Annotated in this window: 53 protein-coding genes and 1 tRNA gene (1 of these 54 running past the window's edge); 38 read left to right on the top strand and 16 right to left on the bottom strand. The window is 73.7% G+C overall.

From position 1 onward, the window contains the following. Both AC5L3Z_RS14500 and AC5L3Z_RS14495 read right to left on the bottom strand, forming a co-directional pair. Nucleotides 1–178 carry the 5' portion of a hypothetical protein gene (locus tag AC5L3Z_RS14500; RefSeq protein WP_494842279.1) on the bottom strand. 176 nt of this gene lie to the left of the window's left edge, so only the first 178 of its 354 coding nucleotides appear in the window; its start codon is at nucleotides 176–178; its stop codon lies off the left edge, out of view. Nucleotides 179–340: 162 nt separating this feature from the next. Further along, nucleotides 341–781: an XRE family transcriptional regulator gene (locus tag AC5L3Z_RS14495; RefSeq protein WP_494842277.1), complete on the bottom strand. Its 441-nt coding sequence runs from the start codon at nucleotides 779–781 to the stop codon at nucleotides 341–343. A gap of 267 nt (nucleotides 782–1,048) precedes the next feature. Here AC5L3Z_RS14495 and AC5L3Z_RS14490 point away from each other — a divergent pair, with 267 nt between their 5' ends. The 7 genes from AC5L3Z_RS14490 (at nucleotide 1,049) to AC5L3Z_RS14460 (ending at nucleotide 6,709) form a co-directional block, all read left to right on the top strand. Next, on the top strand, nucleotides 1,049–1,393 hold the full coding sequence (locus AC5L3Z_RS14490; protein ID WP_494842275.1) for a hypothetical protein: 345 nt from the start codon (nucleotides 1,049–1,051) through the stop codon (nucleotides 1,391–1,393). 31 nt (nucleotides 1,394–1,424) lie between these two features. Next, nucleotides 1,425–1,763: a hypothetical protein gene (locus tag AC5L3Z_RS14485; protein WP_494842273.1), complete on the top strand. Its 339-nt coding sequence runs from the start codon at nucleotides 1,425–1,427 to the stop codon at nucleotides 1,761–1,763. A 352-nt stretch (nucleotides 1,764–2,115) separates the two neighbouring features. After that, nucleotides 2,116–3,525: an RNA 5'-3' helicase PhoH2 gene (gene phoH2, locus AC5L3Z_RS14480; protein ID WP_494842271.1), complete on the top strand. Its 1,410-nt coding sequence runs from the start codon at nucleotides 2,116–2,118 to the stop codon at nucleotides 3,523–3,525. Nucleotides 3,526–3,810: 285 nt separating this feature from the next. Beyond that, entirely contained in the window at nucleotides 3,811–4,512 is a 702-nt protein-coding gene (locus tag AC5L3Z_RS14475) for an aggregation-promoting factor C-terminal-like domain-containing protein (RefSeq protein ID WP_494842270.1), read from the top strand. 114 nt (nucleotides 4,513–4,626) lie between these two features. Further along, nucleotides 4,627–5,280 (top strand): rhomboid family intramembrane serine protease, encoded by a 654-nt coding sequence (locus AC5L3Z_RS14470; protein WP_334523583.1) that lies wholly within the window; start codon nucleotides 4,627–4,629, stop codon nucleotides 5,278–5,280. Between the two features lie 116 nt (nucleotides 5,281–5,396). Then, complete coding sequence (locus tag AC5L3Z_RS14465; protein ID WP_494842268.1) at nucleotides 5,397–6,365, top strand: NAD(P)/FAD-dependent oxidoreductase; 969 nt, start codon at nucleotides 5,397–5,399, stop codon at nucleotides 6,363–6,365. A gap of 188 nt (nucleotides 6,366–6,553) precedes the next feature. After that, complete coding sequence (locus AC5L3Z_RS14460; protein WP_494842267.1) at nucleotides 6,554–6,709, top strand: hypothetical protein; 156 nt, start codon at nucleotides 6,554–6,556, stop codon at nucleotides 6,707–6,709. Here the strand turns inward: AC5L3Z_RS14460 and AC5L3Z_RS14455 are convergent. Then, entirely contained in the window at nucleotides 6,672–7,628 is a 957-nt protein-coding gene (locus AC5L3Z_RS14455) for a DMT family transporter (protein ID WP_494842265.1), read from the bottom strand. The two genes, AC5L3Z_RS14460 and AC5L3Z_RS14455, sit on opposite strands and share 38 nt — an antisense overlap. Beyond that, nucleotides 7,625–8,656, bottom strand: coding sequence for a class II fructose-bisphosphatase (gene glpX / locus AC5L3Z_RS14450; protein ID WP_494842264.1), 1,032 nt, complete (start codon nucleotides 8,654–8,656; stop codon nucleotides 7,625–7,627). Before glpX ends, AC5L3Z_RS14455 begins: the two co-directional genes overlap by 4 nt. A 157-nt stretch (nucleotides 8,657–8,813) precedes the next feature. On the opposite strand from glpX, the gene AC5L3Z_RS14445 reads away from it, so the two are divergent. From AC5L3Z_RS14445 to AC5L3Z_RS14435, 3 genes are all read left to right on the top strand, one after another. Then, entirely contained in the window at nucleotides 8,814–9,632 is an 819-nt protein-coding gene (locus AC5L3Z_RS14445) for a DUF4245 domain-containing protein (RefSeq protein WP_494842263.1), read from the top strand. A 99-nt stretch (nucleotides 9,633–9,731) separates the two neighbouring features. After that, entirely contained in the window at nucleotides 9,732–10,547 is an 816-nt protein-coding gene (locus AC5L3Z_RS14440) for a hypothetical protein (protein ID WP_494842261.1), read from the top strand. 212 nt (nucleotides 10,548–10,759) lie between these two features. After that, nucleotides 10,760–11,599, top strand: a complete 840-nt coding sequence (locus AC5L3Z_RS14435) for a hypothetical protein (RefSeq protein WP_494842259.1) — start codon at nucleotides 10,760–10,762, stop codon at nucleotides 11,597–11,599. Nucleotides 11,600–11,639: 40 nt separating this feature from the next. Here AC5L3Z_RS14435 and AC5L3Z_RS14430 read toward each other — a convergent pair whose 3' ends face one another. After that, nucleotides 11,640–11,852, bottom strand: coding sequence for an exodeoxyribonuclease VII small subunit (locus AC5L3Z_RS14430; RefSeq protein ID WP_334533608.1), 213 nt, complete (start codon nucleotides 11,850–11,852; stop codon nucleotides 11,640–11,642). Between the two features lie 24 nt (nucleotides 11,853–11,876). Next, nucleotides 11,877–13,091 (bottom strand): exodeoxyribonuclease VII large subunit, encoded by a 1,215-nt coding sequence (xseA, locus tag AC5L3Z_RS14425; RefSeq protein ID WP_334533606.1) that lies wholly within the window; start codon nucleotides 13,089–13,091, stop codon nucleotides 11,877–11,879. A 155-nt stretch (nucleotides 13,092–13,246) separates the two neighbouring features. Between xseA and AC5L3Z_RS14420 the strand changes: the two genes are divergently transcribed. Both AC5L3Z_RS14420 and AC5L3Z_RS14415 read left to right on the top strand, forming a co-directional pair. Then, the gene (locus AC5L3Z_RS14420) at nucleotides 13,247–14,233 is read left to right on the top strand and encodes a 4-hydroxy-3-methylbut-2-enyl diphosphate reductase (RefSeq protein WP_494842257.1); all 987 of its coding nucleotides are present in this window, start codon (nucleotides 13,247–13,249) and stop codon (nucleotides 14,231–14,233) included. 38 nt (nucleotides 14,234–14,271) lie between these two features. Further along, the gene (locus AC5L3Z_RS14415; RefSeq protein WP_494842255.1) at nucleotides 14,272–14,703 is read left to right on the top strand and encodes a hypothetical protein; all 432 of its coding nucleotides are present in this window, start codon (nucleotides 14,272–14,274) and stop codon (nucleotides 14,701–14,703) included. Between the two features lie 92 nt (nucleotides 14,704–14,795). Here AC5L3Z_RS14415 and AC5L3Z_RS14410 read toward each other — a convergent pair whose 3' ends face one another. Both AC5L3Z_RS14410 and AC5L3Z_RS14405 read right to left on the bottom strand, forming a co-directional pair. Beyond that, nucleotides 14,796–18,113, bottom strand: coding sequence for a S8 family serine peptidase (locus AC5L3Z_RS14410; protein WP_494842253.1), 3,318 nt, complete (start codon nucleotides 18,111–18,113; stop codon nucleotides 14,796–14,798). Between the two features lie 147 nt (nucleotides 18,114–18,260). Continuing rightward, nucleotides 18,261–19,424: a DNA recombination protein RmuC gene (locus AC5L3Z_RS14405; RefSeq protein ID WP_494842251.1), complete on the bottom strand. Its 1,164-nt coding sequence runs from the start codon at nucleotides 19,422–19,424 to the stop codon at nucleotides 18,261–18,263. Between the two features lie 54 nt (nucleotides 19,425–19,478). Between AC5L3Z_RS14405 and AC5L3Z_RS14400 the strand changes: the two genes are divergently transcribed. Continuing rightward, entirely contained in the window at nucleotides 19,479–20,267 is a 789-nt protein-coding gene (locus AC5L3Z_RS14400; RefSeq protein WP_494842249.1) for a hypothetical protein, read from the top strand. Between the two features lie 101 nt (nucleotides 20,268–20,368). On the opposite strand, the gene ppc is transcribed toward AC5L3Z_RS14400, so the two are convergent. Then, nucleotides 20,369–23,155, bottom strand: a complete 2,787-nt coding sequence (ppc, locus tag AC5L3Z_RS14395) for a phosphoenolpyruvate carboxylase (RefSeq protein ID WP_494842248.1) — start codon at nucleotides 23,153–23,155, stop codon at nucleotides 20,369–20,371. Between the two features lie 168 nt (nucleotides 23,156–23,323). Here ppc and AC5L3Z_RS14390 point away from each other — a divergent pair, with 168 nt between their 5' ends. After that, nucleotides 23,324–24,364, top strand: a complete 1,041-nt coding sequence (locus AC5L3Z_RS14390) for a S66 family peptidase (RefSeq protein WP_494842246.1) — start codon at nucleotides 23,324–23,326, stop codon at nucleotides 24,362–24,364. Here the strand turns inward: AC5L3Z_RS14390 and AC5L3Z_RS14385 are convergent. Together AC5L3Z_RS14385 and AC5L3Z_RS14380 are read right to left on the bottom strand one after the other, a co-directional pair. Then, nucleotides 24,358–24,942 (bottom strand): cyclase family protein, encoded by a 585-nt coding sequence (locus AC5L3Z_RS14385; RefSeq protein WP_494842245.1) that lies wholly within the window; start codon nucleotides 24,940–24,942, stop codon nucleotides 24,358–24,360. The genes AC5L3Z_RS14390 and AC5L3Z_RS14385 overlap by 7 nt on opposite strands. Before the next feature lie 245 nt (nucleotides 24,943–25,187). After that, nucleotides 25,188–26,093, bottom strand: coding sequence for a helix-turn-helix domain-containing protein (locus AC5L3Z_RS14380; protein ID WP_494842244.1), 906 nt, complete (start codon nucleotides 26,091–26,093; stop codon nucleotides 25,188–25,190). 131 nt (nucleotides 26,094–26,224) lie between these two features. Between AC5L3Z_RS14380 and mfd the strand changes: the two genes are divergently transcribed. The 4 genes from mfd to AC5L3Z_RS14360 all read left to right on the top strand — a co-directional run bounded on the left by mfd (nucleotide 26,225) and on the right by AC5L3Z_RS14360 (nucleotide 33,382). After that, nucleotides 26,225–29,860: a transcription-repair coupling factor gene (gene mfd, locus AC5L3Z_RS14375; protein WP_494842243.1), complete on the top strand. Its 3,636-nt coding sequence runs from the start codon at nucleotides 26,225–26,227 to the stop codon at nucleotides 29,858–29,860. A 62-nt stretch (nucleotides 29,861–29,922) separates the two neighbouring features. After that, nucleotides 29,923–30,708, top strand: coding sequence for a SurA N-terminal domain-containing protein (locus AC5L3Z_RS14370; RefSeq protein WP_494842241.1), 786 nt, complete (start codon nucleotides 29,923–29,925; stop codon nucleotides 30,706–30,708). Next, complete coding sequence (locus AC5L3Z_RS14365) at nucleotides 30,705–31,685, top strand: nucleoside triphosphate pyrophosphohydrolase (RefSeq protein WP_494842707.1); 981 nt, start codon at nucleotides 30,705–30,707, stop codon at nucleotides 31,683–31,685. The genes AC5L3Z_RS14370 and AC5L3Z_RS14365 overlap by 4 nt, the downstream gene beginning before the upstream one ends. A gap of 77 nt (nucleotides 31,686–31,762) precedes the next feature. Then, nucleotides 31,763–33,382, top strand: a complete 1,620-nt coding sequence (locus tag AC5L3Z_RS14360; protein ID WP_494842240.1) for a DUF885 domain-containing protein — start codon at nucleotides 31,763–31,765, stop codon at nucleotides 33,380–33,382. Between the two features lie 8 nt (nucleotides 33,383–33,390). Here the strand turns inward: AC5L3Z_RS14360 and nudC are convergent, their stop codons facing one another. Both nudC and AC5L3Z_RS14350 read right to left on the bottom strand, forming a co-directional pair. Next, nucleotides 33,391–34,269: an NAD(+) diphosphatase gene (gene nudC / locus AC5L3Z_RS14355; protein WP_494842239.1), complete on the bottom strand. Its 879-nt coding sequence runs from the start codon at nucleotides 34,267–34,269 to the stop codon at nucleotides 33,391–33,393. After that, nucleotides 34,266–34,958, bottom strand: a complete 693-nt coding sequence (locus tag AC5L3Z_RS14350; protein WP_494842238.1) for a hypothetical protein — start codon at nucleotides 34,956–34,958, stop codon at nucleotides 34,266–34,268. The genes nudC and AC5L3Z_RS14350 overlap by 4 nt, the downstream gene beginning before the upstream one ends. A 245-nt stretch (nucleotides 34,959–35,203) precedes the next feature. Between AC5L3Z_RS14350 and eno the strand changes: the two genes are divergently transcribed. The 16 genes from eno (at nucleotide 35,204) to AC5L3Z_RS14270 (ending at nucleotide 49,190) form a co-directional block, all read left to right on the top strand. Then, entirely contained in the window at nucleotides 35,204–36,487 is a 1,284-nt protein-coding gene (gene eno, locus AC5L3Z_RS14345) for a phosphopyruvate hydratase (protein ID WP_494842237.1), read from the top strand. Nucleotides 36,488–36,517: 30 nt separating this feature from the next. Then, a complete protein-coding gene (locus tag AC5L3Z_RS14340) occupies nucleotides 36,518–37,141 on the top strand; it encodes an FtsB family cell division protein (RefSeq protein ID WP_494842235.1) in 624 nt (207 codons plus the stop codon). A gap of 34 nt (nucleotides 37,142–37,175) precedes the next feature. Beyond that, on the top strand, nucleotides 37,176–37,733 hold the full coding sequence (locus AC5L3Z_RS14335; RefSeq protein ID WP_494842233.1) for a DUF501 domain-containing protein: 558 nt from the start codon (nucleotides 37,176–37,178) through the stop codon (nucleotides 37,731–37,733). Next, on the top strand, nucleotides 37,730–38,248 hold the full coding sequence (locus AC5L3Z_RS14330) for an amino-acid N-acetyltransferase (protein ID WP_494842231.1): 519 nt from the start codon (nucleotides 37,730–37,732) through the stop codon (nucleotides 38,246–38,248). Before AC5L3Z_RS14335 ends, AC5L3Z_RS14330 begins: the two co-directional genes overlap by 4 nt. An 85-nt stretch (nucleotides 38,249–38,333) precedes the next feature. After that, nucleotides 38,334–39,263 (top strand): Ppx/GppA phosphatase family protein, encoded by a 930-nt coding sequence (locus AC5L3Z_RS14325; protein WP_494842705.1) that lies wholly within the window; start codon nucleotides 38,334–38,336, stop codon nucleotides 39,261–39,263. Between the two features lie 198 nt (nucleotides 39,264–39,461). Next, complete coding sequence (locus AC5L3Z_RS14320; RefSeq protein WP_334534062.1) at nucleotides 39,462–39,794, top strand: PadR family transcriptional regulator; 333 nt, start codon at nucleotides 39,462–39,464, stop codon at nucleotides 39,792–39,794. After that, nucleotides 39,791–40,873 (top strand): HAAS signaling domain-containing protein, encoded by a 1,083-nt coding sequence (locus AC5L3Z_RS14315; RefSeq protein WP_494842229.1) that lies wholly within the window; start codon nucleotides 39,791–39,793, stop codon nucleotides 40,871–40,873. Before AC5L3Z_RS14320 ends, AC5L3Z_RS14315 begins: the two co-directional genes overlap by 4 nt. 108 nt (nucleotides 40,874–40,981) lie before the next feature. Then, nucleotides 40,982–41,593 (top strand): LppU/SCO3897 family protein, encoded by a 612-nt coding sequence (locus tag AC5L3Z_RS14310; RefSeq protein WP_494842227.1) that lies wholly within the window; start codon nucleotides 40,982–40,984, stop codon nucleotides 41,591–41,593. 202 nt (nucleotides 41,594–41,795) lie between these two features. Continuing rightward, on the top strand, nucleotides 41,796–42,482 hold the full coding sequence (locus AC5L3Z_RS14305) for a dienelactone hydrolase family protein (RefSeq protein WP_494842225.1): 687 nt from the start codon (nucleotides 41,796–41,798) through the stop codon (nucleotides 42,480–42,482). Between the two features lie 19 nt (nucleotides 42,483–42,501). Then, nucleotides 42,502–43,269 (top strand): uracil-DNA glycosylase, encoded by a 768-nt coding sequence (locus AC5L3Z_RS14300; protein ID WP_494842703.1) that lies wholly within the window; start codon nucleotides 42,502–42,504, stop codon nucleotides 43,267–43,269. Between the two features lie 20 nt (nucleotides 43,270–43,289). Continuing rightward, nucleotides 43,290–44,033, top strand: coding sequence for a DUF4129 domain-containing protein (locus AC5L3Z_RS14295; protein WP_494842701.1), 744 nt, complete (start codon nucleotides 43,290–43,292; stop codon nucleotides 44,031–44,033). A 76-nt stretch (nucleotides 44,034–44,109) separates the two neighbouring features. Next, on the top strand, nucleotides 44,110–44,694 hold the full coding sequence (locus tag AC5L3Z_RS14290; RefSeq protein WP_494842223.1) for a hypothetical protein: 585 nt from the start codon (nucleotides 44,110–44,112) through the stop codon (nucleotides 44,692–44,694). Then, nucleotides 44,694–45,701, top strand: coding sequence for an AAA family ATPase (locus AC5L3Z_RS14285; RefSeq protein ID WP_494842221.1), 1,008 nt, complete (start codon nucleotides 44,694–44,696; stop codon nucleotides 45,699–45,701). The genes AC5L3Z_RS14290 and AC5L3Z_RS14285 overlap by 1 nt, the downstream gene beginning before the upstream one ends. Then, nucleotides 45,698–47,071 (top strand): DUF58 domain-containing protein, encoded by a 1,374-nt coding sequence (locus AC5L3Z_RS14280; RefSeq protein WP_494842699.1) that lies wholly within the window; start codon nucleotides 45,698–45,700, stop codon nucleotides 47,069–47,071. Before AC5L3Z_RS14285 ends, AC5L3Z_RS14280 begins: the two co-directional genes overlap by 4 nt. A gap of 115 nt (nucleotides 47,072–47,186) precedes the next feature. Continuing rightward, nucleotides 47,187–47,759: a hypothetical protein gene (locus AC5L3Z_RS14275; RefSeq protein WP_494842219.1), complete on the top strand. Its 573-nt coding sequence runs from the start codon at nucleotides 47,187–47,189 to the stop codon at nucleotides 47,757–47,759. Between the two features lie 102 nt (nucleotides 47,760–47,861). Continuing rightward, nucleotides 47,862–49,190 (top strand): NAD(P)/FAD-dependent oxidoreductase, encoded by a 1,329-nt coding sequence (locus tag AC5L3Z_RS14270; protein WP_494842217.1) that lies wholly within the window; start codon nucleotides 47,862–47,864, stop codon nucleotides 49,188–49,190. Nucleotides 49,191–49,277: 87 nt separating this feature from the next. Here the strand turns inward: AC5L3Z_RS14270 and AC5L3Z_RS14265 are convergent, their stop codons facing one another. Then, on the bottom strand, nucleotides 49,278–51,113 hold the full coding sequence (locus AC5L3Z_RS14265) for a hypothetical protein (RefSeq protein WP_494842215.1): 1,836 nt from the start codon (nucleotides 51,111–51,113) through the stop codon (nucleotides 49,278–49,280). 102 nt (nucleotides 51,114–51,215) lie between these two features. On the opposite strand from AC5L3Z_RS14265, the gene AC5L3Z_RS14260 reads away from it, so the two are divergent. The 4 genes from AC5L3Z_RS14260 to AC5L3Z_RS14245 all read left to right on the top strand — a co-directional run bounded on the left by AC5L3Z_RS14260 (nucleotide 51,216) and on the right by AC5L3Z_RS14245 (nucleotide 53,476). Then, a tRNA-Leu gene (locus AC5L3Z_RS14260) sits at nucleotides 51,216–51,296 on the top strand. A 109-nt stretch (nucleotides 51,297–51,405) separates the two neighbouring features. Beyond that, on the top strand, nucleotides 51,406–52,227 hold the full coding sequence (locus AC5L3Z_RS14255; RefSeq protein ID WP_494842213.1) for a Bax inhibitor-1/YccA family protein: 822 nt from the start codon (nucleotides 51,406–51,408) through the stop codon (nucleotides 52,225–52,227). Nucleotides 52,228–52,370: 143 nt separating this feature from the next. Beyond that, complete coding sequence (locus tag AC5L3Z_RS14250) at nucleotides 52,371–53,126, top strand: Bax inhibitor-1/YccA family protein (protein ID WP_494842211.1); 756 nt, start codon at nucleotides 52,371–52,373, stop codon at nucleotides 53,124–53,126. A gap of 29 nt (nucleotides 53,127–53,155) precedes the next feature. Continuing rightward, nucleotides 53,156–53,476, top strand: a complete 321-nt coding sequence (locus tag AC5L3Z_RS14245) for a hypothetical protein (RefSeq protein WP_494842209.1) — start codon at nucleotides 53,156–53,158, stop codon at nucleotides 53,474–53,476. Nucleotides 53,477–53,480: 4 nt separating this feature from the next. Here AC5L3Z_RS14245 and AC5L3Z_RS14240 read toward each other — a convergent pair whose 3' ends face one another. Together AC5L3Z_RS14240 and AC5L3Z_RS14235 are read right to left on the bottom strand one after the other, a co-directional pair. Continuing rightward, complete coding sequence (locus AC5L3Z_RS14240) at nucleotides 53,481–54,980, bottom strand: CYTH and CHAD domain-containing protein (protein ID WP_494842207.1); 1,500 nt, start codon at nucleotides 54,978–54,980, stop codon at nucleotides 53,481–53,483. Between the two features lie 40 nt (nucleotides 54,981–55,020). Further along, complete coding sequence (locus tag AC5L3Z_RS14235; protein WP_494842205.1) at nucleotides 55,021–56,283, bottom strand: acetyl-CoA C-acetyltransferase; 1,263 nt, start codon at nucleotides 56,281–56,283, stop codon at nucleotides 55,021–55,023. Between the last annotated feature and the right edge of the window lie 281 nt (nucleotides 56,284–56,564).

Here is a 56,564-nt window from a genome sequence, read left to right as displayed (position 1 = left end):
GGTCGTGCAGTTCCGCGACCACGGCCAGGACGACCGCGGTGCCGGCGGTGGTGAGCGCGAAGAGGTTGACGACCAGGGGAAGCTGCTCGCCCTCAACCGCGCCGATGACCACGTTGGCGGTCACGCACGATGTCACCGACACCGCCGCGATCACTATTGCCCACCATTTCAGGGTCATGGACAGACCCCTCCTTCTGTCCCGCAGGGCTGGGTTCGGCCTTGTCCCGTCCCCCCGCCGACGACGAGCCCAAGCAGTACGAATACGGACGCTAGCGTGCCCGTTCCGGCCCCGGAGCGAAACGATCGGGTCTGACCAGGCGTTCTTTCGCCATCTGAGGAACTACCCGGCCTGATCCTCTCGCTTTCGGTCAGTTGCCGGGAGAGTTGGGCGGTACGCGAGGTAACGGATGGTTTCCCGGATGTGGAACTTCTCCGCGTCCGACACCGCGGGGTCCACCAACCGGCGCAGCAGCGCCTCGACGTCCGGGTCCATCGGCGGGGTGGGCACCGGGTTCCGGGGGGCCGCCGCCCGGTCCCAGCCCAGCGCGGCGAACGCGTGCGCCGGGTTGAGGCCCAGCCCTTCGCAGAACGCCACCACCCGTTCCACCTCCGGGTCGCTGGCCCAGTCGCCGCGGACCCAGCGGTTGATGGTCTGTCGGGAGACGCCGGTGCGGCGGGAGACCTCGGTGCCCGTCCACGCCCGCATCGCGCGGGCGTCGTCGAGGGCCCGGCGGACGAAGGCAGCGAAGGCGATCTTCCGTGCGGGGGCGGTCTCGGTCACCTCGTGACGGTACGGCGTGCGGGCCTTCAGGGGCGCCCCGGGCACACCTGTGTCACGCGAACGGGACGTGCGCGTGGACCCGCCGGTAAACGATCCAAAACCACTGCTGAGGGGTGTCACCTGGGCAGAATAGAAGAACTTAGGTGCGGCGGTAACCGCACGAAAAGCTGATACTGTCACGCTCATGGGACAATCTACGGTGTGTCTCGTGCATGAGACGATCAGTGCTCACATGTGTCACGCCTCCTCCGCCGTGAGGGAGGGGTGGTGACCGAACTCGCGACCCGCGCGCAGGCCTTCGGCCTGATCGCGGAGGGGGTTGCCGCCGGCCTGAGCGCACCCTGGCGCCTGTACCTCGCCCGGGGTTGCCGCTACCTGTCACTGAGCGTCGGGGACCGGGCCGAGTGGGACGCCTGGCGTACCCACCTGGGCTGCCCGGAGCTGAGCGTCCGGGTCTACGACGCCGGCGGCGAGATCCGCCGCTCCTCGGTCGCCGAGGTGGTCCTGGACGCCTGCCGGATCAGCGTCGAGCTGGTCGAGGAGATCGGCACGGACGATCTCGACCGGCTCCTGGTCGTCGATCCCACCGGCGTCGAGCCGGAGGAGCGGTGAGCCGGCCGGGGCGGCGCGTCGGAGCCGCCGGATGAGCCCCTTCCTCGCGGTCTTCCTCGTCCTCCTGCTCGGCGCGACCAGCTACGCGGCGGGCCGGCTGCACGGTCAGCTCAGCTACCGCATCGGCTACCGGTTCGGCTATCGGCAGGGCTACTTCGACGGCGACCGGGGGGCGTGGAACCGGCGCCGTCGGGACGCCCAGGCCGCCATCGCCACGGCGCTGTCCGTGCCGGTGGGCGACGCACCGGTGGTCACCGGGAAGCTCCCCGCTCCGGCGGTGCGGCAGGGCACCACGTACACCGGCTCCTCCCCGGTCCGGCCGGTCGCCACCCGGCACCCCGCCGGGACCCTGGTCCGGCGGCAGGGCTGAGGCCGGCCGGCACCACCACCGACCCGGTGCGCCGTCCGCGGCGGACGCGCACCGCCGGGGCCACGTCAGACCGGTGACGGTGGTCCCACCGGCCGGGATGCGCGCAGGGGGCATGCATCCCGGCCGGTCCGCCGCCTCGCGTTCACGTCCCGGTCGGGGGAGATCCACCCGGACCTCTAGCCGAGGGGGCCCGGCGCCGCTAGCGTCTAGGCATGGCACGGGGTCCACCCGGGCCAGCCGGTCCGCCCGGATCTGCGACCTCGCGCACGGGGTTCCGCATCCGACCCCGTGTCCCCGGGCACCGGAGGAGGCGGAACACGGGTGGCGGGTGCCCATCCGTCGGAGCAGGCCTGTGACCACTCGCCGTACGACCGCCGGTGCCGACCCGACCCCGGCCGCGACTGCCACGACCCGCCGAGCCAGCCGGAGCCGCCGTACGGCCGTCCCGGTGGCGCCAGAGGAGCCCCGACCAGCCGGCCAGGCGTTCGTCCTGGACACCTCGGTGCTCCTCTCCGATCCGGCGGCCTTCCACCGGTTCGCCGAGCACGAGGTGGTCCTGCCCCTCGTGGTCATCTCCGAGCTGGAGGGCAAGCGGCACCACCCGGAGCTGGGCTGGTTCGCCCGACAGTCGCTGCGCATGCTGGACGAGCTGCGGGTGCGGCACGGGCGGCTGGACCACCCGGTGCCCGCCAACGACTCCGGGGGCACGCTGCGGGTGGAGCTCAACCACTCGGACGACGGCGTGCTGCCCCCCGGCTTCCGCAACGAGTCCAACGACGCCCGGATCCTCTCCGTGGCGCTCAACCTCGCCGCCGAGGGGCGGGAGGTGACGCTGGTCAGCAAGGACATGCCACTGCGGGTCAAGGCCGCCTCGGTCGGGCTGCGCGCCGACGAGTACCGGCACGGCCAGGCCAGCGACCCGACCTGGACCGGCATGGCCGAGCTGGAGCTGGGTGAGGAGCAGATCGGCCAGCTGTACGCGGGGGAGACCCTCGACCTGGACGCCGCCGCCGGCCTGCCCTGCCACACCGGCCTGGTGCTGCACTCCACCCGCGGCTCGGCGCTCGCGCGGGTGCTGCCGGACAAGACGGTCCGCCTGGTCCGTGGCGACCGGGAGGCGTTCGGCCTGCACGGCCGCTCGGCCGAGCAGCGGATCGCGCTGGACCTGCTGCTGGACGAGTCGATCGGCATCGTCTCGATGGGTGGACGGGCCGGCACCGGAAAGTCCGCCCTGGCGCTCTGCGCCGGCCTGGAGGCGGTGATGGAGCGCCGCCGGCACAAGAAGGTGATCGTGTTCCGCCCGCTCTACGCCGTCGGCGGCCAGGAGCTGGGTTACCTGCCCGGCTCCGAGTCGGAGAAGATGTCGCCCTGGGCCCAGGCGGTCTTCGACACCCTCGGTGCGGTGGTGCACGAGAACGTGATGGAGGAGGTCACCTCGCGGGGCATCCTGGAGGTCCTCCCGTTGACCCACATCCGGGGCCGCAGCCTGCACGACGCCTTCGTCATCGTGGACGAGGCGCAGTCCCTGGAGCGTGGTGTCCTGCTCACCGTGCTGTCCCGGATCGGTCAGGGGTCGCGGGTGGTGCTCACCCACGACGTGGCCCAGCGGGACAACCTCCGGGTCGGCCGGCACGACGGCGTTACGGCGGTGATCGAGGCGCTGAAGGGGCACCCGCTCTTCGCGCACGTCACGCTGAGTCGCTCGGAGCGGTCCCCGATCGCGGCCATGGTGACGGATCTGTTGGAGGACATCCCCGGTTGACCTCTCCGGGCGCCGGGTACGCCCTTCATCGTCCGCATTCGCTTTGTGGCACAGATCACAAAGTGCTCTGTTGGTTTCCCATCAGCCTCACCGTGCGCGATGGTGTCCAACGAGCGCCCACGCCTCGGCAGGATCGTCGAGCATCGTTCGTCCCACCCCCGGACGGGCCTCGGCGAGGCCGGTGCGGCAGTGTCGACCGGCTGCGGTCGGGGCGCTCGCGGCACGACCGGGCCCGGAGACGGCCGGCCTCGCGCCGCGTCCTTGCCCCCGACGAAGGGACACTTCGTGAGTCGGCTGTGGAGTCGGTTCGGTGCCCGCACGGCCGCTGTCGCACTGCTCTCCGTGGGCGTTGCCGGCGGTTTCTACCTCGGCGAAGACCGGGAAACCCAGCAACAGGGTCTGACCTCGCAGGTCAGCTTCCAGGTCGATCAGGCCGAGTACCAGTACCAGCGCGAGCTCCAGGCCGAGCACCGGCGCTCCTCCGCCCAGCAGCGGAGCGCCGAGTACCAGGCGAAGCTGCGCGCCGCCGAGGCCGCCAAGGAGGCCGCCCAGCGGGCCAAGGCGGCCGAGGCCGCGGCGGCGTCCCGGAAGAAGGCGCGCGAGGCGGCGGAGAAGGAGGAGGCGGCGGAGAAGGAGTCGGAGTCCAAGGCCTTCACCGGGCCGATCCCGGCTTCCTGCAACGAGTTCAGCGGCAACCGTGAGATCGGATGCGCGCTGCTGCTCGACGCCGGCTTCAAGATCGACCAGATGCCGTGCCTGGACAAGCTCTGGAACAAGGAGAGCGGCTGGAACCACCGGGCCAGCAACCCCTCCTCCGGGGCGTACGGCATCCCGCAGGCCCTGCCGGGCAGCAAGATGGCCTCGGTCGCCGACGACTGGCGGACCAACCCGGCGACCCAGATCAAGTGGGGCCTCGGCTACATCGAGGGCCGGTACAACACCCCCTGCGGGGCGTGGGCGCACAGCCAGGACGTCGGCTGGTACTGATCGACTCCAACGACGGCGGGGCGGGTGGGCGACCACCCGCCCCGCCGTCGTCGTACGGCGGACCGGCGCGCGGCCAGGTGGCGGTCGCGGGCGATAGCTGATACCCCTTGCAGGGTGACCCTGCACCCGATGGGCGGCGACCCGACCCGGTTCGGCACCGAGGCGTTCTACGCCTCGCTCGGCCGGGCCTTCGTCGCCATGTGCGCGGTGGTGCCGTTTCTCTTCGTCATCGAGGCGATGGACCAGGGGCTCGACTTCGGCCTCGACGTGGCGGCCGGCATCATCCCGCACCGCATCCAGGGCCTCGACGGGGTCTTCTTCTCACCGTTCCTGCACCACGGCTTCGACCACCTCTACAGCAACAGCATCCCGCTGATCCTGCTCGGCACCTTCGTGCTCGCCGCCGGCACCCGCCGCTTCCTCTGGTCCACCCTGATCATCATCCTGGTCAGCGGGCTGGGCGTCTGGTTCACCGGCGCGTCCAACTCGGTGGTGGTCGGGGCGAGCGGGGTCATCTTCGGCTACCTGGGCATCCTGCTGACCCGGGGCATCGTGGAACGCAGCTGGTGGAACTTCGCGGTGGTGCTGCTGGTCGGGCTGCTCTACGGCTGGCAACTGCTCGGCATCCTCCCGACCGACGAGCGCATCTCCTGGCAGGGGCACCTGTTCGGGCTGCTCGGCGGGGTGGTGGCGGCCATCCTGTTCCGGCGCCGCCGGCCCGAGCCGTACGGGCCGCACCGTCCGGAGTCGACGCTGATCGGGCCCTGAGCCTCGAGACCCGCCGGTGGTCGCAGCACGCGGGACATGCTTGCCCGGGCGGGTCGGCGGGCCTACCGTCGGCACCAGCACGCGTTGATCCGCCAGCGGAAAGCGACGGTACGCCCATGCGCGAGGTCGATGTCGCGGTGATCGGGGCCGGCCCCACGGGCCTCTTCGCCGCGTACTACGCGGGGTTCCGCGGGCTCTCGGTGGCGGTGATCGACGCGCTGCCGGAGCCCGGCGGGCAGATCACCGCGATGTACCCGGAGAAGCTCATCCTGGACGTCGCCGGCTTCCCCGCCGTCAAGGGGCGGGACCTCGTCGCGAACCTGGTCGCCCAGGCCGCGCCCTACCACCCCGAGTACCTGCTCGGCACCCGGGCCGAGAAGCTCTCCGAGCTCGACGGGCGGCCGGTGCTCGGCCTCGCCGGCGGCGAGCAGCTGCACTGCGGGGCGGTGGTGGTGACCGGTGGGCTGGGCAGCTTCACCCCGCGCCCGCTGCCGGTGGCGGAGAGCTTCGTCGGCGGTGGTCTCGTCTACTTCGTACCGGAGCCGGCCGCGCTCGCCGGCCAGGACGTGCTGATCGTCGGCGGGGGCGACTCGGCGTTCGACTGGGCGGCGACCCTGCAACCGCTGGCCCGCTCGGTGACCCTGGTGCACCGCCGGGAGCGGTTCCGGGCGCACGCCGGCACGGTCTCCCGGGTGCTGTCGCTGCCGGTGCGGGTGGTGGTCAACGCCGAGGTGACCCGGCTGCACGGCGACGCGACGGTGAGCGCCGCCGAGATCACGGTACGGGGTGCCGCCCCGGAGACCCTGCCGGTCGACACGGTCATCGCGGCCCTGGGCTTCACCGCCGACCTGGGCCCGCTGGCGGAGTGGGGGCTGCGGCTGGACCGCCGGCACATCCTGGTGGACAGCGCGATGGCGACCAACCTGCCCCGGGTCTTCGCCGCCGGTGACATCACCGAGTACCCGGGCAAGGTGCGGCTAATCGCCACCGGCTTCGGCGAGGCGGCCACCGCCGTCAACAACGCGGCCGTCGCCATCGACCCGACCGCGCACCTCTTCCCCGGACACTCCTCCGACGCCGGCTGAACCGCGTCACCCGGTCATGTCCGGTGCGTAGGCCTGATCGATATCGGCCGCTGCCACCGTGAGGCGATGGCCGGAGCGACCCGGGACGGCGCGCCCGCCGCTCTCGCCCGGGCTGGGCCACCCGACGACGCTGGTCGGGCTGGTCGTGCTGGTGGTCGACGACCATCTGGCTGTCCCGCTCGCCCGACGTGGCGCGGGAGCCGGCCGTGCTGGCGGCGCTCGCCGGTGCGCTGTCCGGCCTGCTGCTGGCCGGGTACGCCGCCCGCCTGCTCCGCCCGACGCCGGCGCGGTTCACCGCGCCGGCCCTCACCGCCTCGCCGCGAGGGCGACCGCCACGAGGGTGAGCGCCGCGCCGGCCAGGGTCGCCGGACCGGGGTGGGACGCCTCGGTCGGCAGGATCAGGTCCAGCAGCACGGCCCCGACGATCTGGCCGGCGATGGTGGCCAGCCCGAGCAGCAGCACCCCGGTGGAGCGGACGACGCCCGCGGCGACCGCGATGAACACGATGCCGATCGGACCGCCCAGGTAGAGCCACGGCTCGCTCGGGAAGCCGCCGGGCGGCCGGCCCCGGACCGCCACCTCCACGGCGAGGATGGCGACCAGCACCACCGTGCCGACGGTGAAGTTGACCAGCGTGGCGGCGAGCGCGTTGCCGGCCGCGGCCCGGACCCGGCCGTTGACCGCCTGCTGCCAGGCGATGCCGACCCCGGCGAGCAGCGGCAGCAGGGCCAGCATCAGGGCTCCCGGGTCCCCGAGCCGGTCGCCGACCGCCAGCAGGACGGCCAGCACCGTGAGCACCGCCCCGGCCAGCCGGGCGCCGGTGACCGGCTGCGGACCGCCCGGGCCCACCCCGGCCCGGTCCACCGCCAGGCTGCTCCCGGACTGCCCGGCGACCACCGCCACGGTGAAGACGGCGACGCCCAGCGTGCCGATGGTGAGCCCCTGGGTGGCGACGAGGAACGCGCCGAACACCCCGCCGAGGCACTGCCAGGGGCGCAGCGAGCCGTCGAGCAGCGCCGCCCGCAGGGCGTGCAGGCCCCGCCGTCCGGCGGGGGTGGCGGGGACCAGCACCAGCAGCACCAGCAGGCCCACCCCGAACGAGACCACCGCCGCGGCGATGCCGTCGGCCAGGCGTACGCCCAGCTCGCCGTTGATCCGGGACTGCACGGCCACGGCGACGCCGCAGGCGGTCGCCAGCCCGACGCCGACGGCTCGCCGGACCGTCGGGACCGTCGGGCGGGCCGCGGTCCCGGTCCCGCTCACTCCTGCTCGGCCAGGGGCCGGCCGTCGAAGTCGATGGCCGAGTAGAGCGCGAGCTTCTCCAGCCGGTGGTACGAGTCGATCACCCGGATGGTGCCGCTCTTGGAGCGCATCACGATCGACTGGGTGTACGCCCCGCCGGCCTTGTAGCGCACGCCGCGCAGCAGGTCACCCGAGGTGACCCCGGTCGCCACGAAGAAGCAGTTGTCGCCGGTGACCAGGTCGTCGGTGGTGAGCACCCGGTCCAGGTCGTGCCCGGCCGCCAGCGCCTTCTCCCGCTCCTCGGCGTCGCGCGGCCAGAGCTTGGCCTGCATCGCCCCGCCCATGCACTTGAGCGCGCAGGCGGAGATGATGCCCTCCGGCGTGCCGCCGATGCCCATCAGCACGTCGACGTCGGACTCGCCGCGGGCCGCGGCGATCGAACCGGCGATGTCGCCGTCGGAGATGAACCGGATCCCCGCCCCGGTCCGCCGGATCTGCTTGACCAGGTCGTCGTGGCGGGAGCGGTCCAGGATGCAGACCGTGACCTCGGAGACGTCGGTGCCCTTGACCTTGGCGATCCGGCGGATGTTCTCGGCCGGGCCGGCGTTGATGTCGATCACGTCGGCGTAGGCCGGGCCGACGGCGAGCTTCTCCATGTAGAAGACGGCGCTCGGGTCGAACATCGCGCCCCGCTCCGAGACGGCGAGCACCGCGAGGGCGTTCGGCATGCCCTTGCTCATCAGCGTGGTCCCGTCGACCGGGTCCACCGCCACGTCCACCTCGGGACCGGTGCCGTCGCCGACCTCCTCGCCGTTGAACAGCATCGGGGCGTTGTCCTTCTCGCCCTCGCCGATCACCACGATGCCCCGCATCTGGATCGAGTTGATCAGCTTGCGCATGGCGTCGACGGCTGCCCCGTCGCCGCCCTCCTTGTCGCCCCGGCCGACCCACCGGCCGGCGGCCATGGCCGCGGCCTCGGTGACCCGGACCAGGTCGAGGGCGAGGTTACGGTCGAGATCCTGCGGGATCCGCGTCCTGGTGTTCGTCATGCGGCTTCCTCCTCGCGACGTTGCGGGGTGGACCGGCAGGTGCGGCCGTCGCCGCTGCCGGCTTTGTCGCTGATCCTCACACGATGACAGTACGTGTGCGGGGCCGGGGCGGTGGAGGGTCGGACCGGGTCACCGGCGCTGCTGCGACAATGGCTGCGTGGAGCCCGCACAGCCTGCTGACCGCGTACCCGCCGATCGGACCCCGCCGGACGGCCAGCCGCCGGTGACCCCGACCGGCCCGACCGGCGTGGCCGCCGGGACCGGGGCCGCGGCGCCGACGCCCGGGACCGGCCCGACGACCGCCGGCACCCCGACCGAGCCGGAGGCGGCGCTGGTGGAGTCGCCGGCCGCCCCGGCGAACCCCGAGCCGGCACTGGTCGAACCGGCGGGCGCCGCGCCGACCGAGGTGCCGCCGCCGGCGGCCGCCGCCCGGCCGGCCGCCGCCCGGCCGGCCCGGGCCGAGAAGTCCCGGTCCGAGCGGTCGCCGAAGGACATGGCGCTGTCGCTGCTGGTGCTGCTGATCCCGATCGCCCTGCTGATCGCCTTCTACCGGGGCTTCCTCGGTGGCGAGCAGCCCACCACGATCGACCCGGCCCCCGCCTTCGAGCAGGCCCGGTCGGCGAACGCCTTCCCGGTCAGCGAGCCCTCCGGCCTGGGTTCCGGCTGGCGTACGGTCAACGCCAGCTTCCGTACCGTCGAGGGCGGCGCCAACCTGCGCGTCGGCTACCTCACCCCGGAGGGGCGCGGCGCCCAGCTGGTGCAGAGCAGCGTCCCGCCGGAGCAGCTGCTGCCGGCCGAGCTGACCGCTCAGGGGACGCCGCAGGGGCAGACCGACCTGGCCGGGCGGAACTGGCAGCGGTACACCGCCCGGGGCAACGAACAGGCGCTGGTGCTGCTGGAGCCGGACCGGACGGTGATCGTGGTGGGCGACGCCCGGGAGAACGAGCTGCGCCAGCTCGCCGCCGCCCTCCGCTAGGTCGACGGCCCCCGTCTGTCGTTCCCTTCCGTTAGGCTGCCCCGGCTCACCACCCGGCGCACCTGACGTCGCCGGGCCCTGAATCGGAAAGAGAACTACGTGAACATTCGACGGTGGAGCCTCGGCGTCCTCGCCGCCGCCCTCTTCGTCCCCGGTCTGGCCGCCTGCAACTCGCAGGCCGCCGACTCCGGCACCGACAAGGCCGCCGCCGCCCCGGCGATCCCCGCCGACCCGAAGGAGGCGCTGCTCGCCTCCACCAAGGAGATCGGCAAGGGCAACTTCACCTTCGCCATCACCGGTGGGGAGTTCGACGGCAGCGGCACGGTGCACATGCCGTCCAAGAGCGCCGAGGTGAAGATGAAGGGCGGTGGGGGTGGCGAGGACTTCTCGATGGACCTGCACCTCGTCTTCATCGACACCGACAGCTGGGTCAAGATGGAGTTCGGCGGCCCGATGGCCGACGTCATCCCGGGCGCCAAGCAGATGAAGGGCAAGTACCAGCACCTGGACCGTGCCAAGGTCAAGGACGCCAAGGAGCTGGAGTTCGACTTCGCCGACGTCGACCCGGCCGGCAGCGAGGCGCTGACCAAGGCCGTCACCGACGTCAAGAAGACCGGTGAGGGCACGTACTCCGGCACGATCGACGGCACCAAGGCCACCGACTCCGACGTGCTCGACGCCGACGTCGTCAAGGGCCTCGGCGACAAGGCCGCCGCCCTGCCGTTCACCGCCAAGCTGGACGCCCAGGGCCGGCTGACCGAGTTCGCCGTGCAGCTGCCCGCGGCCGGCGACGCCAAGGCACAGAACGTGACCGTCACGTACGCCGACTACGGCACCGCCACCGCCGTGCAGAAGCCGCCGGCGGACAAGGTCGTCGAGGCGTCCGCGCAGGTCTACGAGATGTTCAAGAACTGACGCCGCACGTGGTGGGGCGGCAGGCCGCCCCACCACGGTCGGGCGGATGAACCTCTCGGGGATTGCGGAAGGCGACGTCAGGGAACAGAAGGGGCACGACCTCGCCGGCGAACACCAGCCGGACGGGGCTCGTGCGCCGGGGCCAGCGTCAGGGCCGCGGCGCCACGCCTCCGGCGCCCTCGATGGGCCGGACGACCCACTTGGAGAGTCACGTGACCATTCGACGCTTCAGCGCCGCGGTCTTCGCCGCGACGCTGCTCACGCCGGGCCTGGCCGCCTGCAACAGCACCGGGACCGGCGAGGCGGGGGCCTCCGCGTCCCCCACGGTCTCCGGCAGCGCCGCTCCGGGCAGCGCCGCGCCGAGCGACGCCAAGCAGGCCCTGCTGAACTCCACCCGGGAGATCAGCAACGGCAACTTCCGGTTCACCATGGCCGGTGCGGGTTCGACCGCCGAGGGCCAGGTGCACGAGCCGAGCCAGAGCGCCGAGATGCGGGTCACCATCGGCGACCCGTCGTCGGACCTGATGATGAAGCTCGACCTGATCCACTTCAAGCCGGACAGCTGGGTGAAGCTGGACCTCAGCGGCCAGGCCGCCGGCGGCATCCCCGGCGCCAACAAGCTCGCCCTCGGTAAGTACCAGCACCTCGACCAGACCCGGATCAAGGGCAACAAGTCGCTCGGCTTCGACTTCGACAAGGTGGACCCGGCCGGCAGCGAGGTGCTGACGCAGGGCATCACCGAGGTCCGGCAGACCGGCGAGGGCAGCTACGCCGGCACGCTCGACGTGTCGAAGGCGGCCGACGCCGGCTCCGTGGACCCGAGCGTGATCACCGCGCTCGGCGCGCAGGCCAAGTCGGTGCCGTTCACCGCCAAGCTGGACCCGCAGGGCCGGCTCAGCGAGATGGTGGTCCAGATCCCGGCCGCCGGGCAGAACGCCGCGCAGGAAGTGAAGATCACCTACTCGGACTACGGCAGCGCCGCCGCCGCCCAGAAGCCCCCGGCCGACCAGGTCGTCGAGGCGCCGAAGGAGTTCTACAACCTGTTCAACTGACGCCGGACGGCGGGGCGGTTCCGGCCGCCCCGCCGTCGCGTCAGCTCTCCGCGCCCTGGCGGGCCGTGTCGATCCGGGCCCGGGCGCCGTCGAGCCAGCGCTGGCAGATGTCGGCGAGCTTCTCGCCGCGCTCCCACAGCGCCAGCGACTCCTCCAGCGAGGTGCCGCCGGCCTCCAGCCGCTCCACCACCGACGCCAGCTCGGCGCGGGCCTGCTCGTAGCTGAGCCGCTCGTCGTTCTTCTCGTCAGTCATCGCGTCCATCCTTGCGCAGAGTCCTCAGCCGTCGACGGTCGCGGCCAGCTCGCCCTCGGCGAGGCGTACCCGGAGCGGATCGCCCTTGGCGACCTCGCCGGCCGCGCGGACCACGTGCCCGTCGGCGCGCTGCACGATCGCGTACCCGCGGTCGAGGGTGGCCGCCGGGGAGAGCGCGCGCAGCCGGGCCAGGGTGTGCCGCAGGTCGTCCGCGGCGGCCCCGAGCCGGTGGTCCAGGCAGCGGCCCGTCCGGTCCCGCAGCGCGGTGACCTCGGCGGCCCGCTGCTCCACCATCACCTGCGGTCGGGCCAGCACCGGACGGGAGCGGAGCAGGTCGAGGCGGTGCGACTCCCGGTCGACCAGGTTGCGGACCGCGCGCTCCAGCCGGGACCGGGCCTGGCCGATGAGCCGGACCTCCTCGGTGAGGTCGGGCACCACCCGCTTGGCCGCGTCGGTGGGCGTGGACGCGCGGACGTCGGCGACGTAGTCGACCAGCGGCGCGTCCGTCTCGTGGCCGATCGCGCTGACAACCGGCGTACGGCAGGCGAAGACCGCCCGGCAGAGCGCCTCGTCGGAGAAGGGGAGCAGGTCCTCGATGCCGCCGCCGCCCCGGGCCAGGATGATCACGTCGATGCTCGGGTCGGCGTCGAGGACCTTCAGCGCGTCGACGATCTGCGGCACCGCCGACGGCCCCTGCACCGCCACGTTGACCGTGCGGAACTCCACCGCCGGCCAGCGCCGCCGGGCGTTGGTCAGCACGTCCCGCTCGGCCGCCGAGGCGCGGCCGGTGATCAGGCCGACGCGCTGCGGCAGGAAGGGGGGCCGGCGCTTGCGCGACCGGTCGAAGAGCCCCTCCGCGGCGAGCAGCTTCTTGAGCTTCTCCAGCCGGGCCAGCAGCTCGCCGAGCCCCACCTGGCGGATCTCGTCGGCGCGCAGGCTCAACGTGCCCCGCGCCGCGTAGAACTCGGGCTTGGCGTGCAGCACCACCCGGGCGCCCTCGCGCAGCTCCGGGGCGCCGGAGTCGAGGACGTCCCGGTTGGTGGTGACGGTGAGGCTCAGGTCGGCGGAGGGGTCGCGCAGAGTGAGGAAGACCGTGCTCGCGCCGGGACGGCGGCTGATCTGCGCGACCTGCCCGTCCACCCAGACCCAGCCGAGCCGGGCGATCCAGGCGCCGACCTTCTGGCTGACCACCCGGACCGGCCAGGGCTCCTCCGGGGTGCTGCGCGGGGCGTCGGTCACCCGCCCACCCTACGGTCAGCCCCCGACGACCCGCGGCAGCCCCGACCGGGTGACCATGCGCGCTGCCGGTCCGCGCGTTCCGCCGGCCCCCGCCGCCCCCTGTGGTACGGGTCGCAGCCGCTGCCGCCGGAAAACCGGGCACGTACGATGGGCGGGTGACCCAGGCTGGAACCACCCCCCGGACCGGCAAGCGCGTGCTCCTGGCCAAGCCCCGCGGCTACTGCGCGGGCGTGGACCGGGCGGTGCAGACCGTCGAGGAGGCGCTCAAGCTCTACGGCGCCCCGATCTACGTGCGCAAGCAGATCGTGCACAACAAGCACGTGGTGCAGACCCTGGAGGCCCGGGGCGCGATCTTCGTGGAGGAGAACGAGGAGGTGCCGGAGGGCTCGACCGTCATCTTCTCCGCGCACGGCGTCGCCCCGGAGGTCTACGAGCAGGCGCGGGAGCGCTCGCTCAAGGCGATCGACGCGACCTGCCCGCTGGTCACCAAGGTGCACCAGGAGGCGAAGCGGTTCGCCGCCGAGGACTACGACATCCTGCTGATCGGCCACGAGGGGCACGAGGAGGTCGTCGGCACCGCGGGTGAGGCCCCCGCGCACATCCAGCTGGTGGACGGCCCCGACGGCGTCGACAAGGTCACCGTCCGGGACCCGAACAAGGTCGTCTGGCTCTCCCAGACCACCCTGTCGGTGGACGAGACGCTGGAGACCGTGGCCCGGCTCAAGCAGCGCCTGCCGCTGCTCCAGTCGCCGCCCAGCGACGACATCTGCTACGCCACCTCCAACCGCCAGCACGTGGTCAAGGAGATCGCCCCCGAGTGCGACGTGGTGATCGTCGTCGGCTCGCGGAACTCCTCCAACTCGGTGCGGCTGGTCGAGGTGGCCCTGGACGCCGGCGCCCGCGCCGGGCACCTGGTCGACTTCGCGCACGAGATCGACGACGCCTGGCTGGCCGGGGCCGGCACGGTCGGCGTGACCTCCGGCGCCAGCGTGCCGGACGAGCTGGTCCAGGAGGTGCTGGCCCACCTGGCCGCGCGGGGCTTCACCGACGTCGAGGAGATCGTCACCGCCAACGAGCGGCTGATCTTCTCGCTGCCACAGGAGCTCAAGCGCGACATGAAGGCCGCGGCGGCCCGGGGCTGACCGGGAACGGTCCGGGCCCGCGCTGCGTCCCATCCAGCATGAGAACCCTTCGTCTCGCCGTTCCCGCCCTGGTCGTCTGCACGGCCCTGGCCGCCTGCGGTGGCGGCACCGGCAGCGCCCTGCCGACGGGATCCCCCTCCGTGACCGCGACGCCCACCACCCCGGCGGCCAGCCCCGATCCGGGCGGCGCCACCGCCACGCCGCCGTCGCTGCCGCCCCGGACGCCGAAGCGGCCCGGTGGCGGCCCCACCCTGCCGCCACCCGCCGGTGACACCACGCTGACCGGGACGGTGACCTCCGGGGTGGAGCCGGGCTGCCTGCTGCTCGACGGCTACCTTCTGCTCGGCGGACCGCGCGACGTGCTGGCCAGCGGTACCCGGGTCACCGTCAGCGGTCGCGCCCAGCCGGACACCGTCACCACCTGCCAGGAGGGCATCCCCTTCATGGTGGAGTCCGCCCGCCGCTCCTGAGCCCGCCAGCACCGAAGGCAGGAGCCCGCCCCCGGAGTCGGGGGCGGGCTCCTGTCGTACGTGGCGGTCGCGGGACCGCCGTCAGGCGGCGGTCAGTTCACCGCACCGACCGCGACCGAGCCGCGGCCGACGACCGCGCCCTCGGTGGTGGTCACGGCCAGGTCGCCGTAGAGCTCCCGGCCGGCGGCCGGGGCGGACAGGGCGGTCACCGTACCGGTGAGGGCGGCGGTGTCGCCGTGGTTCAGCGGGAGCGGGGTGGTCGGGGCGGACAGCGTGCCCAGCGACGGCGCCGAGAACGAGTCCCGGTAGTCGTAGGCGGTGCTGGTGCCCGGACCGTCGACGGCGTACCCGTCCACCACCACCCGGTAGGTGCCGGCGGCCGGGTTGGTCAGCGTGACCGCCTCCTCCGAGTCACCGTCGGCCGAGCTGCCCACCCGGGTGGCGCCCAGGAAGACCGACAGGTCCAGATCGGCGCCGAGGTCGGCGGTGTTGCCGATCCGGGCGGTGAAGCTGGTCGCCCCGGCCGGCACCGTCACCGCGTACTCCTGCTGCGCGCCCTCGGCGATGGTCGGCCGCTCGGCGTGCACGCTGGACAGCGCGCCCCCCTGGCCGGTCACCGACACCGGGCCGAAGGTGTTGCTCAGGCCCCAGGTGACCTGGGTCGGGGTGCCGGCGGTCACCGACGGCAGTTCGACGGTGGCCGGCTCCACCTGCACGCCCTGCACCCGGGCCTGGAGCTGGAACGGGTTGTTCAGCGACGGCGAGGTGCGCCGGGACTCCACCTCGATCTCCCAGACCCCGGGAATCGGGTTCTGGTAGTCCCGCTCCTGCGGCTTGCAGGCCGCCGCGTTGGAGAAGTTGGTGTAGCAGGCGGTGCTGGCGGTGCTCTCCACCGGGATGCCGTACGGGTTGATGGCGATGAACCGGGTCTGCGAGCCGGTGGCGATGCCGGAGAGGTTGACCTGGAGCGCGCCCGCGCCGGCCGGGACGGTGACGAAGTACGAGGTGAAGCTGTTCCGGTCCACCGAGCCCTCGGCCGAGAACGAGTAAGCCGGCTTCCGTACGTCGTTGGAGACGACCACCACGGTGGAGACCTCGAAGTCGACCACGTTGGTGGCCGGGTCGTCGATGGTCATCAGCGCGCCGTGCGCCCCGTCGGTACGCGGCTTGGCGACCACGTTGACGGTGACCGTCCTGTTCAGCGGCAGCACCACCGACCGCGGGGCGGTGAAGGTGCCGTCGTTGCCGCGGAGCCGGACGTCGTGCCGGATGTTGCCGGCCGGGCCGCTGGTGCGGGTGACCTTGACCGGGTAGGTCCTGGTCTGGTCGACCCGCTGGCCGCCCTGCCCGACGGCGCACCGGTTGTAGACGCCCGCGCCCCGGTGGGGGTTCGGCACGAACGTGCCGGTGCCGGCGTCGTAGCGGGTCAGGTTCTCCGACAGCTCCGTGCAGACCGGCGCGTCCGAGGTGTACGAGCGGGCTTCGACGCCCCGGTCCAGCAGCTCCCAGGCACCCGGCACGTTGAACATGCCGTAGCCCTGGGCGTAGGTGGCGACGCCCTCGATCGGGGTGGCCGAGCTGTAGATGGCCCGACGCAGCGCGGCCGGGGTGACGCCCTGGTCGTTCGACTTGGCGGCGGAGAGCAGCAGCGCGGCGGCGCCGGCGGCCTGCGGGGCGGCCATCGAGGTGCCGTTGAGCATCTGGTAGCCCGGCGGCAGCGGGTAGCCGGCCTCGGCGACCGGCACGCCCGGCAGCCAGGTCGGCGCGGTGGAGATCGCCGAGCCGGGGGCGGCGATGTTGGGCTTGAAGCCGCCGTCCTCCCGCGGGCCGCGCGAGGAGAAGTTGAACAGGGCGTTGTCCTTGCGGACCACCGAGCCGTAGTTGGCCAGCCAGGTCTGCCTGCTGATGCTGGCCGCGACGCTGACCGCGTTGGACGCCACCGACGGGTCGCCGATGGTGTTCAGGCCCGGGCCGGAGTTGCCGGCCGAGAGGAAGAGCTGCACGCCGTAGGTGGTGATCAGGCTGTTGTAGAGCTGGGCGCGGGCGTTCGAGCCGTCGTTCAGCGCCGGCAGGCCACCGATCGACATGTTGACCACGTCGACCTTGCGGTTGATCACCAGGTCGGCCATGCCGGTGGTGAGGGCCGCGGCGGTGCAGCCGCCCGTCCAGACGCAGGCGCGGGAGGACACCAGCTTGGCGCCGGGGGCCGCGCCGTCGAGGACGCTGTTGCCGAGCATGTCGTTGGCGGCGGTGATGCCGGCGACGTGCGTGCCGTGGGTGGCCTGGACGATGCCGATGTTGACGAAGTCGGCGTACGGGCCGGGCTGCCCGTCGCCCGGGTTGGTGTCGACGTCCTCGCGGTATTCGACGACGAACGGGATCTGCTCGCGGACGGCGGTGGCCGGGTTGTCCGTGCCGAAGTGGCCGACCTGGAACTTCTCCCGGTACGGGCGCATCACCTCGTCGTCGGTGAAGTCGCGGTTGCCGTTGACGTCGACCCGGATGTCGTGGCTGTCGGCGTGGTAGAGGATCCCCCACGAGTCGGTGGTGTCCCCGTCGCGGTTGACGTCACCGCCGACCTCGCTGGTCGCGCCCGCCGGGGCGGTGATCGACTCCCGGAAGGTGGCGAACCGGTAGCTGCCGGCCGGGGCCGTCCAGCTGGTGGTGCCGACGGTGAAGGTCGGGCCGGTGACCTCGGTGACCATCGCGCGCCAGGTGGCGTCCTCGAGCGGGTCGGTCGAGGTGACCCAGTCGACGATCTTGCGCTCGCCCGTGGTGGTCTTCTGCAGCGCCGGCTGGTCCAGGTCCACGCCGGAGTCCATGATGCCGATGGTGACCCCGCGCCCGTCCCACTCGGGGTGGGCGGCCTTGAACGCCTCGGCGCCGGTCTCGTTGGTCGGCATGTACGGGTTGACCGCGCCAGTGTCGGCGCCCGGCCCGGACAGGGTCTCGCCCTGCTCGGCGGCGGTCGCGCCGTTCGGCGCGGCCTCCGGCCTCGGGTCCGGGAGCTGGATGGTCTCGTCGAGGTCGACCGCGGCGACGCCGGGCAGCGTGGCGGCCCTGAGCACCTTCGCGGTGGGAACCTTGGCCAGCACGTACCCGATGGAGTCGAAGCGCTGGCTGACCGTGCCGCCGAGATCCTTCACCGCCTCGGCGACGTCCTTCGCCTCACCCTTGTCGGTGGCGACGATCAGCGTGACGGTCGGCGCGTGCTTCGCCTCCGCCTCGGCGAGCAGCTTGGCGTCGTGCGCGCCCAGCGTCTCGACGGCGTTGGCGGGAGCGTCCGGGCTGGTCGCGGGGGCGGCGCTCGCGGTGGCGGCACCGCCCGCACCGGCCATGGCGCCGGCGGCCACGACCGTGGCGAAGAGCCCGGCGGAGGTGCGCCGGCTCAGGTTGCGGGGTTTGCTCACGTTCTCTTTCCTCCAGAGAACAGGGCCCTGAGATGACAGGGCACGCGTGAGCAGATCCTTTGTGCTGTGTCGTGGCGGTGTCACTACCGAGCGATACCTTGTGACCACTTCGTGACATGCGTGGATGCGCACTGTCACATTTGTGACCTAGGCGGACCGCTCCGGCGTGGACGCCCCGTCGAGCAGTTCCGGGGCCTGCGGCTGCCGGGGCGCCACCTCGACCTGTGCCGGGGCGGCCAGTTCCTGGTCGGAGACGCCCAGCTCGGCGAGCTTGCGCGCGCTGACCAGCACCCGCGCCTCCAACGAACCGACCGCCCGGTTGTAAGCGGTCACCGCCCCACCGAGCGAGGCGCCCAGCTTGCCGACGTGGTCACCCAGCGTGGACAGTCGCCCGTACAGCTCGCGGGCCAGCGAGTGGACGGCGACGGCGTTGCGGGCCAACGCCTCCTGCCGCCACGAGTACGCCACGGTGCGCAGCAGCGCCACCAGGGTGGCCGGGGTCGCCAGCACCACGTTGCGGGCGAACGCGTGCTCCAGCAGCGTCGGATCGCGCTGCAACGCCACGTCCAGGAACGGGTCGGCCGGCACGAAGAGCACCACGAACTCGGGAGTGGACTCGAAGGCCGCCCAGTAGGTCTTCGCGGCCAGCGCGTCCACGTGCCCGCGCAGGTGCTTGGCGTGCAGGTCGAGGTGGCTGTCCCGACCCCGCTCGTCGCGCGCCTCCATCGCGGTCAGGTACGCGTCGAACGGCGCCTTCGCGTCGACCACCACGGTGCGTCCGCCGTGCAGCCGCACCACCAGGTCCGGGCGTACCCCCTGGTGGTCGGTGGCGGCGGTGACCTGCTCGTTGAAGTCGCAGTGCTCCAGCAGGCCGGCGGCCTCGACGATCCGGCGCAGCTGGTGCTCGCCCCACCGCCCCCGCACCTGGGGCGCGCGCAGCGCCGCCACCAGCTGCTTGGTCTCGGTGCGCAGCTCGCCGGAGACGGTGCTCATGGCGCGGACCTGCTCGCGCAGCTCCGCGTAGGCGTCGACCCGGTGGTGCTCCAGCTCGGCCACCCGCTGCTCGTAGCGGCGCAGGGTGTCGTGCAGCGGGGCCACCGCCCGGGCCACCGCCTCCTGCGACTGCGCGGTCGCCTCGTAGCTGAGCGCCCGCATCGACTGCTCCAGCCGGCCCTCGCCCTCGCGGGTGGCCGCCAGGGTCGCCTCCAGCCGGGCGATCTCCGTCGCCGACCGGGCCCGGGCCGCGTACCAGCCCAGCGCGGCGCCCGCGACGAGGCAGACGACCACCACGGCCAGCGTCGAGAAGTCCATCACCAGAGCTTGCCAAACGGGTACGACCCCACGCCTGCGGGTACGTTCAGCGGCATGGAACTTCTGCTCGTGGCGATTCTCGTGGCCCTCCTGGTCGGCGGGTTCGTCTGGTGGCGGCGGGAGCAGGCGGCCCGGGAGGCGCGCAGCCTCGCCGACGTCCGCGCCGACGCCCAACGCTGGTACGAGCGCCTCGGCGGCCAGGTGATGAACCTGCACGGCGACGACCCCGCCGTACGCCAGGCGCTGGTGGACGCGGCGGAGCGCTACAACGCCGCCGGCAGCCAGCTGGAGCAGGCCGGGACGGTCCAGCAGTACCGGCTGGCCCGGGAGACCGCGCTGGAAGGGCTGGCCTACGCCCGCGCGGCGCGGGTGGCGCTGGGCCTGGACCCGGGGCCGGAGCTGCCGCCGCTGGCCGCCGCGCAGGGCGCCGGCGAGTTGACCAGGGAACGCCAGGTGCAGGTGCAGGGGGAGACGTTCAAGGCCGGCCCGCAGCCGGGCCGGGACACGCCCTACTACCACCCGGGTGGGCGTTTCCAGGGGCGGCCGGTGCCGGCGGGCTGGTACTCCACCCCGTGGTGGAAGACCGCGCTGGGCGCGGGGGCCGGCGTGATCGGCGGCCTGCTGATCGCCGACGCGCTCTTCTCGCCCGCCTTCGCCGACCCGGGCTACGGCTACGAGGCCGGCTACCAGGAGGGCTACGACGACGCCCAGGGCGCCGACGCCGACGCCCAGGGCGCCGACCAGGGCGACTTCGGCGCCGGCGACCAGGCCGGCGACTTCGGCGGCGGTGACTTCGGCGGCGGTGACTTCGGCGGGGGTGACTTCGGCGGCGGGGACATCTGACCGCCCCCGTCGATCATGCACTTGTGGTGGGCGGTTGCTACCCGCTCGATGCTTTTGCGGGGCACCACAACTGCATGATCGACGCCAGGGGGCGGGCGGGGTCAGCCGGTGTTGCGCATGCCGGCGGCGATGCCGTTGACGGTGGTGAGGAGGGCGCGCTCCAGGGCCGTACCGTCGTTCGGGGCGCGACGGCCGCCCGGTGCGGTCGCCACCGCGCGCCCGGCGGCCCCGGAGTCCCGGTACTGCCGCAGCAGCGCCACCTGGAGGTGGTGCAGCGGCTCCAGGTAGGTGTCCCGCACCGCGAGGGTGCGCTGGAGCACCGGCGAGTTCTCCAGCAGGGCCGGAGTGCCGGTCACCGCCAGCACCTCCTGCTTGGTCAGCTCGTACTCCTGCTCGATCTTGGCGAAGATCGGGTGCAGCTGCTCCGGGACCAGCGTCTCCACGTAGCGGCGGGCGATGCTCAGGTCGGTCTTGGTGAGCATCATCTCCACGTTCGACAGGAACGTGCGGAAGAAGTGCCAGTTCCGGTTCATCTCGGCGAGCACGTCCTCCAGCCCGGCCGCCCGCGCCGCCGCCAGCCCGGAGCCGACGCCGAACCAGCCCGGCACGATCTGCCGGGTCTGGGTCCAGCCGAACACCCACGGGATGGCCCGCAGCCCGGCGAGCCCGGCCCCGGTGTTGGGACGCTTCGCCGGCCGGGAGCCGATGTTGAGCGCGCCGAGCAGCTCGGTGGGGGTGGAGGCCCAGAAGTACGCCGGCAGGTCCGGGTCCTCGACCAGCGAGCGGTACGACCGGAACGCGGAGGAGGAGACCACGTCCATCGCCGCGTCCCAGCGCTCCAGCATCTCGGCCGGCTGTCGGGGCGCGGTGTGCAGCAGCGTCGCCTGGAGCACCGCGGCGACGGTCAGCTCGAGGTTCTCCCGGGCCAGCGCCGGCAGGGTGTACTTGTCGGAGATGACCTCGCCCTGCTCGGTCACCTTGATCGCGCCGTCGAGGGTGCCGTACGGCTGGGCCAGGATGGCCTCGTGGGTGGGGCCGCCGCCCCGCCCGACCGTGCCGCCGCGGCCGTGGAAGAGCCGCAGGTGCACCCCGTGCCGGGCGGCCACGTCCCGCAGCGCGCGCTGCGCCCGGTGGATCGACCACTGGCTGGTGGTGATGCCGGCCTCCTTGTTGGAGTCGGAGTAGCCCAGCATCACCTCCTGCACGTCGCCCCGGGCTGCCACCAGCGCCCGGTACGCGGGCAGCGACAGCAGCTCGTCCAGCAGCTCACCGCCGGCGTTCAGCTCGGCCGGGGTCTCCAGCAGCGGCACGATGCCGATCCGGGCCCGGCCGCTGTGCACGTCGATCAGGCCGGCCTCGCGGGCCAGCACCACCGCGGCGAGCACGTCGTCCACGCCGAGGGTCATCGAGATGATGTACGACTCGATCACCTCGGCGCCGAACCGGTCCTGCGCCTCCCGGATCGCGCCGAACACGTCGAACGTCTTCTGCGCGGCCTCGGTCAGCGGGGTGTCCACGGTGGAGAGCGGGCGGCGACCGGTCAGCTCGTCGGCGAGCAGCTTGGTGCGCTCCAGCCGGCTCAGCGCCGGATAGTCCGACACCTCGCCGACGGCCGCGTAGAGCTGGCCGAGCACCTCGTGGTGCTTCTCGGCGTGCTCCCGGACGTCCATCGTCGCCAGGTGCAGGCCGAACGCGGAAACCGTACGGATGGTGGAGGCGAGCCGGCCGACGGCGGTGAGCTGCCCCGAGTTGCGGGCCAGCGAGGCGCGCAGCAGCTCCAGGTCGGCGATCAGCTCGGCGGAGCCGCGGTAGTCGCGGCCGGGCACGTGCGGGGTGCCCCGGCGCAGCCGCTCCCGGGTGTTGGCCAGCTTCGCCTTCACGCACCGCGCCTTCAACCGGTACGGCTCCTCGGCGTTGACCCGGCGGAACCGGGGCGCCACCTCGGGGAGCGCGTCCAGGTCGGCGGCGAGGCTGGCGGAGAGGTCCAGCGACACGGCGCGCAGCCGGCGGGAGACGGACACCTCGTTGATCAGGTAGTCCATCGCCTTCTCGGTGGCGGCGATGCCGTGCTCGTGCTGGATCTGGAGCACCTCGCGGGTGACCGTCGGGGTGACGAACGGGTTGCCGTCCCGGTCGCCGCCGATCCAGGTGCCGAAGGTCAGCGGGCGGGCCGTCGGCGAGGTCTCCACGCCGAGGGTGCGCAGCGTGTCGGCCAGGTCGTCGAGCACCTGCGGCGCGGCCTCGGCGTACAGGTCGCGCAGGTAGTAGATGGCGTTGCGGGCCTCGTCGGTCGGGTCCGGACGGTCCAGCCGCAGCTCGTCGGTCTGCCACATCAGGTCGAGCAGCTCGGCCAGGCGCCGGTTGGCCGGCCCCTCGTCGCTGGCGCCGTAGAGGATGGCGTTGGCGGTCTCGGTGTCCAGCTCGTCGGCGATCGCGCGGAGCTTGGACAGGATCGAGCGGCGGGCCGCCTCGGTGGGGTGGGCGGTGAAGACGGGGCGTACCGCGAGCCGCCGGGCCGCGGCGGCGATCTCCTCGGCCGGCACCCCGCGCTCGGCGATCATCTTGGCCGCCTGGTCCAGCCAGCCGCCGTGGGTGGCCCGGCGCCGTCGCAGGTCCCGGGCCCGGTGCACCTGCTCGGTGATGTTGGCCAGGTGGAAGTAGGTGGAGAAGGCGCGGGCCAGCTTGGTGCCGGTGGTGACATCGAGCCCACCGAGCCGCTGCGCGGCGGCCGGGGCGTCGGAGCGGACCTGGGCGCGGATCTCCTCGACCAGGTCGAGCAGGGGGCGGCCCTCCTGGCGGGCCAGGGTCTGGCCGAGCAGGGTGCCGAGGCGGCGGATGTCGGCCCGCAGCGCGGCGTCCGGGCCGTCGTGATCGTGCTGGTCGGTCACGGGTGCGCTCCTTACGTGAGTACGAAGGACAGCGCTGTCCGACTCCGTCGATCGTATCCGCGCCGGCCCCGGATGTAAGGAGGACCCCCTGTGATCACCACCGCCAGAACGGCCACCTCGGCGAGGCCGGCCGAAAATTCCCTTGGTCGCGGCGGCTAGCGTCCCACCATGACGTCGCCGAGCTATCCCGCCAAGCCCGAGCCGGGGGACCGGGTCGCGGTCGTCTCACCCTCCGCCGGCCTGCCGGGTCTCTTTCCCCACGTGTACGAGCTGGGCCTGCGCCGGCTGCGTGAGGAGTTCGGCCTGGAGCCGGTGGAGTACCCGACCACCCGGGCGACCGGAGCCGGTCCACGGGAGCGGGCCCGGGACCTCACCTCGGCCTTCGCCGACCCGACGATCACCGCGGTGCTCGCCACGGTGGGCGGCGACGACCTGATCACCGTCACCCCGTATCTCGACGACGACGTGCTGCGGGCCAACCCGAAGCCGTACTTCGGCTACTCGGACAACACCAACGTCCTCAACCACCTGTACCGGCTGGGGATCGTGGCGTACCACGGCGGGTCGGTGCTGGTGCACCTCGGCCGGCCCGGCAAGCCGCACCCGCTGACTTTCGACTCGCTGCGGGCCGCCCTCTTCACCTCCGGCTGGTACGAGCTGATCCCGGCCCCGGAGTGGGGCGACGAGCCGGGGGACTGGCGCGACCCGGCGTCGCTGGCGCGCGAACCGGAGATGCTCCCCGGCGACGGCTGGCGGTGGCAGGGGCCGTCCCGCGTCGTGCGGGGGCGCACCTGGGGCGGCTGCCTGGAGATCCTGCACTGGCTGATGGCCACCGACCGGGTCCCCTCCGCCGCCGAGCTGGCCGGGTCGGTGCTGGTCATCGAGACCTCCAACGAACTGCCCACGGCGCGGGAGGTGTTCCGCATCGTGCGCGACATGGGGGAGCGGGGCCTGCTCGCCGCCTTCCCGGCGATCGTCGTCGGCCGACCCAAGGCGTGGGACTTCGACCGGCCGCTGTCGGTGCCGGAGCGGCTGTCGTGGGGCGAGGCGCAGCGGGCGGCGATCACCCGGGCGCTCGCGCCCTACCAGCCGGACGCGGTGGTGGTCTTCGACGTCGACCTCGGCCACACCGACCCGCAGCTGATCATCCCGTACGGCGGCGAGATCCGGGTGGACGGCGTCGAGCGCCGGATCTCGGTGCGTTATTGACGAGCATGCGCCGCGAAGCCGCAACATCCACTCCAGTTACGCGACATTGCGGTGTTCGGTCGTCTCGGATACCGCCACATCGCGTAACTGGAGTGGACCTTGACCCGGGGCGGCACCGACCGGCCCGGGTACGCCGGGGGATGCGGGGCCGTGAACCGGAAACCCTCCGGCGGCAGGGCGTCCAGGCCGGTCAGGTGCTCCACGACCGGGACGCCGGCGGCGAGCAGGGCGGAGTGCGCGGGCCGCTCGCCCCGGGCCGCCGGGCTCATGTCGTCGATGTTGACCGAGTCGATGCCGACCAGGGCGGCGCCGGCCTCCACCAGCGCCCGGGCGCCGTCCCCGGTGAGGTGGGGCGCCTCGGGTGCGCCGTACCGGTCGGTGCCGAAGTGCGCGGACCAGCCGGTGTGCAGCAGCACGGCGCGACCGGTGACGTCGTACGGCGCCAGCAGCGGCCGGTCCACCGCGCGCGTCCCGGCCGGTACCCGGACCAGCACGCCGGGCAGGTCGGCGAGGCGGTCCAGCGGGGTGCCGGCGAGGTATCTGTCCCGCCCCGCCGCCCCGGCCGCGAATCCGAGCAATTTTCTTCAAGACCTCCCGGGGTGGTCCGCCGGAGGATGGAACACGTCAGCCCGGAGGGGCCGCCACGGGACGGCGGTCGAAGCGGGGCACGCGGACCTTTTCGGGGAGGTCCGACGCCCCACCCGCCGGGCCTGCGGCGGCCCGTCCCCCAGCCGGGCCACCCGGAGGTGCCGCACGCCCCCCGTGCGGCACCTCCGCCGGTCGCTCGTCGCGCCGGCGCCGCCGCGACCGCGCTCGCGGGGGGTCAGGCCGGATCGGTCGGGGTGAGCAGTTGGCGCAGCCGCGCGGGTGGGTGACCCACCTGCTCGCGGACCACCCGGGTCAGGTGGGCCTGGTCGGCGAAGCCGTACTCGGTGGCCAGCGCGCCCAGCGGCGGGCCGTCCGCCTCGGCGAGGGTGTCCAGCACCGCCCGCACCCGCAGCCGGTTCCGGTACGCGGTGAGGCTGCTGCCGGTCATCCGCTGGAACACCCGGCTGAGGTGGTGCGGCGAGCTGCCGACCTCCCGGGCCACCTCGTCGAGGCCGAGCGTGAAGCCGGAGTTGGCGAGCACCTCGCGGGCCCGGTCCGCCAGCCGCCGGTGGGCGGCCAGCGTGGCCGGCCGCCGCCGGACGGCCCGCTCCACCTCCGCGCCCGCGTCCTCCGCACCGGCGGTGCTGTACGGCAGCAGCCGGGCCAGGAACCGGTGCAGCCGCTCGGCCATCTCGAACCCGTCCAGCCCGCGCCGGCACTCGGCCACCAGCAGCCGGTGCGCCAGGTCCAGCGCCGGGTCGGAGGTGCCCGACCAGCCGGCCCGGTCCATCCAGCGGGCCGCGTCCGGTCGCTCCGCCAGCACCTCGGGGTCGATCTCCAGGCAGGTGTACGAGTCACCGCAGCCGTACGGGTGCGCCACCGCCATCTCGTCGCCGGGTCGGGTGAGCAGCACCGAGGTGGCGTCGGAGACGCCCGTGCGGCCGTTCAGCCAGCGCCGGTACGCCCCGGAGCGGCCCAGGAGGATCTTGTGCTTGTCCTCCGCCACGGGCTGCGTCCAGCCGTGGTCCTCCACGATGCAGCGCACCTGGTAGATCAGCATCCCGTCCGGGTGGCCCAGCACCCGCCACCGCGCCGGGGTGGTCGTGCGACGCGGGTCACTGCCGACTCCCTCAGCGGGCATCGTTCTCCCCAGGCTCACGTCGCCGGCACGGCGACCGATCGTTCCCAGGAGAGATAGTGTCGAGTCACAAACCCCCCGTCCAGCCCTGGACGCGGGGTGATCGTCGTGCCACCAGCGGGAAGTGATCACGCATGCTCACCGGACTGTTCTCCGCCGCCCTGGCCGATCCCGGGCTCGCCCGGGCGCGTGACCTGGCGCGCTCCGGTGCCGCCCAGGTGGACGGCCTCGACCTGACCGCCCCGGCGGCGCTGCGCCCGTTCGCGGTCGCCGCCGTCGCCGCCGACGAAGCGACCGGCGGCGCGGGCCGGCCCGTGCTGGCTGTGACGGCCACCACCCGCGAGGCCGACGACCTGGCCTCGGCGCTGGGCAGCCTGCTCCCGCCGGAGCAGGTGGCGGTCTTCCCGTCCTGGGAGACGCTGCCGCACGAACGGCTCTCGCCCCGCTCCGACACCGTGGGCCGGCGGCTGGCCGTGCTGCGCCGGCTGGCGCACCCGGACTCGGCCGACGCGCACGGCCGCACCGGCCCGCTGCGGGTCGTCGTCGCGCCGGTCCGGTCGCTGCTGCAACCGCAGCTCAAGGGGCTGGGCGACCTGGAGCCGGTGCAGCTGGGCGCCGGTGAGGAGGCCGACCTGGAGGAGGTGGCCCGCCGGCTCACCGACATGGCGTACGCCCGGGTCGACCTGGTCACCAAGCGGGGCGAGTTCGCGGTGCGCGGCGGCATCCTGGACGTCTTCCCGCCCACCGACGAGCACCCGTCCCGGGTCGAGTTCTGGGGCGACGAGGTGGAGGAGATCCGCACCTTCGCCGTGGCCGACCAGCGGACCATCGAGCCGGTGCCGCAGCTGTGGGCGCCGCCGTGCCGGGAGCTGCTGCTCACCCCGGCGGTGCGCGGGCGGGCCGCCGCGCTGGCGCAGGAGCACCCGGAGCTGGCCGAGATCCTGGACAAGCTGGCCGAGGGCATCCCGGTGGAGGGGATGGAGTCGCTGGTGCCGGCGCTGCTCGGCGACGAGAGCCTGGAGCTGCTGCTGGACACCATGCCGGCCGGCACCCACGTACTGCTCTGCGACCCGGAGCGGATCCGCACCCGGGCGCACGACCTGGTCCGTACCTCCGAGGAGTTCCTCCAGGCCAGCTGGGCCGCGGCCGCCGTCGGCGGCCAGGCCCCGGTCGACCTCGGCGCCGCCGCCTTCAAGACCCTGGCCGACGTACGCGCCCGCGCCCGCGCCCTGCGCCAGCCCTGGTGGACGCTGGCCCCGTTCGGCCTGGTCGAGGCGGACGCGGCCCCGGCCCGGCAGCCCTGGGAGGACGCGCCCACCGAGGTCGACGTCACCCCCGACGACGCGATCGCGGTGACCCTGGCCGCGCAGCCCGCCCCGCTCTACCACGGCGAGACCACGCGGGTGGTCGACGACCTGAAGCGCTGGGCCGGCGAGGGCTGGTCGATCGCGCTGGTCTTCGAGGGCCACGGCCCCGCCCAGCGGGCGGTGGAGGTGCTCCGCGACGCCGGCCTCGGCGCCCGGCTCACCGAGGAGGTCCCGGCCGCGCCCGTCCCCGGCGAGGTGCTGGTCAGCTGCGGCTGCCTCACCGCCGGTTTCGTCGACGAGGCGTCCCGGTTCGTGCTGCTCACCGGCAACGACGTGACCGGCGGTCGGGGCACCTCGACCCGGGACATGCGCAAGATGCCGAGCCGGCGGCGCAACACCATCGACCCGCTGGAGCTCAAGGCCGGCGACCACGTGGTGCACGAGCAGCACGGCATCGGCCGCTACATCGAGCTGGTGCAGCGCACCGTCAACGGCGCCAGCCGGGAGTACCTGGTCATCGAGTACGCCGCGAGCAAGCGCGGCCAGCCCGGCGACCGGCTCTTCGTCCCCACCGACCAGCTCGACCAGCTCTCCCGCTACGTCGGTGGCGAGCAGCCGACCCTGCACAAGATGGGCGGCTCGGACTGGCAGAAGTCGAAGGCCCGGGCCCGCAAGGCGGTCAAGGAGATCGCCGCGCAGCTGATCCAGCTCTACGCCGCCCGCAAGGCGTCCAAGGGGCACTCGTTCGGCCCGGACACCCCGTGGCAGCGGGAGCTGGAGGACGCCTTCCCCTGGCAGGAGACGCCGGACCAGCTCGCCGCGATCGAAGAGGTCAAGCGGGACATGGAGCAGACGGTGCCGATGGACCGGCTGATCTGCGGCGACGTCGGCTACGGCAAGACCGAGATCGCGGTCCGGGCGGCGTTCAAGGCGGTGCAGGACGGCAAGCAGGTGGCGGTGCTGGTGCCGACCACGCTGCTGGTGCAGCAGCACTACAACACCTTCGCCGAGCGGATGAGCCAGTTCCCGGTGCAGATCCGGCAGCTCTCCCGGTTCCAGACGCCGAAGGAGTCCGAGCGGACCCTGGAGATGGTGGCCGACGGGACGGTGGACATCGTCATCGGCACCCACCGGCTGCTCCAGACGGCCACCCGGTTCAAGCAGCTCGGCCTGGTCATCGTCGACGAGGAGCAGCGCTTCGGCGTCGAGCACAAGGAGCACCTGAAGAGCCTGCGGGCCTCGGTCGACGTGCTGAGCATGTCGGCCACCCCGATCCCGCGGACCCTGGAGATGGCGATCACCGGGATCCGCGAGATGTCGACCATCGCCACCCCGCCGGAGGAGCGGCACCCGGTGCTCACCTTCGTCGGGGCGTACGACGACCGGCAGGTGGCCGCCTCCATCCACCGCGAGCTGCTCCGTGACGGGCAGGTCTTCTACCTGCACAACCGGGTCGAGTCGATCGACCGCGCGGCCCGCCGGATCCGGGAGCTGGTGCCCGAGGCGCGGGTGGCGGTGGCGCACGGCCAGATGGGCGAGGAGGCCCTGGAGAAGGTGATGGTCGGCTTCTGGGAGAAGGAGTTCGACGTGCTGGTCTGCACCACGATCGTGGAGTCCGGCATCGACATCCCGAACGCCAACACGCTGATTGTGGAGCGGGCCGACCTGCTCGGCCTGGCCCAGCTGCACCAGATCCGCGGTCGGGTCGGCCGGGGCCGGGAGCGGGCGTACGCGTACTTCCTCTACCCGCCGGAGAAGCCGCTCACCGAGCACGCCCACGAGCGGCTGGCCACCATCGCCCAGCACACCGAGCTGGGCGCCGGCATGTACGTGGCGATGAAGGACCTGGAGATCCGGGGCGCCGGCAACCTGCTCGGCGGCGAGCAGTCCGGGCACATCGAGGGCGTCGGCTTCGACCTGTACGTCCGGATGGTCGGCGAGGCGGTGTCGGCGTTCAAGGGCGAGCGCACCGAGGAGGAGGTCGACGTCAAGATCGACCTGCCGATCGACGCGCACCTGCCCATCGACTACGTCGGTGTGGAGCGGCTGCGTCTGGAGATGTACCGCAAGCTCGCCGAGGCCCGGGACGCCGAGCGCCTGGGCGAGGTGGTCGCCGAGATGACCGACCGGTACGGCGAGCCGCCGGCCCCGGTGCAGAACCTGGTCGCGGTGGCCCGCTTCCGCCTGCTGGCCCGCCGGTACGGCCTGACCGACGTCTCCATGCAGGGCAAGCACATCCGGTTCGGCCCGCTGCCGCTGCCCGACTCGAAGCAGCTGCGGCTCAAGCGGTACCACCCGGACTCGGTCTACAAGTCCGCGCTCGACCAGGTCAGCGTGCCCCGGCCGAGCACCCGCCGCGTCGGTGGCGAGCCGCTGCGCGACCAGGCGCTGCTGGAGTGGTGCGGACAGCTCCTCAGCGATGTGCTGGGCGAGCCGGCCGCGCTGGCCGGGGCGCGTTCGTGAGCCCGGTGCGCCCGTGGTGGGCGGCGTCACACCACCGGCTGGGGCATGAGAGAGTGACCGGCATGCGTGCACGCCGTCTCATCGCCGCCGCCAGCGTCGCGGCTCTCGGTGTCCTCTCCCTCGCCGCCTGCGGCAAGTCCTCGCCGGACGTGGCCGCGTACGTCGGTGACCGCACCTACTCCCTGGACCGGGTGGACGCGGTCTACGACGACGCCCAGGCGAGGTACGCGGAGGTGATGCGCCAGGGCGCGGCCCAGGCCGGCGCCACCCCGGAGCCGGAGCGGCTCCGCGCGGCGGTGACCCGGCAGGACGTGGTGGATCTGCTGGTCAGCATCGAACTGGGCAAGCGGATCGCGGCCGAGCAGGGCATCCAGGTCTCCGACCAGATCACCCCGGAGCAGCTCGCCGAGGCGTTGAAGATGCCGCCGCAGGCCGAGTACGCCCAGCTCTGGGGCGAGTGGGCAGACCTGTCCCTGGCCCTGGGTCAGAAGCTGCCGCCGGCCGAGCTGAGCGACGAGTCGCTGATGAAGGTCTACCGCGCCATCGAGCGGACCGGCGAGATCCAGCCCAACGCCTCCGTCCAGGAGGTGCGCCGGCTGTTCGGGCAGGCCGACTTCGTCCGGGCCGGCACGGCGATCAGCGTCGCCCTTCAGGCGGAGGCCGAGGAGGTCGACCTCACCGTCAACCCGCGCTACGACCGGCTGGGCGTCCCGTCCTGGGTGAACAAGGGCCAGGAGGTCATCTTCTACGCCCTGCCGTACGTCGAGTCGACCGGCCCGGTCACCGACATCTCCACCCCGGAGCCGGCCGCCACCCCGGCCGAGCCGACCGCCCCGGTGCAGCCCTGACCGCGCGGATCGTCCTGCTGGTCACGTCGCCCCGCCTGCCGGCGGGGCTGCTGACCGCCGCCGCGTGGGACGTCGTACGCGCCGCGCCGGTGCTGGCCGGCGCGGAGAGCGGGCTGACCGCCGCCGTGCGGGCGGCGGGCGTCGAGGTGAGCGTGGTCGAGGGCGGGGCCACGCAGGCGTTGCTCGACGCGGTGGCCGCGCACGGCTCGGCGGTCTGGCTGGCCGGCCCGGCCGGCGACGAGACGCTGGCCCGGGAGCTGGGCCTGCGGCTGGCCCGGCAGCCGGGGCTCGCCGAGCTGGAGCTGATGTACGGCTCCTGGGATCCGCCGGGGGCCCGGCTGCTCGACGCGGTCGAGGTGATGGACCGGCTGGCCTCGCCGGGCGGGGACCCGTGGAAGCGGGCGCAGACCCACCGCAGCCTGGCGGGTTTCCTGCTGGAGGAGTGCTACGAGGCGTACGACGCGATCAGCGCCGACGACACCGACGCGCTCCGCGAGGAGCTGGGTGACGTGCTGCTCCAGGTGTTGCTGCACGCCCGGCTCGCCGAGGAGCTGCCCGAGGACGAACGGTGGAACGTCGACGACGTGGCCGGGGTGCTGGTCGACAAGATGGTCCGCCGTAATCCGCACGTCTTCGCCGGCGAGCAGGCGGGCAGTCTCGAGGAGATCGAGGCCAGCTGGGAGCGGATCAAGCGGGCCGAGAAGGCCCGCGCCTCGGTGCTGGACGGCATCGCGCTGAGCCAGCCGGCCCTCGCCCTGGCCGCGAAGATCCTCGACCGGGCCGGCCGGATCGGTCTCGCGGTGCCGCCTCCGCTGGCCGACACCCAGGTCGACCCGGAGGCCCGGCTCGGCGCCAGCCTGCTCGGCGCCGTGGCGGCGGCTCGGGAGGCGGGCATCGACCCGGAGGCGGCGCTGCGCCGCGCCGCCCTCGCCTACGCCGACGCCGTCCGCGCCGCCGAACGCCCTGCGGAGAGCTGACGGAAGCCCGGAAACGCGGTCCACTCATGATCAACGCTCCGGGCGCGGTGGCGGGTGGCGATCGGTAGGGTCGGGGCATGGAAGAGTTCGTGCCGCTGGCTGAGCGGATCGTCGAGGCCGTGCTGGAGAGTCGGCCGGGGATGGCGACCTCCGCCGGTGACCACCGGTACGACGACCGGCTGCGGGACCTGTCCGCGGACGCGGTCGCGGCCGACCAGGGGATGCTCAAGGAGGCCGCCGACGCGCTCTCCGGACTCGACCCGGACTCGCTCGAGGTGGAGGAGCAGGTCGACCACGCCCTGCTCAGCGCCCTGGTCGACCGGGAGTTGTTCGAGCTGACCGAGATCCGGGCCCACGAGTGGGACCCGCTGCGGCACAACCCCGGGCCACAGCTGCACGCCCTTTTCGCCCGCCCGTTCGCCCCGGCGGACGTGCGCCTGGCCAGCCTCGCCGGGCGACTGTCGGCCGTACCCGACGCCCTGGCGACCGCGCGCGCGACGCTGCGCGACATGCCGCGGATCCACGCCGAGACGGCGGTGGGACAGTTCACCGGCACGGCAGCGCTGATCCGCGACGAGGTGCCGGTCCTGCTCGCCGAGGCGCCCGCGCTGCACGACCGGGTGGCCCCGGCCGCCGCCGAGGCGATCGCCGCGATCGAGGAGTTCGTCGCCTGGCTGCGGATCGGCCTGGCCGCCGACGCCGCACCAGGGCGGGACCCCCGGCTGGGCCGCCGCCGCTGGGAGGCGCGGCTCTGGCACACCCTCGACACCGAACTGGGCGCCGCCGAGGTGCAGCGCCGCGCCTGGGCCAACCTGGACCGGGTCACCGAGGAGATCCGGGCGGCCGCCGTCGAGCTGGTCGGTGGCCCGGCCGACGACGCGACGGTACGCCGGGCGCTGGACCTGCTCGCCGCCGAGCATCCGGACGACCACACCATCGTCGATCTCGCCTCGGTCACCCTCGACGAGGCGAGCGACTTCGTCCGCGCCCACGACCTGGTCAGCCTCGTCGACGACCCGTGCGTGATCCAGGAGATGCCGGAGTTCGCCCGGGGCGTGGCCGTCGCCTACTGCGACTCGCCCGGCCCGCTGGAGGCGGCCCCGCTGCCCACCTTCTACTGCATCGCGCCCACCCCGGCGGACTGGCCCGCGCACCGCGTCGAGTCGTTCTACCGGGAATACAACGACCACATGATCCGCAACCTGACCGTGCACGAGGCGATGCCCGGTCACTTCCTTCAACTCGCCCACGCCCGCCGGTACGCCGGCCCCACCCGGGTCCGCGCGCTGACCGAGTCCGGCGTCTTCGTCGAGGGCTGGGCGGTCTACACCGAGGAGCTGATGGCCGGCCTCGGCTTCGGTGGCCTGCCGGTGCGGCTCCAGCAGCTCAAGATGCAGCTACGGATGACCATCAACGCGCTGCTCGACCAGCTGGTGCACTGCGAGGAGCTGTCCGAGTCCGAGGCGATGGCGTTGATGACCGAACGCGGATTCCAGGAGGAGGGCGAGGCGGCCGGCAAGTGGCGGCGGGCGCTGCTCACCTCCACCCAGCTCTCGACCTACTTCGTCGGCTACAGCGAGATGGCCGACATCGCCGCGTCCCGCCCGGACGGGGTGTCGGTCCGCGAGTGGCACGACGCGATGCTCGCGCACGACTGCCCGCCCCCGCGCCACCTGCGCACCCTGCTGGGCATCTGAGGCGGGTCTCAGCGCCGTCCGGCGGTCGCCGTCGCGTCGATCAGCCAGCGGGAGATCGAGTACGCCGGCGGCAGCTCCGCCGGCAGCGCGTCCACCGGGAACCAGCGCGCCTGCGCCAGCTCCCGCCCGTCCACCACCGGCTCCGCCGACGGGTCGGCGGCGGTGGCGGCGAACCCGGTCAGCAGCGTCGCCGGCCCGGACATCGCCCACGGCTGGCTGCCGAAGTAGGCCACCCGGTCGAGCGCCAACCCGACCTCCTCGCCGACCTCGCGGTGCACGGCCGCCTCCAGCGTCTCGCCCGCCTCCACGAACCCGGCGACCAGCGCCCACAGCTCGGTCGGGCCGTACGAGTGGCGGACCAGGAGCAGCTCGTCGGGACGGCCGGCGGGACCGGGTCGGGTGATCGCCACCAGCACGGCGGCGGAGAGCCGCATCGGCAGGTAGAGGTCGCAGCCGGGGCAGCGGCGGGCCGTCTCGCCCGGCACGTCGGCCAGCTCGGCCCGGCACGCGCCGCACCACCGGTGGGTACGCCGCCAGGTGACCACGCCCAGCGCCCGCCCGGCCAGGGTGGCCAGCGGTTCGGGCAGCTCGGCGGCGAGCGCCGGCCAGCTCCGCCAGCGGCCGGGCAGCCGCTCGGCGTCGGCCTCGTCCAGGTCGGCCGCCCAGGCCGGCTCGCCGTCCAGGGTGCCGACCGGCACCCAGTCGGTGACCGCGGGCAGCTCGCCGATCCGGGAAAACCGCCCGTCGGGGCCGGTCAGCACCCGGCGGCCGGCGACCGGCAGGGCCAGGTCGCCCGGGGCCGGCGGGGTGGCGGCGTCCGCCCCCGGCAGGAATCCGGCGCGGTCGGGAGCGCCCGACCCCGTGGGCCCGGCCGGGAAGCCGGTCACGAGGTGGTCGGGCGGCGGTCGACCACGCCGGCGCCGGACGGCACGTCGAAGGCGGCGGCGCCGACGGTGTCGGTGTAGCGGCGCAGGGCCAGCTCCGTCGGCGTGCCGCCGAGCTCGCCGGTGAAGTTGCCGAGCACCCCTTCGGTGGTGACGCAGGCGCTGAAGTCGCCGGTCGAGCGCCGGACGTCGACGCAGGTGGCGTGGTGGCCGGCCACCGTGGTGTCGCTCTGGTTGATGACCGCCTGCGGGTCGAGGGCGGCGTCGGTCAGCAGCCGGATCACGGCCGGCGGGGTGACCAGTCCGCGCTTCTCCGCCTCGGGGTAGACGACCACCGACGGCCGGCCGGTGGTCGCCACCGGGGGCAGCACCGTGCACGCGGTACGCCCACCGGTGGTCTCGCACCGGGTGAGCGAATCCTGGGTGGCGGTGATCTTGCCGTCCGGCCAGGTGTACGACGATCGGAGCGGTTTCTGCGTCTGGGCGATGGTGGCGGTGCGACCGCCGGGGAGCTGGTACTCGGCGGACCAGGTCTCGGTCAGCGCCCGGTCCATCCGGGCGGCGAGGTCGTTCACCAGGTCGGACCGGCCGAGGGCCCGTCCGGTGTCGTCGAGGGTCTGACAGCCGGTGACGGTGAGCGACGCGATGACCGACACGGCGAGCACGCGGAGGGTGGTCGAGACGGCGGGCATGGCGACCAGCGTGGTGGATCGTGTCCACCGGGCGCAAACCGGTTGCCGGTTGACGCCCGAGAATCCGGGAATGACCCGTGTCACCCGACGTCGGGTGAATGGTCCGGGTCCGGCTCCGGTCCGGGACTCCGGCCGGGTGGAGACGTGCGACCGGGCGCCGCCCGATACGCTGCGTTCAACACCTGCCCCAGCCGCACCGTCGCGGCCCATACCGGATTCGCACACACGAACGAGGAGCGACATCAGTGGCAACCATCGAGGGAATCGTCGCCCGGGAGATTCTCGACTCGCGGGGCAACCCGACGGTCGAGGTCGAGGTCGGGCTCGACGACGGCACGATCGCCCGCGCCGCGGTGCCCTCCGGCGCCTCCACCGGCGCCTTCGAGGCGATCGAGCTGCGCGACGGCGACTCCGACCGCTACCAGGGCAAGGGCGTCGAGAACGCGGTCACCAACATCGAGGACAAGATCGTCGACCAGCTCATCGGCTACGAGGCCAGTGAGCAGCGGCTGATCGACCAGAAGATGCTGGACCTCGACGGCACCGACAACAAGGCCGAGCTGGGCGCCAACGCCATCCTCGGTGTCTCGCTGGCGATCGCCAAGGCCGCCGCGGGCAGCGCCGAGCTGAGCCTCTTCCGCTACCTGGGTGGCCCGAACGCGCACCTGCTGCCGGTGCCGATGATGAACATCCTCAACGGTGGGGCACACGCCGACTCCAACGTCGACGTCCAGGAGTTCATGATCGCGCCGATCGGCGCGCCCAGCTTCCGCGAGGCGCTCCGCTCCGGCGCCGAGGTCTACCACGCGCTCAAGTCGGTGCTGAAGAAGAAGGACCTCTCGACCGGCCTGGGTGACGAGGGCGGCTTCGCCCCGAACCTGCCGAGCAACGCCGCCGCGCTGGACCTGATCGCCGAGGCGGTGGAGAAGGCCGGCTACCGGCTCGGCACCGACATCGTCTTCGCCCTCGACGTGGCCGCGACCGAGTTCTTCGACAACGGCACCTACACCTTCGAGGGCAGCGCCAAGTCCGCCGAGGAGATGAGCAACTACTACACCAAGCTCGTCGGCGACTACCCGATCGTCTCCATCGAGGACCCGCTGTCGGAGGACGACTGGAGCGGCTGGGCCACCCTCACCGCGGCCCTCGGTGACCGGATCCAGATCGTCGGCGACGACCTGTTCGTCACCAACCCGCAGCGGATCGCCCGCGGCATCACCGAGAAGGCCGCCAACGCGGTGCTGGTCAAGGTCAACCAGATCGGTTCGCTGACCGAGACCCTCGACGCGGTGGACCTGGCCCACCGGGCCGGCTTCAAGTGCATGATGAGCCACCGCTCCGGCGAGACCGAGGACACCACCATCGCCGACCTGGCCGTCGCCACCGGCTGCGGCCAGATCAAGACCGGCGCCCCGGCCCGCTCCGACCGGGTCGCGAAGTACAACCAGCTCCTGCGCATCGAGGAGGAGCTGGCCGACGCGGCGCGGTATGCCGGCGCGGGCGCCTTCCCGCGCTACCGTTCGGCCTGACACACGAAGCCTCGGGGGAGGGGTGTGACGATGCAGCAGCGCCGCACACCGGGTGGTCAGCGTCCCGCCCGTCGGCCGACCGGTCGGCCGGGCGGGGCCCGCGGCGCCCGGGCGTCGGCCCGCGACGGCGGGGTCCGCGCTGAGGCGCGCGCCGGCGCCGTCCGGGCGCGGGGCGCCGACGGGGTACGGTCCGGCAGCCGTCCCGCCGCGGCCCGCCGCACGGCGGCCGGCGGCACCATCAGGCGGCTCACCGCACCCCACCCCCGACGCTTCACCGGGCGCGCCACCGTGCTCTTCGCGGTGCTGATCGCGCTCGCCCTGGCCTACACCTATCCGGTCCGGGTCTACCTGGACCAGCAGGTCGACATCGAGCGGATGGAGACCGCCCAGGCCGACCAGCGCAAGCTGATCGACGAACTCTCCGCCAAGGCGGCCAAGTGGGAGGACCCGGCGTACATCGAGACGCAGGCCCGGGAGCGGTTCTTCATGGGCAAGCCGGGCGAGACCCTGCTGGTGGTGCTCTCCGACCCCGAGGGCGCCGCCAAGGACGCGGGCGCGGGCGCGCCGCCGGCCCCGCCGAAGGCACCCGACCCCTGGTACGACACCCTGTGGTCGAGCGTGCGCGCGGCCAACGCCGAGCGCCCCGACAAGTGAGCACCACCTGAGCACCGGACGAGAGATGGGCACCGTGACTGTCGTACCACCGCAGGAGCCGGCGGCGGATTCCGTACCCCTGCCGCAGCGGGAACCGGCCACCGAGGCCGACCTGGCCGCGGTGGCCGCGCAGCTCGGACGCCCGCCGCGCGGCACCCGCGCGGTGGCCCACCGCTGCCCCTGCGGGCTGCCCGACGTGGTGGAGACGACGCCGCGGCTGGCCGACGGCACACCGTTCCCGACGCTGTTCTACCTGACCTGCCCCCGGGCGACGGCGGCGTGCAGCCGGCTGGAATCGGCGGGGCTGATGAAGGAGATGGCCGACCGGCTCGCCGAGGATCCCGAGCTGGCCGCCCGGTACCGGGCCGCGCACGAGGACTACCTCACCCGCCGGGAGGCGATCGGCGAGGTGCCGGAGATCGCCGGCATCTCCGCCGGCGGCATGCCGGGCCGGGTCAAGTGCCTGCACGTGCACCTGGGGCACGCGCTCGGCGCCGGGCCGGGGGTCAACCCGTTCGGCGACGAGACGCTCGCCCTGGTGGAGAAGTGGTGGGCGGCCGGGCCGTGCGTGAACGTGCCGGCGGCGGAGTGACCGCGCGGTCGACCGACGACGTGACGGTGCGCCGGGCCCGCACCGGGGACGTGCGGGGCATCCGGCGGCTGGTCGACACCTACACCGACGACCGCCGGCTGCTCAGCAAGGCCACCGTCACCCTGTACGAGGACGTCCAGGAGTTCCGGGTCGCGGTGACCGGCGACGGCGCCGTGGTGGGCTGCGGGGCGCTGCACGTGATGTGGGAGGACCTGGCCGAGATCCGCACCGTGGCGGTGGACCCGGCGTGCCGGGGCCGGCGGATCGGTCACCGGATCGTCGGTGAGCTGATCGACGCGGCCCGGGAGCTGGGCGTGGCGCGGATCTTCGTGCTCACCTTCGAGACCGCCTTCTTCGGCTCGTTCGGCTTCACCGAGATCGACGGGGCGCCGGTGCCGCAGCCGGTCTTCGAGCAGCTGCTCCGCTCGTACGACGAGGGTGTCGCCGAGTTCCTCGACCTGGAGCGGGTCAAGCCGAACACCCTCGGCAACACCCGGATGCTGCTGCGCCTCTAGCGCTCCGCTCGTCCGCTTCCGTGGCTGTCGCTACCCCCGCCCGCGACCGGGGCGCTGCCGTAGGGTTGCTGCCGTGACGACGCGCGTGGCCGCCATCGACTGCGGCACCAACTCCATCCGACTGCTGGTCGCCGACCTGCCCGACCCGTCGGCGGGGGCGCAGGCGCCGCTGGTCGACCTGACCCGGCGGATGGAGATCGTCCGGCTCGGCCAGGGGGTCGACCGGACCGGCCGGCTCGCCCCCGAGGCGATCGAGCGGACCCGGGTGGCGCTGGCGTCCTACGCCGCCGAGATCGAGAAGCTGGGCGCGGAGCGGGTGCGGATGTGTGCCACCTCGGCCTCGCGCGACGCCTCCAACGCCGCCGACTTCCGGGCGATGGTGGAGCAGACCCTCGGGGTCGCCCCCGAGGTGGTCACCGGCGACGAGGAGGCCCGCCTCTCCTTCACCGGCGCGGTGCGCGGGCTGCCCGCCGACGCCAAGGAGCCGTACCTGGTCGTCGACATCGGCGGCGGCTCGACCGAGTTCGTGGTCGGCACCCGCGCGGGTGGCGTCGAGGCGGCCGTCTCGATGGACATCGGCTGCGTCCGGATGACCGAGCGGCACCTGCACGGCGACCCGCCGGGCCTGGACGAGGTCGCCGCCGCGCAGGCCGACATCGCCGTGGCGGTGGACCGGGCGCTGGAGACGGTGCCGGGCCGGCAGGCCGCCACGCTGGTCGGGCTCGCCGGGTCGGTCACCACCGTGGTCGCGCTCGCCGAGGGCCTCAAGGAGTACGACCCGGAGCGCATCCACCACGCCCGGATCTCGTACGACCAGGTGGCCGAGGTGACCGCCGACCTGCTCGGCAAGTCCCGCGAACAGCGGCTGGCCACCCCGGTGATGCACCCTGGTCGGGCCGACGTGATCGGGGCGGGCGCCCTGGTGCTCCGGGTGATCATGGAGCGGGCCGCCATGCCCGCGGTGGTCGCCTCCGAACACGACATCCTCGACGGCATCGCCTGGTCGCTGGCCTGACCGCCGCCGGCCTGACCGCCGCCGGCCCGGGCCGGGCAGGGCCGCTCCGGAGATCGTGCTCGATCCAGGAAACAGTCCCCTCCACCGGCCGTCGAGGCCACTACTTCCCGGATCGAGCGCGATCATGAAAGTGGCCGACGATCCGACAAGCTAGCGTGTTCTTGACGGTACTTCGCACTGCGCAGTAGTGTGCGAAGCGTGGACACCACACAACTGCTCAAGGGTGTGCTCGACCTCGCCGTCCTCGCCGTGCTCCGGGAGGAGGACGGCTACGGCTACGACATCCTGCGCCGGCTCCGCGAGGCCGGCCTCGACGAGGTCGGCGACGCCTCGGTCTACGGCACGCTGCGCCGGCTCTTCGCCGCCGGCCTGCTCACCACGTACGTGGTGCCGAGCGAGTCCGGGCCGCACCGCAAGTACTACGCGTTGAACGCCGCCGGCCGGGACCAGTTGACCCGCTCCGGCAAGACCTGGCGCTCGTTCGCCACCACGATGGACAGACTGCTCGACGATCGGGGGATGGCGGCATGACCGTCACTGGGCAGGAGATCACGGATTACGTGGAGCGGGTCCGGGCCGCGCTGGCCGACCTGCCGCCCGAGGTCCGCGACGAGCTGACCGAGGACCTGCCGGAGCACCTCGCCGAGGTCGCCGCCGAGACCGACGGCTCGCTGGTGCAGCGGCTGGGCGAGCCGGAGGCCTACGCGGTCGAGCTGCGCGCCGCCGCCGGCGCGGGCCAGCCGGCCGGCCGCCGGCGCGGCCTGGACCGGCGGATCGACGCCGTCGCGGGCCGGCTGCGCGCCCGACTGTCCGGCGTCGACAGTCGGCTCGGCCCGATCCTCGGGTACGCCACGGCGAGCGAGTTCCTCCGGCTGCTCCGTCCGGCGTGGTGGGTGCTGCGCGGCTACCTCGCCGCCCTGCTGCTCACCGTGCTGACCGGTCAGCCGGTGGCCCTGATCCCGCAGGTGGACGGCAACGCGCTCGCTGGCCTCATGCTGCTGGTCGCGGCCGTGCTCGCCTCGGTCTGGCTCGGCCGCCACACCGGCGAGCTGGGTCGCTGGCAGCGTCGCCTGATGCACGCCGGCACCCTGGTGCTGGTCGTCTTCGCGCTGGCCGCCCTGGTCGACGTGGACGAGCGGGCCCGGTGGGAGTACGAGCACGGCTACGACCCGACCTCGGTGCAGAACCCGTACGACCAGGTGCAGGACGTCTTCGTCTACGACAGCGAGGGTCGGCTGGTGGAGAACGCCCGGCTCTTCGACCAGAACGGGGTGCCGATCCGACTCGGCTGGCCCACCTGCGTCGACCCGGTCCGCCCCGAGAACGGGGGCCCGGTGCGCCGCACCTACCCGTACTGCCCGGAGGAGGCGCCCTTCGGGCCGCGACCGCCGGCCCCGCCCGTCCCGGCCCCGCCCGTCCCGGCCCCGCCCGTCCCGGCCCCGACCGGCGCCGCGGCGACGCCGACGGGCCGCCCGTCCGAGTCCGTGGCGCCGACCGGCGGCGCTCCGGCGCCGGGTCCGGCGGTGCCGCTCACCCCGAGCTCGACCGCCGCCGCGCCGGGCGGGCCGGCCGCGCCGCCCGTCGGGCCCACGCCGGAGCCCACCCGGTGAGGATCGACACGGGGAAATGGCTGAACGGAGGAGGTCGGCGGGACAGCGCGTTTCGATCTTGATGGCTACGGTGTCGTCTCCCCGTTCACGCCATCGGAAGGAACCTCATTGTCCGAGCAGGTCGTATCGCCCCCCGCGCCGCAGACCGAGCAGCCCGGGCCGGGACCCGAGCAGCCCGGGTCGGCCGCAACGCCCGGGCAACCGGGGGCGGACGGCGCCGACGGGCCGGAGCCGGCCCGCGCCGACGAGCCGGCGGCGGATCACGGCGACGAGCCGGCGGATCACGGCGACGAGCCGGCGGCGGACGACGCCGACGAGCCGGTGGGCAGCGGAGCCCGGGTCGCGGCGGTCCTGGGCGTCGTCGCCGTGGTCGTCGCCCTGCTGGTCGTCGCCGGTCTCAAGTTCGGGGTCGGCGCGGCCGTCGACGAGCTGCTCCACCCCGACCGGGTCGGCACGGCCAAGGCCGGTGACTGCCTCACCGAGCTGCCCGAGGTCACCGGCGGGCAGGAGCGCTCGGTCCGCGACGTCAAGGTGGTCGGCTGCGCCTCCGGCGACGCGGTGTACAAGGTGGCCGGTCGGGTGGAGGACCAGACCGAGGCGCAGGCCCGGTCCGGCAAGGCGTGCGAGCGCTACCTGACGCCCACCCAGGACGCGTACGTCTTCTACAGCATCGAACCGGGGCGCACGGGTTACCTGCTCTGCCTGACCAGGAAGGCCTGACCGGCCGGACCACCACCGTCGGACGGCGGCGCGGGGAACACCCGCGCCGCCGTCGGTGTACCCGGGTTCACCATGCGGTGAACGGGAGGCATATGCCACTGCTCTCCCGTCTTCCCGGCGCGCTCACGGCGTGGCAGGCTACCGGCACGTAAGACCACTGGGCGACCAGCCAACGATGACTGACCGCTAGGAGGACGGGCACATGGGCGAGATGGTGAGCTTCACCGGCAACGGAGGAACCCGCGAGGGGTATCTCGCGATACCCTCCGGCGGTGCGGCCAGCCCGGCGGTCATCGTCATCCAGGACTGGTGGGGTCTGGTGCCCCACGTCCGGGCGGTGGCGGACCGCTTCGCCGAGGCGGGCTTCGTCGCCCTCGCCCCGGACTTCCGGCACGGCCAGCCGGCCAGCAAGCCGAGTGAGCCCCGGCAGATGCTGAACAGCGCGCAGATGGACGAGGCGGCGGCGGACATCGCCGTGGCGGCCGACTACCTCACCGGCCGCCCCGAGGTCACCGGCAAGGTCGGCTGCGCCGGGTTCTGCGCCGGCGCCAGCCTGGCCCTCTGGGCGGCCACCCGCTCCGAGCGGATCGTCGCCACCGCCGCCTTCTATCCCAGGCTGCCCTGGGAGGGGATGCGCCCCGAGTGGACCGACTACGCGGGCAAGGCCGCGGTCATCCACTGCTCCGAAGCCGACGGCCTCTCCGCCGCCGACGGCGTGCAGACCGTCCGCCGGGCCGTCGAGAACGCGGGCGGCACCTGCCAGACCTACGACTACCCGGGCACCGCGCACGCCTTCTTCAACGAGGACCGGCCGGAGAACTTCGACCAGCGTGCCGCCGCCACCGCCTGGGCCCGCACCCTCGAACTCTTCCGGGCCAAGCTTGGCTGAGGCCCGTACCCCCGACGAGGTGGTCGCCCGCGCCGCGCGGGCGACCGACCTGGCCGACCTCGACGGCGCGATCAGCGACTGCTTCGCCTGTCCGCGCCTGGTCGCCTGGCGGGAGGAGGTCGCCCGGACCCGGCGGGCGGCCTTCCGGGAGCAGGAGTACTGGGGTCGTCCGGTGCCCGGGTTCGGCGCCCCCGACAACCGGACCGGACCCGGCGGCTCGGGCGGACCGGCGCCGACGCCCGCCGCGGCCCCCCGGATCGCCCTCCTCGGCCTGGCCCCCGCGGCGCACGGCGGCAACCGCACCGGCCGGATCTTCACCGGTGACCGCTCGGGTGACGTGCTCTTCGCCGCGCTGCACCGCGCCGGCCTGGCCAACCAGCCGACCAGCGTCGCCGCCGACGACGGTCTCGCCCTGCGCGGCACCCGGATCTTCTCCGCCGTGCGGTGCGCGCCACCGGACAACAAGCCCACCCCGGCCGAGCGGGACACCTGCGCGCCCTGGCTGCACCGGGAGGTCGGCCTGATCCGCCCCACCCTGCGCGTCGTGGTCGCGCTGGGCGCCTTCGCCTGGGCCGCGTGGTGGCCGGTGCTGCGGGACGTCTACGGCGTCCGCCCGCCCAGCCCGCGACCGGTCTTCGGCCATGGGGCACACTGGTCCGGGACCGCCGCCCCCGACCTGCTCGGCTGCTACCACGTCAGCCAGCAGAACACGTTCACGGGGCGGCTGACACCAGGGATGCTGGACGACGTGTTCGCCCGGGCGAAGCTGCTCGCCGGGGTGGACTGAGGCTGCGTGGGGCGGTGGCAATGGACCTCGGCGTGCTGCGCAGGTGGTGGCCCGTCCTGGCGGTGACCGGCCTGCTCGCCGTCGCCGCCGTCGCGGCCGGGCACTCCTCGATCGGCGCCAGCCGCATCCCGCCGGCCTCCGACGCCATCCCGTACGTCCCGGAGTACCCCTCCGCCGAGCCGGCCCCGTCCATCCCGATCGAACCGGCGGAGTACGCGGAGGCGACCCAGGCGGACATTCCCCAGTGGATCGGCCAGGCCGCCGTCGTCCTGCTGGGCCTGGCGCTGCTGGTCGCCGTCGGCTACGTGGCCTGGACGATGCTGCGGGGTGCGCTGCGCCGGACCACCCGGGCCGTCCCGACCGAGCGGGCCCGGCGCACCGCCGAGGGGACCGCCCGGGACGTGGTCGCCGCCCTCGACGCCGGCCTGGTCGAGCTGGACGACCGGGACACCGATCCGCGGACCGCGGTGATCGCCTGCTGGGTACGCCTGGAGGAGGCCGCCACCGAGGCCGGGCTGTCGAGGCGGACCGGGGACACCCCGACCGACCTGGTCGGCCGGCTGCTCCGGGGCGATCCGGAGGCCGGGGTGCCCGCCATCGCCAGCGCCGACGTGCTGGCCGAGTTCGCCCACGTCTACCGCGAGGCCCGGTACGCCACCCACACCGTCGACGAACGGATGCGCGACCAGGCCCGGTCGGCGCTGCGCCGGCTGCGCGGTGAACTGACCGCCCTCGCCGCCGATCCGGCCGAGGTGTCGCCGTGACCGGGGGCCGCCGGCGCACCGGCGGGCCGGGTGCGGTGGCCCCGCGCGCCGACACCGGCCGTGGCAAGGTGTCGGCGTGAGCGAGCGGACCGGTCTGGACGACCTGTTCTCCTTCGAGGAGGAGGCGCCGCCCCGCACCGGTCGGGAGCGGGGTCGACGCCGGGCGGCGCTGCGGACCGTCGTCGTCGCCGCCGCAGTGACCGCGGTGGTCCTCGCCGGGCTGCGCGCGGTCGGCCTCCAGGTCTCCATCTGGATCGTGGTGGCCGGGGTGCTGGCGGTGCTCGCCGTGCGCCGGGTGACCGCCGCGCTCTCCCCACCGCCTCCGCCCCGGGGCGGGTACCGGGCGCCGGCCGGCGAGGAGCCCGGTACGTACAACTGGGGCGCCCGGGACGCGCTGCGGGCCGCCATCAACGGCTGGGAGGTGCCGTTGGACTGGTCGGGCAGCCGGCCCGAACGATTCAGCAAGGTGATCCTGCCGCGCCTGGCCGAGCTGGCCGACGAGCGGCTGCGCCAGCGTCACGGCCTCACCCGCGAGTCGGACCCGGCGCGCGCCCGCACGCTGCTGGGCGACCGGCTCTGGACCTTTCTCGACACGCCGCCCCGCCGCACCCCGTCGCCGCGCGACCTCGCGGCGATCGTCGCCGAACTGGAGAAGATCTGATGAACGACGTGGACCGCCGGATCGCCGCCACGGAGGTCGGCCACCTGGCCAGGGCGGTGCTGGACGCGGTCGGCACGGTCGTGGTCGGCAAGCGGGAGTCCCTCGAACTGGTCCTCGCCGGCATCCTGGCCGGCGGGCACGTGCTCCTGGAGGACCTCCCCGGGCTGGGCAAGACGCTCACCGCGCGCTCCTTCGCCCAAGCCCTCGGGCTGGACTTCCGCCGCCTCCAGTTCACCCCCGACCTGCTTCCCGCGGACGTCACCGGTTCGTTCCTCTACGACCAGCGCAGCGGTGACTTCTCCTTCCGCGCCGGCCCGCTCTTCACCAACCTGCTGCTCGCCGACGAGATCAACCGGACGCCGCCGAAGACCCAGTCGGCGCTGCTGGAGGCGATGCAGGAGAAGCAGGTCTCCGTCGAGGGCGTCACCTACCGCCTCGACGAGCCGTTCCACGTGCTCGCCACCGCCAACCCGATCGAGTACGAGGGCACGTACCCGCTGCCCGAGGCGCAGCTGGACCGGTTCCTGCTGCGGGTGTCGTTCGGCTACCCGCAGCGCGAGGAGGAGTGGGACGTGCTGCGCCGGCGGATGGCCCGGCGCCGCGAGGAGGCCGAGATCAAGCCGGTGGTCGACGCGGCCACCCTGCGGGCCATGCAGGCCGCGCTGGAGGACGTGGTGGTGGAGGACTCCGTCGGCCGGTACATCGTCGACCTGACCGCGGCCACCCGCGAGCACCCGTCGGTGCTGGTCGGCGCCTCCCCCCGCGGCTCGCTCGCGCTGCTGCTGCTCGCCCGCGTCAGGGCGGTCTTCGCCGGCCGGGACTACGTGGTGCCGGAGGACGTCAAGGAGGTGGCGGCGCCGGCGCTCGCGCACCGGATCACGCTGCGTCCGGAGATGTGGCTGCGCCGGGTGGATCCGTCCTTCGTGGTCGGTGAGGTGCTGGAGCAGACCCCCGCCCCGGCCAGCGGCGCGCTGCCCAGCCACGCGGCCGGCCGGTCCGGACGCTGACCGTGCCCACCGAGGAAGCGTCGGAGGCGGCGGGCTGGGCGCCCACCTGGGCGTTGGGCCGGGCGGTGCTGCTCACCGGCCTGCTGCTGATCGCCGCCGTGCTGATCGGCCGGGTGGACCTGGTCGTGCTGGCCACCCCGTTCGCGCTCGGCACCGCGTACGCGCTGCGTCGCCGGCCCACCTCCGCCCCGAGCCTGGAGATCCTCACCGGGGACGCGCAACTGGTCGAGGGGGGTGCGATGACCGCCTCGATCGGCGTGGGCAACCCGGACGCCGTCGGGTACGACGTGGCGGTCGTGCGTACCCGGATCTCGCCCTGGCTGCGGGTGGAGCGGGCCGGTTTCGGCGGCACCGCGGTGGACGTGAGCCGCTCCGGCGGCACCGACCGTCCCTTCGTCACCTCCCTGCCCACCCGGACCGCCGTCGACCTGGAACTCGCCGGCACGGCGCTGCGCTGGGGTCGGCACGGGATCGGCCCGGCCGGCGCCCGGGTCGCCGCCGCCGACGGCCTGCTGGTCTCCCGGGCCGTGGTCACCGAACCGGTGAAGGTGCGGGTGTATCCGAGGACCGAGCCGTTCGAGGCGGTGGAGGAGATGCCCCGGGCCGCCGGACTGGTCGGCGCGCACCGCTCGCGCCGGCCCGGCGAGGGCGGCGAACTGGCCGGGGTGCGTGTCTTCGGGCCGGGGGACCGGTTGCGGCGCATCGACTGGCGGGTGTCGCTGCGCGCCCGGCAGCTGCATGTGGCCGCCACCCTCTCCGACCGGGACGCCGAGGTGGTGGTCCTGCTGGACGTGCTCGCCGAGGCGGGCCGGCCCGGCGGGGTGAAGGGCACCGCGTCCGTGTTGGACACCACGGTCCGCGCCGCGGCGGCGATCGCCGAGCACTACCTGCACCGGGGCGACCGGGTGGCGATGCTGGAGTACGGCTCGGCGGCCCGCCGGCTGCGTCCGGCCACCGGACGGCGGCAGTACCTGACCGTCCTGGAGTGGCTGCTCGACGTACGGGCCGACGCCTCCGCGCACGAGCCGTACGACCAGGTCTTCGGTCCGCAGCTGCTCTCCGCGGACGCCCTGGTGGTGGTGCTCACCCCGCTGCTGGACGAGCGGTCGGCGCAGATGCTGGCCCGGCTGGCCCGGGGTGGACGGTTCGTGGTGGCGGTGGACACCCTGCCCACCGACCTCTCCCCGCCCGGTGACCGCGGCTGGGCGCCGGTGGCGTACCGGCTGTGGCGGCTGGACCGGGACACGATGATCGCCCAGCTCCGCGAGCACGGGGTGCCGGTGGTGCGCTGGGCCGGCGCGGGCAGCCTCGACCAGGTACTGCGGGACGTGGCCCGCCTGGCCACCGCCCCCCGGGTCGGTGGCCGGTGAGCGCGAGGAACGCAGCGCAGCGGAGTCCCGCAGTCGCGAACCAAAGGCAGGCTCCGGTGAGCGCGAGGAACGCAGCGCAGCGGAGTCCCGCAGTCGCGATCGGAGGGAGGCTCGGATGAGCGATCTGGTCGGGCAGGTCGCCGAGCGGGGTCGGGCGCTTCGCGTGGCGGTGAACCGGGTGAGCCTCACCCCGCTGCTGCTGCGCGCCGGCATCTTCGCCGTGGTGCTGGCCGGGCTGCTGCTGGCGTACCCGGTCGAGATGTTCAGCGCGCGGTCGCTGCTGGCGTGGGCCGTGGTGGCGCTGCTGCCGGCGGTCGGGCCGCGTCGGGTCTGGCCCACCTTCGCCGCGCTCGTCACCGTCGGGGGCTGGGTGGTCGCCTCGGCCGGTTACGACCGGTCCATCACGCTGTGGCGGTTGCTCGCTGTGGCGGCCCTGCTCTACCTCGGACACACCCTCTGCGCGCTGGCGGCGCTGCTGCCCTACGACGGCGTCGTCGACCCGAATCTGCTGGTGAGCTGGCTCACTCGGGCCGGCGCGGTGGTCCTCGCCGCGTCGGTGGTCGGCATCGTGCTGGCCTGGCTGGGGGAGATCGGCACCGATGACGGTTTCCAGGCCGCCACGGTGGCCGGACTGCTGGTGGCGGTGGGGTTGAGCGGGCTACTGGGCTGGCTCCTGCGTCGCAGATAGCGGGGCGCTGTAGGACGTTGCGCAGGTCACAGGGGTTGTGCTCCGTCACAGAAGAGGGTCTCGAGCGGGATTACCCCAGCCGCCCGGGGAAAGATAGATGACGTGAATCCGAAGCGGATCCTTGTCGTGGGTGCCGGGCACGTCGGCCTGTACGCCGCTCTGCGCCTGTCCAAGAAGCTGAGCTCCCGTGAGGCCGAGGTCGTGGTCGTCGACCCGCAGCCGCACATGACCTACCAGCCGTTCCTCCCCGAGGCTGCGGCGGGCAACATCTCGCCCCGGCACTCCGTGGTGCCGCTGCGGCGGGAACTGCGCAGGTGCAAGGTCGTGGCGGGTGCGGTGACGCGGATCGACCACGACCGCAAGATCGCCGTGGTGCAGCCGCTCAGCGGCCCCGCCCGGGAGATCCCGTACGACCACGTGATCGTGGCGCCGGGTTCGGTCTCCCGGACGCTGCCGATCCCGGGCCTGCACGAGCACGGCATCGGGTTCAAGACCATCGGCGAGGCGATCTACCTGCGCAACCACGTGCTGGACCGGCTCGACGTGGCGGCCTCCACGGCCGACCCGAACGTCCGCCGCTCGGCGCTGACCTTCACCTTCGTCGGAGGTGGGTACGCCGGCATCGAGGCGCTCGCCGAGATGGAGGACATGGCCCGGGACGCGCTGAGGTACTACCCGGAGCTCAAGCCGGAGGACATGCGCTGGGTGCTGGTCGAGGCGACCCAGCGGGTGCTCCCCGAGGTCGACCGGGACATGGGCGCCTACACCGTGCAGCAGCTGCTCAAGCGGAACATGGACATCCGGCTGGACACCCGGCTGGAGTCCTGCGTCGACGGGGTGGTCAAGCTCTCCGACGGTGACAGCTTCCAGTCCGACACCATCGTCTGGACCGCCGGGGTGAAGCCGTCGCCGATGCTCGACGCGACGGACTTCCCGCGCGACGAGCGCCGACGGGTCACCTGCCTGCCGACCCTCCAGGTCGTCGACGGCGACCGGGTCATCGAGGGCGCCTGGAGCGCCGGCGACTGCGCCGCCGTGCCGGACCTGACCAAGGAGCCGGGCAACTACTGCTCGCCGAGCGCCCAGCACGCGGTGCGCCAGGCCGCCCGGATGGCCGACAACATCGCCAACGTGATCCGCGGTCGCGAGCCGGTCGACTACAAGCACAAGCACGCGGGCAGCGTGGCCAGCCTCGGCCTGCACAAGGGCGTCGCCCAGGTGTACGGCGTGAAGATGACCGGCTGGCCGGCGTGGTTCATGCACCGGACGTACCACATGAGCCGGATCCCCTCGGTCAACCGCAAGGTCCGGGTCGTGGTCGACTGGTCGCTGGCCTTCTTCCTCAAGCGTGAGGTGGTCGCCCTCGGGCAGCTGCACGACCCGCGTGAGGAGTTCGTCGAGGCCTCCCAGCCCGTCGGACCGCGCGTCTGACCGATCGACGAAGGGCCCCCGGCCGACGCCTCGCGTCCGGCCGGGGGCCCTCTTCGATGGTCCGGTCGCGTCGCCGGGGCGCGCGGGTCAGACCCGCCAGGTCCACGCGTCGGCGATCCGGGTGCCCGGACCGTAGAGCTGCACCAGCGTGCGCCGCAGGCTCTCCGCGTGCGGCGCGGTGTCCGCGACCGCCACGCAGGAGGCGCCCCAGAAGTCGGCGTCCTGCCGGGCCTGCCGCCGCTGCTCCTCGCCGATCACCGGCTCGTCGCCCCGCCTGGCGACATCGGCCAGCAGCGCCGAGGTGGGTTGCTTGAAGGTGCCCATCGCGGCGCTGCCGCCCCGGCCGTACGGGCCGATGAAGAACCCCTCCGGGATGCCGAACGCGGCGTCGGCCGCCGCCGCCCAGCCCATCGGCCAGGGCTCCTTCGGCGTGGCCGCCGGCACCGGCACCAGCACCCCACCGGTGGGCACGCACTCCCGCCAGTGACCGCCGGTGACGAACTCGGGCAGCGGCGCGCGGTCGGCGGTCGGCAGCGGCACCGGGAAGACGGTGAGCAGGGCCGCGCCGACGGCGGCCGGGACGAGCCGGCGGGCCCGCCCGGTGTCGCGCAGCGCCCGGTCCACCGCGAGGACCAGCAGCGTGCCGGTCAGTGGGAGCAGGGCCAGCGCGAACCGCATCGGCAGCGCGCCGTCGATCACCGGCAGGCCGGCCAGCAGGGCGTACGGCCCGGGCACGGCGCTGCGCGCACCGTCGAGCACCACCTGGGGGCCGAGGGAGAGCGCGCCCATCACCAGCGCCGCGCCGGTCACGGCGATGACCAGCGGACGGCGTCCCAGCCAGAGCGCGCAGCCGACGGCGACCACCAGCAGCGGCAGGCCGAGGAAGGTGTTGTACTCGGCGGGCCCGGTGGTGAGCCGGGCCGACGAGTCGCTGCCCACCACCGACAGCGGCGAGATGGTCCACCAGCTGCGCAGGTCCGCCGAGAAGTAGTGCGGGCTGAACATGCCGTCGGCGACGCCCTGCGGCCCGGCGAACTGGAACCACAGCGGGTAGCCGAGCACGACGAGGGCCAGTCCGGTGGCGAGCGTCATCCCGCCGGCGAAGCCGGGCAGCGCCCGTCGCAGCAGCGCCCGGTCGGTCAGCGCGTACGCCACGGTCATCACCAGCAGGGTGAGCGCGGTGAGGAAGAGCACCTCCTCGCCGACGAAGACCTGGACGCTGACGGCGGCGGCCAGCCCGGCGGCCGAGGTGACGATCCGGCGGCGGTCCGGCGCGTCGAGCGATCCGGGGCCGGGGTCGGCGGCGCGGAGCAGCCGGACCACCAGCCACACGATCACCGGCACCAGCCACTGCGCGGTCATGTGCAGGTGGCTGTTGCTCTGCGAGACCATCCCCGGGCCGAAGCCGCAGAGCCCGGCGCCGAGGGCGGCGGCGAGCCGCCGCGCCCGCAGCGTACGGGTGAAGAGCAGGTACCAGGCGATCGCGGTGCCGGCCAGGTTCAGCCCGGCCAGCAGGGCGAAGGTCACCGGCGCGCCGAAGAGCAGGGTGACCGGGGCGAAGAGCACCCCGAGCGCGATGACCGTGGTGTTGGTCATCAGGTTGACTCCGTCGGGCGCGTTGAGCCGCTCGGTGAGCAGGCCGAAGTCGCCGAGCAGCGCGCGCGAGTCGACCGCCAGGAACCACTCGTAGAGGGTCTGGTCCGCCGGGTTGAGCGCCAGCACCCGCCCGGTCGGGTCGGGCCAGAGCCCGTGGGTGAGCCACCCGGCGAGCAGCAGGAAGAGCACCCCGACGAGCAGGTCGGCGCGGTTGCCGAGGGTGGACTCCGGCCACCGGGCCGGTCGGGATCCGGGTGTGGCCGGCTCGGCGAGGCCGACAGCCAGGTCGGGGTCGGCGTCGGACGCCGTACGGGCTGGGCTGGTCACGGCCTCGACCCTAGTGCGGCACTTCCGGCGGGGTACGTCGGGTCGCCGAGGAACGGCTACGGTGACACTGCACCGCCGCGTGTCGGCACGCGGGTGCCACCCGCCCGGGTGGTGGAACGGCAGACACGGCCGCCTTAAAAGCGGCTGCCGCAAGGCGTGCGGGTTCGACCCCCGCCCCGGGCACCCACACTCTCAGCTTTCCCACAGCTCGCCGCGCGGCGCGCGGTGGACAGGCCGTTTACGCTTGGAGGGCACGCTACGCGTGCGACGACCCCCTGAGGGAGGCCTGACAGTGAAGACTTCGAACCCGGTGCTCGCCCGGCTCGGCCAAGCGGCCGAGCGGGAGCGGTCCGCCGGGTACGCCCAGCCCGGGCCGTACGGTTACGGACAGCCCGGAGTTCCCCAGCAGTACCCGGGGCAGCCCGGCTTCCCGGCCGCCCCCACGGTCTCCGGGACCATGTCGATCGACGACGTGGTGGTCAAGACCGTCGCCCTCCTGGGCATCCTCGGTGTCTCCGCCGCGGCCGCCTGGGTGCTGGTCCCGGACGCGCTCCTCGGTCCGGCGTGGATCGGCGCGGCGATGGTCGGCCTGGTGCTCGGCCTGATCATCTCGTTCTCCCGGATGGCGAACCCGGCGCTGGTCATCGCCTACGCCATCGTCGAGGGCGCCTTCGTGGGCCTGGTCAGCAAGGCATACGAGGCGCGCTTCGACGGCATCGTCCTCCAAGCCGTGGTGGCCACCTTCGGCGTCTTCTTCGTGATGACGATGCTCTACAAGGCGCGGGTCATCCGGGCGACGCCGAAGTTCGTCAAGGGCATGATCGCCGTGATGGCCGGTCTCTTCGGCGTCATGCTGATCAACCTCGTGCTCGCCCTCTTCGGCTTCAGCACCGGCCTGCGTGACGCCACTCCGCTCGGCATCGGCTTCAGCCTGATCTGCATCGTGGTCGCCTCGCTCAGCTTCGTGCTCAGCTTCAAGGAGGTCGAGGACGGCGTGCGGATGGGCCTGCCGCAGCGCTACTCCTGGACCGCCGCGTTCGGCATCGTGGTGAGCCTGGTCTGGCTCTACCTGGAGCTGCTCCGGCTGATCAGCTACTTCCAGGGCGACGACTGACCGTCGCCGCCCCTCGGCGCCCGCCACCGCTTCCCGCGGCGGCGGGCGCTGTCGTGTCCGGGCCCGCCCCGGCCGTTTCCCCGCCGCCGCCGGGCCGTCCGGGGCAGAGTGACAGCAGGGGTACGCCGGCGAGGAGGTGACGGATGCGCAGCGCCAACCCGGTACTGGACCGGCTGGACGACACCAGCCGGGGGCACCGGCTGCCCGGCGCCGGCGGCGTGGAGGCGGTGACCGTCGACGACGTGGTCGTGCGTACCGTCGGGCTGCTGCTGCTCACCGGCGTGACCGCGGCGGTGGCCTGGGTGGTGGTGCCGCAGGCGGCGTGGGTCTCCGCGGCGCTCGCCGGCACCGCGCTGGCCGGCGTGGCGCTGGTCCTGGTGATCTCGTTGCGCGGCATCACCCACCCGGCGCCGATCATCGGGTACGCGCTGCTCCAGGGGCTGCTGCTCGGGGTGGCCAGCCGGGCGTTCGAGCTGGTCTACCCCGGCATCGTCGCCCAGGCGGTGGTCGGCACGTTCGGCGTCTTCCTCGGCATGGCGCTGCTCTACCGGGCCCGGCTGATCCGGGCCACCCCGCGGCTGGCCCGGCTGGTGATCGGCACGCTGATCGGGATCCTCGCCATCAGCCTGGTCAACCTGGCCTTCCGGTTGTTCACCGGCCGGCAGGGCGTCGAGGTCTACAGCCTCAGCGGCCAGGTCGGGTGGCTGCCGTACCTCTTCTCCGGGGTGGCGATCATCGCCGGCGCGCTCAGCTTCATCCTCGACTTCGACCAGGTGGAGCGGTCGGTCCGCGGTGGCCTGCCCCGCCGGTACGCCTGGCTCTGCGCCTTCGGGCTGCTGACCGGGCTGGTCTTCCTGTACTGGCAGATCCTGCGCCTGCTCAGCTACCTGCGGCGGTGAGCGGAGCGGCGTCCGTAGACTCGGCGGCGATGAGCGCAACGGAGTTGGACCGGGCGGTGGGGCTGCTGGTCGGTCAGGTCGGGCACTGGCAGCAGCCACGCTGGGCGGCGGTGGCGACGGGCGGCAACGTCTCCCGCGCCGACCTGGTGCACCGGCTGGTGCAGGAGCTCGCGAACCTGGCCGCCGACGCCGAGGGCGGGCCGCGCCGGACCGTACCCCGGTTGGACAACGACCTGGCGCTGCCCGACCAGCTCCGGGTGGTCGCGGCCGACCTGGTGGCGGCCGGGCCGCCGGAGGCGGTGCTGGCCGGTGCGGCCGCCGAGGTGATGGCGACCCGCGCGGCGCTCTGACCGCTCACCCCTTCAGCCAGCGCCGCACCTTCGGCCGCCGGGCCCGGTCCCGGGCGGCGGCGACGGCCCGCACGTCCCGGTCCGCCGCCGCGGCCTGCCGCGCGTGCAGCAGCCCGTAGGTGAAGGTGTTCTCACCGTCGGCGTACGCCCGGAGCGCCTGCCGGCGCAGCACCTCGCGGGTGATCACCGAGTCCTGGTGCGCGCCGAGCAGCCGCTGGAGTTCCTTCAGCCGCCGCGCCAGTCGGACGGCGGGCTTCCCGGCCGTCGGCCGGCGCACCTCGACGGCGTACCGCGCGGCCTTGTAGGCCTTCCGCGCCTCGTGCAGCGCGACGTCCTCCGCGCCGGAGTCGGCCATCGGCCGCGCCGCCAGGGCGCGGTCCAGCCGCTCGTCCGCCCGGCTCACCGCCCGGCGCACCCGGCGGGTCACCCAGCGTGGGCCGACGGTCCGCGCGGGCGGCCCTTCGAGCAGCCGGTCCAGCCCGGTCAGCAGGTCGATGTACCGGTCGGAGTCGAGCGCCTCGCGCAACCCGCCGAGGGCGGCGGCTACGTCCCCGACGAACCGTTCGGTGATCCGCGCCGGGACCGGGCCGAGCACCAGCTCGGCGGGTTCGGCGTGCACGGCGTCGGTGAGCCGGGCGGCCATCACCTGGGCGTCGCGGACCGGCCCGAGCCGGCGGCCGAGCCAACGGAGTTCCCCACGCAGCGCCCGGCTCGCCCGCCGGTCCCAGAGACCGCGGAACGTCCGCAGGGTCGCCCGGAGCCGGCGGGCGGCGACGCGCATGTCGTGCACGGCGTCCTCGTCACCGAGCCGGGCCCCCGGGTGGTTCGCGATCAGCGCGTCGCGCTGGGCGAGGGCGTAGTCCACGACGGGCGCCACGGCCGGGGCGGTCGACCCGGCCCCGGTGGCGGCCAGCCGGGCGGCGAGGGCGCGGTGCGACTTGGAGACGGTGACCGGTCGGGCGCCCGCCTCGCGCAGCCGCGACTCCACGGCGTCGAGCAGGTCGTCGTCGCCGTCGACCAGCTCGACCTCGATCTCCCGCCACTGCTGGACCTCGCCGGTGACCAGGTCCCGTCCCTCGACGGTGTCCTCGACGACCTCGGCGAGCACCCGGTCCCGCGCGTCGAGCAGCCGACGCTCCACGCGGTGGTTGGTGATCCGGGCCGCGGGCCCGACCGGCGCGCCCCGGGCGGCGGCCCGGAACAGCCCGACCAGCTCGGCCGGCGGGTCGAGGTCGTCCGGCCCGGCCGGAAACTGGTGTTCGGTGCGGGCGCCGCCGGCCGCGCCGACCTTGAGGTGCCAACCCGCGTCGTGCCCGCCGGTCCGCCGGCGCAGCGCGTACCCGCTGCGGGCCAGCCGCAGGTCGGCGGTGTCCAGATAGACCGCGTCCAGGTCGAGGGCGGTGGCGTCCGACACGGTCGTGACGCCACCGCACCCCGTCAGGTCCGGCAGGACGAACCCCTCGCCGCCGGAGTACTTGCGTTCCCGCTCCACCACCGTCGCCATGACGGTCCGGTACCCGGGGACCGGACCGGCGAACCGGTGCTCAGCTGAGCCGCTCCAGCACCATCGCCATGCCCTGGCCGCCGCCGACGCACATGGTCTCCAGACCGATGGTCTTGTCGTGCCACTCCAGCGAGTTGAGCAGGGTGCCGGTGATCCGGGCGCCGGTCATGCCGAACGGGTGCCCGACGGCGATCGCGCCACCCATCACGTTCACCTTCTCCTCCGGGATGCCCAGCTGCCGGTAGGAGGGGATGACCTGGGCCGCGAACGCCTCGTTGATCTCGACCAGGTCCACGTCGTCGACCGTCATGCCGGCCCGCGCCAGCGCCTGCTTCGACGCCTCGACCGGGCCGAGCCCCATGATCTCGGGGGAGAGGGCGGTGACGCCGGTGGAGACGATCCGGGCCAACGGGGTGAGCCCGAGGTCCTTCGCCCGCTGGGCGCTCATCACCACCACGGCCGCGGCGCCGTCGTTGAGCGGGCAGCAGTTGCCGGCGGTGATCCGGCCGTCCGGACGGAAGACCGGCTTCAGGCCGGCGACCGCCTCCAGGGTCACGCCGGCCCGGGGGCCGTCGTCGGTGCTGACGACCGTACCGTCGGGCGTGGTGACCGGGGTGATCTCACGGGCCCAGAAGCCGTCGGCGATCGCCTTCTCGGCGAGGTTCTGGCTCCGGACGCCGAACGCGTCCATGTCCTCGCGGGTCACGTCGTGGATCTGGGCCAGGTTCTCCGCGGTCTGCCCCATGGCCAGGTAGATGTCGGGAAGCTGGCCGGCCTCCCGCGGGTCGGTCCACACCTCGGCGCCACCCTGCGCGCGGCTCTCCGACCGGGCCCGGGCCTCGGCGAAGCGCGGGTTCTCCCAGCCCCCGCCGACCAGCGCCTGCGCCTCCGGCGGCAGCGCGTCGGAGTTGCCCCGGGCGTACCGGGAGACCATCTCCACCCCGGCGGAGATGAAGACGTCGCCCTCGCCGGCCCGGATCGCGTGCATCGCCATCCGGGTGGTCTGCAACGACGAGGCGCAGTACCGGGTCAGCGTGGCGCCGGGCAGGCCGTCCAGGCCCATCAGGGTGGCGACCACCCGGGCCATGTTGAAGCCCTGCTCACCACCGGGCAGGCCGCACCCGAGGTACATGTCGTCGATCTGGGACGGGTCGAGCTGGGGAACCTTGTCCAGGGCGGCCTGGACGATCGTGGCGGCGAGATCGTCCGGACGGACCTCGCGCAGCGAACCCTTGAACGCGCGGCCGATGGGGGACCGGGCGGTGGCGACGATGACAGCGTCGCGGGACGACTCAATCGGCATGAACCAACGTTAACTCGCCGGTAACTTGGGGCGGAAGGAGCCCGAGCGACGGGAAATGTCACCCCGGCGGGAACAGTGCGCGCAATCCCCGCGCGGTGTCCCCGCCCATCGGCCTCCGCGCCGCGCGCCGTCCGTGGCCGCGTGCGGTCCCTCGCCCGCCCCCCATGATCGCGCTGGATCCAGGATGTAGTGGCTTCCTCGCAGCTTGGGCTCAAGTGGTTGTTGCAACGGGGTGGATTCTCGTGAGGATGGGGATTCATGCCGGGGAAGCGGTTGTCGTC

This window comes from Micromonospora sp. LZ37, assembly GCF_059359015.1.
Note: the sequence above shows the minus strand (reverse complement) of the source record. Positions and strands in the feature narration are given on the sequence as shown.

Bases quoted from the DNA above. Each gene is read 5' to 3' on its own strand.
- AC5L3Z_RS14485 (WP_494842273.1), top strand. From the start codon at position 1,425: ATGAGCCCCTTCCTCGCGGTCTTCCTCGTCCTCCTGCTCGGCGCGACC.
- AC5L3Z_RS14465 (WP_494842268.1), top strand. From the start codon at position 5,397: ATGCGCGAGGTCGATGTCGCGGTGATCGGGGCCGGCCCCACGGGCCTC.
- glpX (WP_494842264.1), bottom strand. From the start codon at position 8,656: ATGACGAACACCAGGACGCGGATCCCGCAGGATCTCGACCGTAACCTC.
- AC5L3Z_RS14430 (WP_334533608.1), bottom strand. From the start codon at position 11,852: ATGACTGACGAGAAGAACGACGAGCGGCTCAGCTACGAGCAGGCCCGC.
- AC5L3Z_RS14415 (WP_494842255.1), top strand. From the start codon at position 14,272: ATGAGAACCCTTCGTCTCGCCGTTCCCGCCCTGGTCGTCTGCACGGCC.
- AC5L3Z_RS14405 (WP_494842251.1), bottom strand. From the start codon at position 19,424: ATGGACTTCTCGACGCTGGCCGTGGTGGTCGTCTGCCTCGTCGCGGGC.
- AC5L3Z_RS14400 (WP_494842249.1), top strand. From the start codon at position 19,479: ATGGAACTTCTGCTCGTGGCGATTCTCGTGGCCCTCCTGGTCGGCGGG.
- AC5L3Z_RS14390 (WP_494842246.1), top strand. From the start codon at position 23,324: ATGACGTCGCCGAGCTATCCCGCCAAGCCCGAGCCGGGGGACCGGGTC.
- AC5L3Z_RS14380 (WP_494842244.1), bottom strand. From the start codon at position 26,093: ATGCCCGCTGAGGGAGTCGGCAGTGACCCGCGTCGCACGACCACCCCG.
- mfd (WP_494842243.1), top strand. From the start codon at position 26,225: ATGCTCACCGGACTGTTCTCCGCCGCCCTGGCCGATCCCGGGCTCGCC.
- AC5L3Z_RS14370 (WP_494842241.1), top strand. From the start codon at position 29,923: ATGCGTGCACGCCGTCTCATCGCCGCCGCCAGCGTCGCGGCTCTCGGT.
- AC5L3Z_RS14360 (WP_494842240.1), top strand. From the start codon at position 31,763: ATGGAAGAGTTCGTGCCGCTGGCTGAGCGGATCGTCGAGGCCGTGCTG.
- AC5L3Z_RS14350 (WP_494842238.1), bottom strand. From the start codon at position 34,958: ATGCCCGCCGTCTCGACCACCCTCCGCGTGCTCGCCGTGTCGGTCATC.
- AC5L3Z_RS14340 (WP_494842235.1), top strand. From the start codon at position 36,518: ATGCAGCAGCGCCGCACACCGGGTGGTCAGCGTCCCGCCCGTCGGCCG.
- AC5L3Z_RS14315 (WP_494842229.1), top strand. From the start codon at position 39,791: ATGACCGTCACTGGGCAGGAGATCACGGATTACGTGGAGCGGGTCCGG.
- AC5L3Z_RS14305 (WP_494842225.1), top strand. From the start codon at position 41,796: ATGGGCGAGATGGTGAGCTTCACCGGCAACGGAGGAACCCGCGAGGGG.
- AC5L3Z_RS14295 (WP_494842701.1), top strand. From the start codon at position 43,290: ATGGACCTCGGCGTGCTGCGCAGGTGGTGGCCCGTCCTGGCGGTGACC.
- AC5L3Z_RS14285 (WP_494842221.1), top strand. From the start codon at position 44,694: ATGAACGACGTGGACCGCCGGATCGCCGCCACGGAGGTCGGCCACCTG.
- AC5L3Z_RS14275 (WP_494842219.1), top strand. From the start codon at position 47,187: ATGAGCGATCTGGTCGGGCAGGTCGCCGAGCGGGGTCGGGCGCTTCGC.
- AC5L3Z_RS14250 (WP_494842211.1), top strand. From the start codon at position 52,371: ATGCGCAGCGCCAACCCGGTACTGGACCGGCTGGACGACACCAGCCGG.
- AC5L3Z_RS14245 (WP_494842209.1), top strand. From the start codon at position 53,156: ATGAGCGCAACGGAGTTGGACCGGGCGGTGGGGCTGCTGGTCGGTCAG.
- AC5L3Z_RS14240 (WP_494842207.1), bottom strand. From the start codon at position 54,980: ATGGCGACGGTGGTGGAGCGGGAACGCAAGTACTCCGGCGGCGAGGGG.
- AC5L3Z_RS14235 (WP_494842205.1), bottom strand. From the start codon at position 56,283: ATGCCGATTGAGTCGTCCCGCGACGCTGTCATCGTCGCCACCGCCCGG.